This window comes from Janthinobacterium sp. GW456P (assembly GCF_002127655.1).
Classification (GTDB): domain Bacteria; phylum Pseudomonadota; class Gammaproteobacteria; order Burkholderiales; family Burkholderiaceae_D; genus Janthinobacterium.
The window spans coordinates 213,798-271,468 of record NZ_NEHB01000010.1 but is presented as its reverse complement, the minus strand read 5'-3'; the positions used below and the strand labels follow the sequence as shown (position 1 = coordinate 271,468).

Sequence of the window (57,671 nt, the reverse complement as noted above, 5' to 3'; positions counted from 1 at the left end):
CGTCGGCCAGCCAGTGGAAGGCGTTCGAGACGCGCAGGCTGTAGCGGTTCAGCGGCTTGAGTTCGATCAAGCCCAGCCGGTCCAGTTCGGCCAGGCAGCCGATGCATTCGGCCTGCGTCAGCGCATACGTTTCCACCACCTGTTCCAGGCTCCAATGGCCGAGGCAGCAGATCGCCACCAGCAGCAGGCGCGGATGCGCCACCAGCGACTTTTCCTGCACCAGGGTGAGCGTGTCGGCATGCGGCGTGATGTCGGCCGCGCCGCGCAGCACGTCTTCCATGGCGATGCCCGAGGCCTTGCAGATCAGGGCCAGGCGCGACAGCGACATGTCGTGCTGGCCAAACATGCGCTTGACGCTCGACTCGCTCATGCCGATACGCTCGGCCAGCACTTTATAGGTGATGCCGGCGGCGCGCAGTTGGGTGCGCAGCACGCGCAAAACCAGTTCGGGTGAACTCACGAGATATCCTTTATGTAAGTTTGGTAGCGGATGGCGGTACCGAATGTATCCCTTAATGGCACTTTGCACAAGATGATAGTACTTCTGGGCAAAAGAGATGACACTCCCGCTTGTGGCTCGCGCAGCGCGCTACAACCAGGCAATTCATCCACTTGTAGAGGTTATCCATGTTCCCATCTTTCCGTTTCCCCGCAGCGCTGCTGGCGCTGGCCGCCGTCGCTCCCTTGCATGCCTCGGCTGCCGAACAGGCCCCGAGCCCATTTTATGCCGGCGCCAGCTATGGCTTTCGCGCCAGTAGCAAGCTCGATTGCGTGCCCGCCCAAGGCGATTGCGACAAAAGCAGCAAGCGCAGCGGCAAGGCCTACCTGGGTTACAGTTTCGACGCGCTGCCGTTTCAGGGCGGCGTGGCCCTGCCTTCGGTTGAGCTGGTGGGGTACCTCGGGGGCGAGGTCAAGTCCGGCTTCGACACGGACGCCGGCAAGCGCGCTGGCCGCGGCAAGTTCACGGGCCTCGGCGTGCAGGGCGTGCTCGGCTACCAGTTCGACGCCTTTACCCTGAGCGGGCGCCTTGGCGCGGCCTACACGCAGGGCAAGGTCGATTATCTGGGCGGCGGTTCGGACAAGAAGGACAAGATCGGCCTGACCTACGGCCTCGGCGCGGCGTACGCGCTGAACAAGAATTGGTCGCTGCACCTGGACTGGGACCGCGTGCCCGTCAAGTACAGCACCAAACAAACGACCAAAATCGATATGTTTTCGCTGGGCGCGTCCTACCGTTTCTAAGGGGATGATGCTGCGGCCGAGAGTGGCCTGATGGCGGACGCCCCACCGGGGGTGTCCGCGGGCGGCCTATTTGTCCGTTTCTACTTTCAGCAGCAATTTCGCCAGCAGGCGTTTTTCCTGCTGGCGCTGGCCCGACACGGTCTTTACGTGCGCCCCGGCGGCGCGCTGCAGGGCGGCCGTGGCGACCGGGTTGCGCGGTTTTTGCGAGGGTTCGACGCGGAACTGCATTTTCTGCCGCGTCGCCAAGGCCTTGTTTGCCATCGGTCCCTCCTTGATTACAGCACGTAGCGCGACAGGTCCTCGTTGACCGACAGCGCTTCCAGGCGTTCGTTGACATACGCGGCATCGATCACCAGCAGGTTTTCCGTGCTGCTGCTGCCTTCGCTGGCCGTAAACGACACTTCTTCCAGCAGTTTTTCCATCACCGTGTGCAGCCGTCGCGCGCCGATGTTTTCCGTGCGCTCGTTGACCGAATAGGCGATTTCCGCCAGGCGCGTGATGCCTTCCGGCGCGAATTGCAATTTCAGGTTTTCCGTTGCCAGCAAGGCTTCGTACTGCATCGTCAGGCAAGCGTCGGTGCTCGTCAGAATGCGCTCGAAGTCCGCAATCGACAGCGATTCCAATTCCACGCGGATGGGAAAACGCCCCTGCAGTTCCGGGATCAGGTCCGACGGTTTCGACAAATGGAAGGCGCCCGAGGCGATGAACAGGATGTGGTCCGTGCGTATCATGCCGTACTTGGTGTTGACCGTCGTGCCTTCGACCAGCGGCAGCAGGTCGCGCTGCACGCCGGCGCGCGAGACGTCGGCGCCGCCCGATTCCGAGCGCGAGGCGATCTTGTCGATTTCGTCGAGGAAGACGATGCCGTTCTGCTCGACGTTCTGGATGGCCTTCTGTTTCAGCTCATCTTCGTTGAGCAGCTTGGCCGCTTCTTCCTCGACCAGCAGTTTCAAGGCTTCCTTGATCTTGACCTTGCGCGCCTTCTTGCGCTGCCCGCCCACGCCCGAGAACATGGACTTGATCTGCTCCGTCATTTCTTCCATGCCCGGCGGCGCCATGATCTCCATCTGCGGGCCCGCCTCGGCCAGCTCGATCTCGATTTCCTTGTCATCGAGCTCGCCCTGGCGCAGTCGCTTGCGGAAGGTCTGGCGCGTGCTGTCGCCGCTGCCGTTGTCGACGGCCGCTGCCGTATTCGGCGTGAAGCCGAAGTCGCGCGCCGGCGGCACGAGAATGTCGATGACGCGGTCTTCAGCCGCATCTTCGGCGCGGGCGCGCACTTTCTTCATTTCCAGCGCGCGCGTCTGCTTGATGCCGATGTCGATCAGGTCGCGGATGATGGTGTCGACGTCGCGGCCCACATAACCGACTTCCGTAAACTTGGTCGCTTCGATCTTGATGAACGGCGCCTCGGCCAGCTTGGCCAGGCGGCGCGCGATTTCCGTCTTGCCGACGCCCGTGGGGCCGATCATGAGGATGTTCTTGGGCGTGATTTCATGGCGCAGGGGCTCGGCCACCTGCTGGCGGCGCCAGCGGTTGCGCAGGGCGATGGCAACGGCGCGTTTGGCCTTGGCCTGGCCCACCACGTGCTTGTCGAGTTCCGTGACGATTTCCGACGGGGTCATGTTCATGATCATAGTTGGCTTTCTATTCTTTGCTCAGGCGCGCTTGGGCTTAGTCCAAGGTCTCGATAATGTGGGACATATTGGTATAAATGCACAGCTCGGCGGCGATGGTCAGCGACTTCTTGACCACGTCGGCCGGCGACAAGTCCGTGTTTTCCTGCAGCGCCTTGGCGGCGGACTGGGCGTAGGTGCCGCCCGAGCCGATGGCGCCGATGCCGTCTTCCGGCTCCAGCACGTCGCCATTGCCCGTGATGACCAGGGTCGACTCGCTGTCGGCCACCAGCAGCATCGCTTCCAGGCGGCGCAGCACGCGGTCGGTGCGCCAGTCCTTGGCCAGTTCGACGGAGGCGCGCAGCAGATTGCCCTGGTGTTTTTCCAGCTTGCCCTCGAAACGGTCGAGCAAGGTGAAGGCGTCGGCGGTGCCGCCGGCAAAGCCGACCAGGACCTTGCCCTGATACAACTTACGCACTTTGCGGGCCGTGCCCTTCATGACGATGTTGCCGAGCGTTACCTGGCCGTCGCCGCCCAGGGCGACTTGCTTGCCGCGCCGGACGCAGAGGATGGTGGTGCCGTGAAATTGTTCCATAGTGACCTCAAAAGATTCGTGCCGATGCGTGCAAGGCCATGCGATTGCGCGCCCATGGGGCAAAAGTGGGGATGGAAAAGGCAATTGCAAGCGGCACTTGCTGCTGCCGTGCTTGCTTCAGTGTAGGCCGGCGCGGGACGAAAAAAAAGCACGCAACCGGGGTTGCGTGCTTTTTTATCGCCATCGCGGGGCCGCCGGGGCGGCCGCGCAAGGGGAGGGGCGATCAGTCGCCGTACAGCTTTTGCTTCAGTTCGCGCCGTTGCTGGGCTTCCAGCGACAGGGTGGCGGTCGGACGGGCGATCAGGCGCGGGATGCCGATAGGCTCGCCCGTTTCTTCGCACCAGCCATAGTCGCCGGCGTCGATGCTGGCGATCGATTGCTGCACTTTCTTCAGCAACTTGCGTTCGCGGTCGCGCGTGCGCAGTTCCAGCGCATGCTCTTCCTCGATGGTGGCGCGGTCGGCAGGGTCCGGCACGAGCACGGTTTCACGCAAGTGTTCCGTGGTTTCGCCAGCGTTTTTCAGCAGGTCTTTTTCGAGCTGCTGCAGGCGCGCCTTGAAGAATGCCAGTTGTGCCGGATTCATGTAGTCATCTTCGCTCATGGCGCGAATTTGCTCTTCGCTGATGAGAGGGATGTCTTGGTTGGCGGCCGGGGTCGATTTATTAGTTTTGGTCATAACTTCGCTTACCTTCGATACGACAGAGTTTTCAAATTGATCAGTTGATGCGGCGATACCGAGCAACTGTACAGGTTCCGCTTGGCATTGCTGTCCCGCTGTACTGCGTGCGACCTTGGCTTGCCGGCGAAAGCCAGGACTACCGGCCGGCCATGGTGCTATGTTGATAACTTTTTACCGCTCTATGCCAATCGCGCTCTGTGCGCGACAACGGGCGTGTTGGGTGGATCGCTTGCATGCCTGGCATGCGGCCAGCGGCAGTTTGCCAGCATTTCATGACAGGCTAACGACATGGGCCGTTTTCGTCGCTGATTTTGGCACGCTTTGCTTTATATTGCCATCCCGATTTGTTGACTAGCCGATCAGGGACGGCTACTTGTTGGTTTATGCCAGCAAGATGGGTGTCGGGCAGCGGGAAAGCGTGCTTAACTTTCCCTTTTGTTTCTTGTTCGCAACGGGTACTTTGCAAAACCCGGCTAGTTTATACCAAACATTGTTCGAGTCCGCGAATAAAAATGTCTTTTGGTAGATTTTTGCCAATAAATACCATTTTGCTGCCACGCACTTCGTGTTCGCCCCATTTGGCGCCCAGGTCGCTGCCCATCAGCTGGTGCACGCCCTGGAAGACCACCTTGCGTTCGGCGCCCTGCATCAGCAGCACGCCCTTGTAGCGCAGCATGCGCGGGCCATACACTTGCACCAGGCCGCCGAGGAACTCGTCGAGCTTGGCGCTGTCGAACGGTTGCGTGCTCTTGAATACAAAGGCGGCGATGTCGTCGCTGTGCTGCGCATGGTGGTGGTCGGCATGGCCGCAATCGGTGGCGCAGGCCGCAGTGTGCTCATGCTTGTGTTCATGCGCGTGGCCGTGCGCATGGGCGTGCTCATGTGGATGGTCATGCGCTTTGTCGTGGTCATGCACGTGCGCCGTTTCCGTGGCCAGGAAATCCGGGTCCAGTTCCAGTTTTTCATTCAGGTTGAAACCGCGGATATCGAGCACTTCGGCCAGCGGCGCGCGGCCGAAATCGACCTTGGCGATGGGCGCGCGGGGATTGATGCGTTTCAGGCGGCGCGTCAGCGCGGCCACGTCTTCTTCACTGACGAGATCGGTTTTCGACAGCAGCAGCTTGTCGGCAAAGCCCACTTGCCGCTGGGCTTCCTCGTATTCATCGAGTTGCTTCATCGCATGGCGTGCATCGACCACCGTGATGATGGCGTCGAGCATGTAGTGGCTGCCCACTTCTTCGTCGACAAAGAAGGTCTGCGCCACGGGACCGGGATTGGCCAGGCCCGTCGTTTCGATGACGACACGGTCGAACGCCAGCAAGCCGGCGTCGCGCTTGCGCGCCAGTTCCGACAAGCCCACGATCAGGTCGCCGCGCACGGTGCAGCAGATGCAGCCGTTGTTCATCTCGATGATGTGCTCGTTGCTATCCTGCACCAGGATTTCATTGTCGATGTTTTCCTGACCAAACTCGTTTTCGATCACGGCGATGCGCATGCCATGCTCTTCCTGCAGTATGCGGTTGAGCAAGGTGGTTTTGCCTGCGCCCAGGAAGCCGGTGAGGATGGTGGTTGGAATCAGTGCCATGAAGGATGCCTATGCTGTAATCGGTGGTGCCGCCGCGCAAGCGGAAGAATGCGGACGATTATGCCGGAATTTTGCAAAAGCTTGCAAATGCGCGCCCATCCGCTTGATATGCATCAGGCTGGCCAACGGGCGTGGCTGTCTACTTGGCCTTGGCGCGCGGGTGCGCCTGGTCGTACACGTGGGCCAGGTGCTGGAAATCGAGGGCCGTGTAGACCTGGGTCGAGGTGATGCTGGAATGGCCCAGCATTTCCTGCACGGCGCGCAAGTCGCCCGACGATTGCAGCACGTGCGAGGCAAACGAGTGGCGCAGCACATGCGGGTGCACGTTGGCGGGAATGTCGGTCGCCAGCGCGTGCGCCTTCAGGCGCAGCTGCAGCACGCGGGGCGAGATGCGCGTGCCGCGTGTGCTGAGAAACAAGGCGGCGCTGCCGTCGGCCGCTGGCGGGCGCACGGCCAGCCAGGCAGTCAGGGCGACGAGCGCCGCCTTGCCGACAGGCACCTTGCGCATCTTGTTGCCCTTGCCCGTGACGATGACTTCGAAGCTGGCCATGTCGAGCCAGCCCAGCGAAGACTCCCGGCCGTTCTCGGCCTTGCAGTAATGGGTGTCCAGGCTGGTCAGTTCGGAGACGCGCAAGCCGCTTGAATACAGCAGCTCGAACATGGCGCGGTTGCACAGTTGCTCCGGCTCGGCAGCGCCTTGCTGGTGTTGCGCGGGCGCCACGAGGCGCACGGCGTCGTCCACCGACAGGGCTTTCGGCAAGGTCTTGGCCCGCTTGGGGGCGCGGATGCCGTCGACGGGATTGGCGTCGAGCGCCGTCTCGCCGCTGAGCCAGTTGAAGAAGCCGCGCCACGACGACAGCTTGCGGGCGATCGAGCGCGGGTCCAGGCCGCCGGCATGCAGCTTGGCCGTGTAGCGGCGCACTTCATTGTGGGCGAGCGCCGTCCACGGCGTATTGCCGCTCAGTTCCAGCAAGGCGCGCAAGTCGCGCCCGTAGGCGTCCAGCGTGTGCGGCGACAGCTTGCGCTGCGTGGCCAGCTGCGCCAGGTAGGCGTCGAGCCACTCGGCCTTGCCGCGCGCCGCATGCATGGCTGACTCAGGCAGGCGCGCCGGCGCGCAGCGCGGCCAGCGCGGCGCCGGCCGTGGCGCCGATATGCACGAGGAAATCCGTGCCCATGCTCGAGGTAAACCGTTCGCTGTCGGGCGAGCCCAGCACCAGCAAACCGAAGGTGCCCGTGGTGTTCGGGGCGCGCAGGGCGATCATGACGGTCGATTCGATCTTGTCAGCTTGTAACCAGTGCACGGCTTCGAAATCGCGGTTGCTGCCGCAGTACGGCGTTTGCAGGCTGTTGGCGAACATGCGCACGTCGGCCGTGACGTCTTCCGTGAACCAGCCGTCGGCGTGTTCCGGCAGCACTTGCCACAGGCGCAGGCTGACGTAGGGCACGTCGAAATTGCTTTGCAAGGCATCGACCAGCACGCGTGGCATGTCCGCATCGTTGCGCACTTGCAGCATGGCCTGGTTCCAGCCGTGGAACTTGCTGGCGATATCGCCATTTTCCTCGGCCAGGCGGCTCAGCTTGGACATGCGCAGCTCGAGCGCCTTGTACTTGTCGCGCATCACTTCCATCTGCCGCTCCTGCAGCGAGATGGTGCGTCCCGTCAGCGGGCTGCTCAGCTTGACCTCGCCGAGCAGCGCGGTATGCTCTTCGAAGAACGTCGGATGCTCGCTCAGGTACTGGGCGACGGTGCTGGAATCGAGTGTGGCGGTCATTGATAGTGTCAGAAGATAGAAGGATGAACACTTGATTCTAACCGAGAGTGCGCCGCAATATGGCGCAAAAGCACGCGCCCATGAAAAAAGCGGCATGGTTGCCCATGCCGCCTTGCATTCCTTGCTCAGCAGTCACCCGCGGAGGGTGAGCTGCGGGGCATTAGAAGTTGTGGTGTACGCCCAGACCGATGTAGGTCTTCGAAACAACGTCCTTGCGGTTCGAAATGTCCGCGTACAGGTAGGTGCGCTTCGACAGGTTGTAGTCGTAGCCCAGCGATGCCTGTTTGGTTTTGGTCACGCCATCCGGCGTTTTTTGACCGTAGCCAGCGCGAACCTTGCCTGGGCCGACGTCGTAGTTGGCGCCAATCAGCCATGCCTTGGTGTCGGGATTGACGAGCTTGAAGTGGCTGTCATCCTGATGCTGATACGACGCCATCAGTTTCAGTTCCTTGATCGGATTGACCGATGCGGCAACCGACCACAGTTTCGCTTCCAGCGCATTACGCTCGTAGGCGGCCATGGCGGCGAATTGCTCGCTGTTGTACGTGGCCGAAACCGAGTACGGGTTCACTTCTGGCGTGGCATTGAGCGGTACGGCGCGGTTGGCTGCCGTAGCAGTGACGGCGGCGTTGTTGTTCGCTTCCTTGGCGGCGACGGTGGCATTGATCTGGAAGCCGCTGAACACTGGCGAATTGTAGAACACGGCGTTCGAGAAACGGTTACGCGAGTTGCCTGGTGCGCTCAGCGGATCGCTGCTGTAGGCAGCTACCGTGATGTCGGTCTGGAAGCCGGCAGTCGTTGGCATGCCCGACCATGGTTCGAACGCGGTGCTCGATTCCTGGAAGGCGGTCAGGCCACGGCCCAAGCGCAGGGTACCGAAGTTGCCTTGCAGGCCGACGCGGCTTTGACCCTGGAAGAGTGGACGCGAGTTGTTGCCCGACGTGTTTTCAATGGTGCCCGTGTCGGACTCATAGCGAATTTCCAGTTGGAAAATAGCTTTCAAGCCATTGCCCAGATCTTCCGTACCCTTGAAGCCCAGTTTGTTGTTATCGCGTTTGGTGACTTTGGTGGTTTCACCAGTCAGCTTGCCCAGGCCGGCATCAACCGTGCCGTAGATTTGGACGGACGACTGCGCTTGTGCGGTGGCGGCAAAGGCGCCGAAGAGTGCGAGGGCAACGAGTGATTTTTTCATGTCTTCTTCCCTATTAAAAGTGAGTTCCGTCCGAGATCCGAGCAGATTGAAATGCGCTGACTGTCGCGTTTCGATGAATGAACCTTAATTCGTCGGCGCGCAAGACGCGCGGGATTGGTCAAATATGCGTGAAAAGATTGGTGAAAAGCGGCATAACTGCATGCCCCTGTTGTATTTTTGTAACGCGCGATTTCTGCCAGTCCTGCGCCGATGGACAAGGTTCTCCCATCGCCACCGTAGCGGCGCCTTGCAATCTTGGCATGTCCAGGCCGAGGAATTGTTGCGTTGAATCAAGTTCTTGCGGTCGCTTTGGCGGATTTACGACACAAGGACGTTACACTAAGGGACGGCCTGCACTGATGGGCCTGGAGACGACTCACTATTATTAGAATCATTGACTCAATATCGAGAATCGATGGCAAATCGCGAAACATTAGGATTGATCAAGGGGGCGCGTGCTGGCGACGTGGCTTGCCAACTGGCGTTGGGACGGGTGTATCTGTTTGGACAGGGTGTGCCGCAAAGCTTGCCGACGGCCTTGCACTGGCTGGCGCGGGCGGCCCAGGAGGATAGCGAGGAAGCGTGCCGGCTGATTGGCACCCACGTGCCTTTCGAAGTGGCGCAACCGGCAGCCAAGGCGCTGATCCCGTATTACGCGCAAGCGTTTGATGCGGGTCTGGTGCAGGCGGGCCTGGTACTGGCGCAACTGGTGCTGGGCAACGCCGCCAGTCACTGTGAAGCCTTGCGCGTCAAGGCGCGCGTGGCGCTGGACGCTGCCGTACGCGCCGGCTTGCCCGATGCGCAATGGTTGTTGTCGCTACAAGAAAAATCATCGGCAACACCGGGGCCGGCCAGCAGCGTGGCTGGCGAGCAAGCCTTCGATGGCGACGCGCCGCTGCACGCCTGGCTGGAGCAGGCTTGGCGCCAGGGCAACCATGCGGGTTTTCTGTCGCAAGGCTTGCCGCTGGCGCGCGAGCTGCTGCAGCGCCAGGCCGCTGCCGGGGCGCGCACGATCGCCCTCGACGCGCAGCAGGTGCTGTTGCTGTCGCGTTGCGCCCAGGCATTGGCGCCTGGCGGCGATGCCGAGGGCTGGCAGTGCTGCGAGCTGGCCGCGCATGGCGGCGACCGCACGGCGCAGCTGGAGCTGGGACTCGGCTATGCGCGCATGGATGCGCATGGCCAGCGCCTGGCCACGCGCAACGGCGCGGCCAATTTCAAGCGTGCCGTGCGCTGGCTGACGCAGGCGGGCGAGCAGGGACTGGCCGAAGCCTGGTTCGTGCTCTCGCGCATCTATACGAAACCGGAATTTTCCCAGCGCAATGTCGTCGAAGCGCATTTCTGTCTGGAGCGCGCGGCCGATCTGGGGCATGGCCCGGCGCAGCTCGAATGCGGCATGCATGCCTGGCGTAACCGCCGCGACGGCGTCAACAACGACGTGCGCGCCGCGTATTGGCTGCTGCAGGCGCAGGCGCAAGGCAGCCGTGAAGCGGAGGCGGCGCTGGCGAAAATCGCGCCTCGAGGCGAGCCCGGCGACTGGGGCCAGTACGCCGCCATGCACGCCGATGGGCATGTGCGCCAGCTGGGTCAGAACCATCCCCTGCTGGCGGCGCGCCTGGCGCTGGCGCGCTGTTTTCATCTGTCGCGTGCCGAGGCCCTGCTGCTCGATATCCACGCGGCCGACCAGGGTCATTGTCTGTTGATCGATATCAGCGCCACGCATGGGCGCGGCAAGCGGCGCCTCGTGCTGATCCGCACGGCGCAGGAGCGCCAGCTGCTCGATCAGGTGGTGCGCCTGTTCGAGCGCGTCGATTGCGGCGTGGCGGGGCCGGAAGGCAATTACCGGCAGCGCCTGTATCGCTTGAAGTGCTATCTGGCTGAACTCGATATCGCGCAGGAACAGCAGTTCCTGGCCGCCTGACGGATTCCTTACAGCTCGATCGTGCCTTCGAAGACGGTCACGGCCGGGCCTGTCATCAGGACGGGGTGGCCGGGGCCTTGCCAGGCGATCGACAGTTCGCCGCCGCGCGCGCTGATGCGCACGGGGGAATCGAGCAAGCCGCGGCGGATGCCGGCCACGGCGGCGGCGCAGGCGCCCGTGCCGCACGCCAGCGTTTCGCCCGCGCCCCGTTCAAACACGCGCAGTTTCACGTGCTGGCGGTCGACGATCTGCATGTAGCCGGCGTTGACGCGGCGGGGAAAGCGCGGGTGGTGCTCGATGCGCGGGCCCGTCACTTCCAGGTCTTGTGCATCGACATCGTCGACCACTTGCACGGCATGCGGGTTGCCCATCGAGACGACGGACACCAGCACGGGGGCCGTCTGGCCCGGCAAGTCCAGCTCCAGCGGCCACAAGGTGTCGTTGCCTTCCGCTACACCGGCGAGGCCGTTTGCGTCGAACGGTACCAGCTGTGGCTCGAGCACGGGCGCGCCCATGTCGACCGTGATGCTGCCGTCGCTTTCCAGGCGAGGAGAAATCACGCCGGCCATGGTTTCCACGCGGATGCTGGCCTGGCTTGACAAGCCTTTTTCGCTGACGAACTTGACGAAGGCGCGCGCGCCGTTGCCGCATTGTTCCACTTCGCCGCCATCGTTGTTATAGATGCGGTAACGGAAATCGCAGCCGGGCAGGCGCGGCTTTTCCACCACGAGGATCTGGTCGGCGCCGATGCCGAAACGGCGGTCGGCCAGACGCTGCCACTGGGCCGGCGTGAAATCGATGTCCTGGTTGATGGCGTCGATGACAATGAAGTCATTGCCGGCGCCGTGCATCTTGGTAAAGTGGAGTTTCATATTCTGGCGTATCACTTGTGCTGGTTATTGTAGAACGACGCTTCGCCTTCCGGACGCGTCTTGAAGCGTTTATGCGTCCAGAAATACTCGGCCGGCGCTTCGCGCACGCGCTCCTCGATGAATTCGTTCATGCGGCGCGTGGCGGCCGTGATGTCGTCGCCCGGATAATCGTCCCAGGCCGGGTAATACGTCACTTGCCAGCCCTGGTAATTGGGCAGGAAGGTGGCGATGACGGGAATCACCTGCGCCTTGGCGGCCAGCGCCAGGCGCGCCGTGGCCGTCAGGGTGGCGGCGGGCACGCCGAAGAAGGGCACGAATTCCGCGTCCTTCTCGCCGAAATCCATGTCGGGCAGCATGAAATACGGCAAGCCGTCGCGCAGCGCGCGCAGGATGGTCTTGATGCCGTCCTGGCGCGTAAACAGCTTGGGCGGCTTGAAGCGCGAGCGGCCGTTGCGCAAGGCCTGGTCGAAGGCGGCGTTCTTTTGCTGCACATACATCGACGAGGCGGAAATTTCCATGGCCGTGGCGGCGCCGGCCACGTCGAGGCAGACGAAGTGCGGGCACAGCAGGATGGTGGGCTTGGCGGCGATCTGCTGGCCCGGGAAGGCGGGGACCTTCCTGATCAGGCGGTTCAGGCGCGCTTCCGACGACCACCACAGGATGCTGCGTTCCCACACGCTGCGCGAATAGGCCTGGAAATGCTGGCGCGCCAGCGCCACGCGCTGAGCTTCCGTCAGTTCCGGCATGCACAGGCGCAGATTCGTCAGGGCGATCCTGCGCCGCGTGGGCATGGCGATGAACAGCACGCTGCCGACGGCCACGCCGAAGCGGCCGAGGATGGGTAAAGGAAGCCAGTGCAGCAGCCACATGAAGGCGATCAGCAGTCTCATGCCTGCTCTCCGGCGGCATCGGGCGCGGCGGGCGTGGGCGGCGGCGCGCCGCGCGGCACTTTATAGCGGTTGTAGCTCCACAGGTATTGCGCCGGGCTGCGCGCGATCAATTGTTCCATGGCGGCATTGATGGTGCGCGCCTGTTCGGCCGAGCTGCTGTCGAGCGACTCGGTGAAGGGCACGAAATGCACGACGTAGCCGCGTCCGCCTGGCAGGCGTTCAGCGTAGGTGATGATGACTTCGGCGCCGCCCATCTGCGCCAGCTTGGCCGGCAGGGTCATGGTATAGGCGGGGCGGCCGAAGAAATCGGCCCACACGCCTTCGCCTTCCTGCGGCACCTGGTCGGGCAGCAGGCCGATAGGCTGGCCTTTTTTCAGGCATTTGGCGAAGATGCGCACGCCCGACATATTGGCCGGCGCCAGCATCAGGTTTTCGCGCGCGCGGGCCCCTTCGATCAGTGGTTTCAACGCGGCGCGCTTGGGTGGGCGGTACATCACGGTGAGCGGCGTGCGCAGGGCGATTTGCTGGGCGACGATTTCAAAGCAGCCCAGGTGTGGTGTCAGGAAGACAATGCCGCGGCCATGCTGCAGCGCTTTTTCCACCAGTTCCCAGTTTTCCACCGTTGCATGGCGCGCCACGCGCTCGGCCGGCGCGCACCAGATGAAGGGCAATTCCAGCACGCTCTTGCCCGCTTCGGCCACGGCCGTGTGCAAGTGTTGCGAAAACCCCGCACCTTGCATGTTCTCGCGCATGCGGCGGCGGTAGGACGGGGAAATGGCGTAAATCACCCATCCCAGCGCAGCACCCAGGCCATGCAGGACGGGCAGGGGAAAGACGGACAAGAAGCGGAAAATTGGGACTAACATGTATAAGCGATTTCCAGGAATGGCGTGTTGCCGTGCCAAAATTTTTTAAGAAGCGTAAAATACCACGTATGCAGTAACCGCTGAGTTAATAGACAACTTGCGATGCGGAATATAAATCTCGCTAAAGCGTCGCAGGCAAAATCCTCTTTACTGCGACAGAACATTCACATAGTAAACAGGAGCTTGCAATGTCAAACGACTATCTCTTCACTTCCGAATCCGTCTCGGAAGGCCATCCCGACAAGGTTGCCGATCAAATTTCCGACGCCATCCTTGACGCCATTCTGACCCAGGATCCAGCCGCCCGCGTGGCCGCCGAAACCCTGTGCAACACGGGTCTGGTGGTACTGGCTGGCGAGATTACCACGCACGCCAATGTGGATTATATTCAAGTTGCGCGCGAAACCATCAAACGCATCGGCTACGACAATACGGAATACGGCATCGACTACAAGGGTTGCGCCGTGCTGGTGGCCTACGACAAGCAGTCGCCCGACATCGCGCAAGGCGTCGATGAAGGTGCGGGCATTGACCTGGATCAAGGCGCCGGCGATCAGGGCCTGATGTTCGGCTACGCCTGCGATGAAACGGCCGAGCTGATGCCTGCCGCCATCCACTACGCGCACCGCCTGGTCGAGCGCCAGTCGCAGCTGCGCAAGGATGGACGTTTGCCATGGCTGCGTCCTGATGCGAAATCGCAAGTGACCCTGCGCTACGTCGATGGCCGCCCCGTCGGCGTTCACACCGTCGTGCTGTCGACCCAGCATGCGCCGGAAATCTCGCACAAGCAGATCGAAGAAGCGGTCATCGAAGAAATCATCAAGCCCATCCTGCCGCGCGAATGGCTGACGGACACGAAATTCCTCGTCAACCCGACGGGCCGTTTCGTCATCGGCGGTCCGCAAGGCGATTGCGGCTTGACCGGCCGCAAGATTATCGTCGACACCTACGGTGGCGCGGCCCCGCACGGCGGCGGCGCGTTCTCGGGCAAGGACCCGTCGAAAGTCGACCGTTCGGCAGCCTACGCGGCCCGCTATGTGGCGAAAAACATCGTCGCGGCCGGCCTGGCGCGCCAATGCCAGGTGCAGGTCAGCTACGCCATCGGCGTGGCCAAGCCGATCAACATCACCGTCTACACGGAAGGCACGGGCGTGATTCCCGACGCGGAAATCGCCAAGCTGGTGCTGGCGCACTTTGATTTGCGTCCAAAAGGCATCGTGCAAATGCTCGACCTGCTGCGCCCGATCTACCAGAAGAGCGCCGCCTACGGCCATTTCGGCCGCGAAGAGCCGGAATTCACGTGGGAACGCACGGACAAGGTCGCCCTGCTGCGCGACGCTGCCGGCCTGAAGTAATCTAGTCAGATATGCAAGAAAAGCGCCCCAGCCTGATGGCTGCGGGCGCTTTTTTTATGTGTTGTTGTGTGGCAATGTATGGCGAACAAGCTGGCGTGCCGGCATTGACAATGTTAAAATCCCCCGTCCGAGGAGCGTTGCGACGAAGAAATTCGCCAGGCTCGGAATATCCTGCAACCGCGCTCACGTACCTTTTTCAACAACTGAAAGGAGGGCGTGATGAACGCCGTACTCAAATCGCAACACGACTACACCATCGCCGATATCACCTTGGCCGCATGGGGCGACAAAGAAATCAAGATTGCTGAAACGGAAATGCCAGGCCTGATGGCCATCCGCGAAGAATTCGCGGCAGCGCAGCCTTTGAAGGGCGCGCGCATCACCGGTTCCATCCACATGACCATCCAGACCGCCGTGCTGATCCAGACCCTGGAAGCACTGGGCGCGCAAGTGCGCTGGGCATCGTGCAACATTTACTCGACGCAAGACCACGCCGCCGCCGCCATCGCCGCCGCCGGCACGCCTGTGTTCGCCGTCAAGGGCGAGTCGCTGGATGATTACTGGGAATACACGCACCGCATCTTCGAATGGCCGGATGCGGACGGCAAGGCTGTCTACTCGAACATGATCCTCGACGATGGCGGCGACGCTACCCTGCTGCTGCACCTGGGCGTGCGCGCGGAAACCGACCTGTCGGTGCTGGCCAACCCCGGTTCGGACGAAGAAATCTGCCTGTTCAACTCGATCAAGAAGCACTTGCTGGCCGATCCGACCTGGTACTCGAAGCGCCTGCCGGAAATCCTGGGCGTAACGGAAGAAACGACGACCGGCGTGCACCGTTTGTACCAGATGCACAAGGAAGGCAAGCTGGCTTTCCCTGCGATTAACGTCAACGATTCCGTCACGAAATCGAAATTCGACAACCTGTATGGCTGCCGCGAGTCCTTGGTCGACGGCATCAAGCGCGCCACCGACGTGATGATCGCCGGTAAAGTGGCCGTCATCGCCGGTTACGGTGACGTGGGCAAAGGTTCGGCGCAAGCCATGCGCGCCCTGTCGGCGCAAGTGTGGGTGACGGAAGTCGACCCGATCTGCGCACTGCAGGCGGCGATGGAAGGCTACCGCGTGGTGACGATGGATTACGCCTGCGAACACGGCGACATTTTTGTTACCTGCACCGGCAACTATCACATCCTGACGCACGATCACCTGACGCGCATGAAAGACCAGGCCATCGTCTGCAACATTGGTCACTTCGACAATGAAATCGACGTCGCTTCGTTGAAGCAATACGAGTGGGAAAATATCAAGCCGCAAGTCGACCACATCATCTTCCCGTCGGGACGCCGCATCATCCTGCTGGCCGAAGGCCGTCTGGTCAACCTCGGCTGCGGTACTGGCCACCCGTCGTATGTGATGAGCTCGTCGTTTGCCAACCAGACGATCGCCCAGATCGAGCTGTACGCGAACACGGCCAACTACCCGGTCGGCGTGTACACCCTGCCCAAACACCTGGACGAAAAAGTCGCCCGCCTGCAACTCAAAAAGTTGAATGCGCAGCTGACGGAACTGACGCAAGAGCAAGCCGACTACATCGGCGTGCGCACGGAAGGTCCCTACAAGCCAGAGCACTACCGCTATTAAGATGGTTGCCTCATGAACCTACTGCGCGGCGCGCCGCGCATCCGCTCGCTACGGTTCCTGAGGCAACAAGACTGATCGGTGTATCGTTAGAGACAGCCGTTACTGTGCTGTCTTAATATCTTTTTTGACAGGCTAGAGAAATGCGCTTGCTACTGATTTGGTTTATCAATGCGGCAGCCCTGTTTGCCGTCCCGTATTTGATGCACTCGGTGACGATGAGCAGCGGCTGGACCGCGCTGCTGGCCGCTGCCGTGCTGGGGCTGGTTAATGCGCTGATCCGTCCTTTGTTGATCCTGCTGACCCTGCCCGTGACGTTTTTGTCGCTGGGCCTGTTCATTTTGATCATCAATGGCTTCCTGTTCTGGCTGGTGGCGCAGGTGATCGATGGTTTCCATGTCGCCAGTTTCTGGTCTGCCGTCGGTGGTGCCATTCTGTACAGCATCATTTCCTGGGCCTTGTCGACCTTACTTTTGAGTAATGACGATGGAAAAGCATAATTTCAGTATTGAGTTTTTCCCGCCGAAAACCCTGGAAGGGGCGGAAAAGCTGCGTGCCACGCGTGTCAAGTTGTCCGAGCTGCATCCCAAGTATTTCTCGGTGACCTTCGGCGCCGGCGGCACCACGCAGCAGGGCACCTTGGACACCGTGCGCGAAATCCTGGCGGCCGGCGAACAGGCCGCACCGCATCTGTCTTGCGTCGGCGGTTCGCGCGAATCGATCCGCGCCGTGCTGGCCGACTTCAAGGCGGCCGGCGTGCGCCGTATCGTGGCCTTGCGCGGCGACTTGCCGAGCGGCTATGGCGCCTCGGGCGAGTTCCGTTACGCCAACGAGCTGGTGGAATTCATCCGCGCCGAAACGGGCGACCATTTCCATATCGAAGTGGCCGCCTATCCGGAAGTGCACCCGCAAGCCCGTTCGCCGCAGGATGACCTGAACGCGTTCGCGCGCAAGGTGCAGGCTGGCGCCAATGCCGCCATCACCCAGTACTTCTACAATGCCGACGCGTATTTCCAGTTTGTCGAGCAGACGCAGAAGATGGGCATCAATGTGCCTATCGTGGCCGGCATCATGCCGATCACGAACTACACGCAGCTGATGCGCTTTTCGGACATGTGCGGCGCGGAAATTCCACGCTGGGTGCGTCTGAAACTGGCCAGCTTCGGCGACGACAGCGCGTCCATCAAGGCCTTTGGCCTGGACGTGGTGACGGGCTTGTGCGAACGCCTGCTGGAAGGCGGCGCGCCAGGCTTGCATTTCTATAGCATGAACCAGGCGGCGCCCACGACGGCACTGTGGCAGCGCTTGGTGAAATAAACCGTTCTGATGCTTTTCAGAGCAGATCGCCCTCGGTCACGATGTGATCGAGGGCGATGTCGTATTCGCCGTTGGGAAAGCTGGCCGCCAGGCAGGCATAGGCGATACCGAGGGTGCGCGGACGGGGCGTGGCCGCCAGGGTGCGGTCGTAATAGCCGCCGCCATAGCCGAGGCGAAAGCGTTCCTGGCTAAAACCCAGGCAGGGCACGAGCAGGGTGGCGGGCGCCGGGCGCAGGCGCAGTGCCGCCGGCACGGCCACACCCATGCCATCCTTGACCATGGGCTCGCCCGGCGTCCAGTCGGAAAATGCCAGCGGCGCGTGCTTTTCCAGCACCACGGGCAGACTGAGCGCCACGCCGCGCGCGGCCAGCTGCACATATGCGCCGTGCAGGTCCGGCTCGCCGTGCAGGGGCCAGTACACGCCCAGTTCCTTGACATTTTCTTGCGCGCACCAGTCCAGCAGGCGCTGCGCGATGGCCGCATCCCACCCGGCGCGCGTCGCGGCGGGCAGGGCGCGTCTGGCCGCCAGCAAGGCTTTGCGCAAGCCGGCTTTTTCCTGTGGCGCAATGGGTGGCCGTGTAGCCGGATCGCATGTTATTCTAGGGTCGCTATTCATATCACCATCAAGTTAAGATTGAGAGTCGTACATTGATTTCCCCACTGAAATGGATTGCCGGCACGATGCTGTGTGTTGCATCGGCCTTGTCTCCCCTGGCCGCCCTGGCCCAGGTATCGACCACCGTATCCCCAGCCGCTCCCGACACGCGCAGCGAGGACGATGCCTTCCTGCTGCTGCGCGACGCCGCGCGCAAGGATGACGTCGAAAAAGCCGACTTCTATGCGGGGCGCCTGACGAATTACCAGATTCCATCGTATGTTGACTATTATCGGCTGAAACCGCGCGTCAAACTGCTGACCGAGGCGCAATTTCGCGATTACCTGAACCGCTACAAGGGCAGCGCCATCGCCGACCGTTTCCGCAACGACTGGCTGCTGGAACTGGGCCGCAAGCGCGACTGGGTCGTGTTCGATGAACAATACCCGCAATTCGCCCTCGACGATGACACCCAGCTCAAGTGCTATGCGCTGATGTCGCGCGCCGCCAAGGGGCAGAACGTGGCGCCCGAGGCGCGCAAGCTGCTCGTCTCGCCGCCTGGCTATGGCGAAGCGTGCGGCAGCCTGATCGCTGTATTGGCGCAAAACGGCCAGTTCGACACGAACGAGCTGTGGGCGCAGATCCGCCTGGCGGGCCAGACCAACGCCACGGGACCGGCGCGCCGCATCGCGCTGCTGCTGGGCGCGTCCGACGCGAAGATGGCGCAAGCGATCGATTTGCCCGCGCTGGTGCTGGCCAAGGGCCCCGGTCTAAGTCGCGCCGACCACGAGATGTACCTGGTAGCCGTCGGCCGCATGGCGAAAAGCACCTTGAAACTGGGCGTGGTGGCGCTGCAAAAGGCGAGTGCGCAGCTGACGCCGCAGGAGCAAGCCATCGGCTGGGCCAGCCTGGCCTTGCAGGCATCGTATTCGCTGGCGCCGGAAGCGTTCGATTATTGGCAAAAGACCACTGGCGCGCCCTTGACCCAGGAGCAGATGCAATGGAAGGCGCGTATCGCCTTGCGTGAAGGCAACTGGCCCCAGGTGAAGGCGGCGATCCAGGCCATGCCCGCGTCCCTGCGCACGGACCCGACCTGGGTCTACTGGCTGGCACGCGCGCAACAGGCGGAAACGCCGGGCCGCCCGAATGCGCAGGCCGACGCCCTGTACCGCACGATCAGCGATCAATCGAATTTCTATGGCTTGCTGGCGAACGAAGAGCTGGGCAACCACCTGGTCTTGCCGCCGCCGGGCCAGCCGGTCAGCCCGGCGGAAATCGCCGCCATGGCCGCCAATCCGGGCTTGCAGCGGGCGCTGAAATTTTTCAATATGCGCCTGCGCTTCGAAGGCACGCGCGAGTGGAACTGGGAATTGCGTTCGATGACGGACAGGCAACATCTTGCCGCCGCGGAGTTTGCGCGCCAGAACAATGTGCTCGACCGCATGGTCAACACCTCGGACCGCACGCGCCTGGAAGTGGACTATACGCAGCGCTATCCGACGCCGCACGACGACGTCATGCACCCTGCCACGCAAACCCTGGGCCTCGATAAAGCCTGGGTGTATGGCTTGATCCGCCAGGAATCGCGCTTCATCATGGATGCGCAGTCGCACGTGGGCGCGTCCGGTTTGATGCAGGTTATGCCATCGACGGCACGTTATGTCGCCAAGAAGATCGGCCTGACCGATTTCGTCACGGAAACCTTGAGCGATGTGCGCACGAACGTCTTGCTGGGCACGAACTACCTGAACATGGTGCTCGGCGGCCTGGACGGTTCGCAAGTGCTGGCCAGCGCCGCCTACAACGCGGGCCCGGGGCGCTTGCGCATCTGGCGCGCCACGATGACGCGGCCGCTGGAAGGCGCCGTCTTCGCCGAAACGATCCCGTACACGGAAACGCGCGGCTACGTGAAAAACGTGATGGCCAACGCCACGTATTACGCGGCCCTGTTCGAAAAAAGCCCGCAGTCGCTGAAAGCGCGCCTGGGCACCGTGGGACCGAAAAACAGCGCCGTCGCGGCCGATTTGCCTTGAACCTTACCTGGATTAGCTGATTATGCAAACGACCATCCTTGACCCCAGCCTGACGCAAACCCTGGCCGCCGCCCGCGAGCCGGGACTGACTCTGATCATCGGCAACAAGAATTACTCGTCGTGGTCGATGCGGCCGTGGGTGGCCATGACGGCCTTCGGTATTCCGTTCCACGAAGTGCGCGTGCTGCTCGACCAGAGCGACACGGCCACCAAAATCGCCGAATATTCGGCTTGCGGCCGGGTGCCCGTGCTGCTGGCGGGCGAGATCACGATCTGGGACAGCCTGGCCATTTGCGAATATCTGGCCGAGCAGTTTCCTGACAAACACATGTGGCCGCAAGACGTGGCTGCGCGCGCCATGGCGCGTTGTGTCTGCGCGGAAATGCATTCCGGTTTCACCGGCTTGCGCACGGACATGTCGATGAATATCAAGGCGAAGTTGCCGGGACGGGGTCGCACGGCTGCCGCGCAGGCCGACATTGGCCGCATCAGCGAAATCTGGGAAGAGTGCCTGTCGCGCTTCGGCCATCACCAGTTCCTGTTTGGCGAGTTTTCCATCGCCGATGCGTACTTTGCCCCCGTCGTCATGCGTTTCCGCACGTATGGCGTGTCGCTGGCGCCGGCACTGAACGCGTATTGCGAGCGCGTGCAGGCGCACCCGGCCGTCGCGCGCTGGATCGCGGAAGCGCTGGCGGAAACGGAAACGGCGCCCAAGCACGACGCGGAACTGCCTGATTAAGAAAAGAGTGTTATGAAGATATACACGGTCGGTGGCGCGGTGCGCGACCAACTGCTGGGCTTGCCCGTGAAAGACCACGACCACGTCGTCGTGGGCGCCACGCCCGAAGACATGCTGCGCCAGGGCTTCCGCCCCGTCGGCAAGGATTTCCCCGTCTTCCTGCACCCGCAGACGCAGGAAGAATATGCGCTGGCCCGCACGGAACGCAAGACGGCCCCCGGCTACCGGGGCTTTGTCTTCCACACGGCGCCCGACGTCACCCTGGAAGACGACCTGGTGCGGCGCGATCTCACCATCAATGCCATCGCCCAGGCCGAGGACGGGACGTTGACCGACCCGTTCGGCGGCGTTGAGGATATTCGCAACAAAATCTTCCGCCACGTCTCCGACGCCTTTGGCGAAGACCCCGTGCGCATTTTGCGCCTGGCCCGCTTTGCCGCCCGCTTCGACACTTTTACCGTCGCGCCGGCCACCCTGGCCCTGATGCGCCAGATGGTGGCCGATGGCGAAGTCGACGCCCTGGTGGCCGAGCGCGTGTGGCAGGAAGTGGCCAAGGGACTGATGGAAAGCCATCCCTCGCGCATGCTGACGGTGCTGCACCAGTGCGGCGCCCTGCAACGCATCATGGGGGAAATCGCGCTGAGCGAGCGCCTGCTGCAAGTCGTCGACCATGCCGCCGCACAAGGTCATGACTTGTCCGTGCGTTTTGCCGCCTTGACGCTGCATATGAGCAAGGAGGCCATCGAGCAGCTGAGCGAGCGCCTGCGCGTGCCCAACGAGTGCCGTGAGCTGGCCGTCATGGCGGCGCGCGAACTGGACCATATCAACGGCGCGCTGGACTTGGGCGCCGAGGCCATCGTCAGTCTGTGCGAACGCTGCGACGGCTGGCGCAAGCCGCAGCGCTTCGTGCAGATGCTGCAAGCCGTGGCGTGCGACGCTCTGGTCTCCGGCGACTTTCCCCAGGCGGCGCGGCTGCAGGGTGGCCTCGATGCGGCGCGCGGCGTGAATGCGGGGGCGCTGGCGCAAGGCTGTACGGAGCCGAAACGCATTCCCGAAGTCATCCATGCGGCGCGGGTGGCGGCCGTGGCGGCCTTCCTGGTCCAGGCTTGAATGGCGGTAATACGCTACAATACGGTGGATGCTGCACTGCACAATATCGGCCTGACGTGCCGCAGCACCGCTTCCAGGAGTCGACGTGACCTTACCCAAGCTGTTTCAAAACCCGTTTCGCCGCTGGCTCAGCCGTAGCGGCGGCGGGCGTCCGACCGTGCTCGTCAAGCAGTTGCACGAGCGCGACCGGCGCCGCATGATGAAGCATTTCTTGTCGCTCGAGAAAAGCGACCGCCTGCTGCGCTTCGGCAGCGCCTTGCCCGATGAACTCGTCGCGCAGTACGTGCAGAAGATGGATTTCTCGCGCGATATGATTTACGGCGTCTACAACAGCTTGTTCAAACTGGTGGGCGTGGGCCACCTGGCGTTTGCGCCGAAGGACCAGTCGCCGGCGAAAAGTGTGGTGACGGACAAGGAGCAGGTGGCCGAGTTCGGCGTGTCCGTGTCGAAATCGATGCGCGGCATGGGCGTCGGTTCGAAACTGTTCGAGCGGGCGGCGATTCACTGCCGCAACAACGATGTCGATACCCTGTACATGCATTGTTTGTCGTCCAACAAGACGATGATGCATATTGCTAAGAAGGCGGGCATGGAAATCCAGCGCGACTATGGCGAAGCCGACGCATATTTGAAACTGTTGCCGCCGAACCCCAGCAGCATGCTGCAGGAAGCCGTGCAGGAGCAGTTCGCCATGTTCGACTACACATTCAAGGCGAATGCGCGCGCCGCCAGCAAACTGTTCGAGCGCTTGCCGGGGCGCAAGAAGCAGCCCGGGCCGCCATCACAATAAGGGCAGGGCCGTCGTATCCTTGATGCGCTGCAAGGCAAAGCTTGATTTCACGTCCAGAACGGCCGGGTGGCGCAGCAGGGTCGCCATCATGAAGCGCGAAAAGTGCTCCATATCTTCCACGTGCACGCGCAACAGATAATCCATTTCGCCCGTCATCGCGTAGCAGGCCACCACTTCCGGCCAATGCGCCACAGCCACGGCGAAGTCGGCGCGCGGCGAGGTATTCGTCACCAGATTCGGCGCCAGCACGCGCGCCGTGCTGTGGGCCGTGGCGTCGCTGTGCTTTTCCAGCCGCACGTTCACGTAGGCCAGCAAGCCCAGGCCGATCTTTTCCGGGTCCAGCAGGGCCACGTACTGGCGGATCACGCCCGCTTCTTCCAGCCGTTTGACGCGGCGCAAGCATGGCGACGGCGACAGGCTGACCTGTTCGGCCACGTCCTGGTTCGACAGGCGGCCATCGGCCTGCAGGACGGAGAGGATCTTGCGATCCGTTTTATCCAGCGTAATTTTGCTCATGCTTCCTCCGGTGGTTCGTGTTTCACGCAATATTATTGCGCAAATCATGATTGTTCGGGAGATCTTTGGCATTTAATGCCCGTGACCCACGCCTATACTGTGCGCTACTTCTTGGAGGAGACATCATGCAATTTCAGCCTTGGGATAACCCGATGGGTACCGATGGTTTCGAGTTCGTCGAGTATGCAGCACCAGACCCAAAAGCATTGGGCAAGCTGTTCGAGAACATGGGCTTCACGGCCATCGCGCGCCACCGCCACAAGGATGTCACCCTGTACCGTCAGGGCGACATCAATTTCATCATCAATGCCGAACAGGATTCGTTCGCGCAGCGTTTTGCCCGCCACCACGGCCCGTCCGTGTGCGCCATCGCCATCCGCGTCGACGACGCGGCCTTCGTCTACCGCCGCGCGCTGGAACTGGGCGCCTGGGGTTTCGATAACAAAACCGGCCCGATGGAGCTGAATATCCCCGCCATCAAGGGCGTCGGCGATTCGCTGCTGTACTTCGTCGACCGCTGGCGCGGCAAGGGCGCCGACAAGGAAGGCGCGGCCGCACCGGGCGGCATCGGCGACATCAGCATCTATGACGTCGATTTCGTCGCCATTCCCGGCGCCGTTGCCAACCCCGTCGGCCACGGCCTGACGTATATCGACCACCTGACGCACAATGTGCACCGTGGCCGCATGAAGGAATGGGCGACGTTCTATGAAAGCCTGTTCAACTTCCGCGAAGTGCGCTATTTCGATATCGAAGGCAAGTTGACGGGCCTTAAATCGAAGGCCATGACTTCGCCCTGCGGCAAGATCCGCATCCCGATCAACGAATCGTCGGACGACAAGTCGCAGATCGCCGAATACCTCGATCAGTACCATGGCGAAGGCATCCAGCATATCGCGCTGGGCACGGACAATATCTACGCCTCCGTGCAAGGCATGCGCGATACGGGTATCGATTTCCAGGACACGATTGAAACGTACTATGAGCTGGTCAACCGCCGCCTGCCGAACCACGGCGAGCAGCTGGAAGAACTGCGCCGCCTGCGCATCCTGATCGATGGCCGCAGCACGGAAAACGAACGCGAACTGCTGCTGCAGATCTTCACGCAGACGGTGATCGGCCCGATCTTCTTCGAGATCATCCAGCGCAAGGGCGACCAGGGCTTTGGCGAAGGGAACTTCCGCGCGCTGTTCGAGTCGATCGAGCTGGACCAGATCAAGCGCGGCGTGCTGCAGGATACGAGCGCGGCGTAAGCTGGTGCCGGGCTGTTTGTCGGCTTACGCCGTTCCGGCTAAGCCGACCTACATGGTCTATCCTGGCTGTAGGTCGGATTAGCGCAGCGTAATCCGACATGCCCGCAAAAAAGCAGCAAAAGGCACGAACGCAGGAGTGCAGTGCAGCAAAAGAACTGCGCGCCTTCCTGTGGTAGTCTACGACAAACAAGTCATTTTTCCGCACCGGCATTGCCCAAAAAGCACAGCCGGTACGTGTGAGTTCAACCGACTTTGCACGCGTAGCACAGAGAATAATGGAGACAAGTAATGAATGCACCAATCAAGGGCTCGAGTCTTGGGCCGGGCGCGCACGCGTCCGAAATTTCCCTGAACGACAAATACACCTTGGAGCGTGGCCGCGCCTTCATGACGGGCACGCAAGCGCTGATCCGCCTGCCCATGCTGCAGCGCGAGCGCGACCTCAAGGCTGGCCTGAATACGGCCGGCTACATCACCGGCTACCGCGGTTCGCCTGTGACGTCCGTCGACATGACGGCGATCAAGGCCAAGAAATACCTCGATGAACACCACGTCAAATTCCATCCGGGCCTGAACGAAGACTTGGCCGCCACGGCCGTCTGGGGCACGCAGCAGACGAATCTGTTCGAAGACGCGAAATACGACGGCGTGTTCGGCATGTGGTACGGCAAGGGCCCCGGCGTCGACCGCTGCGGCGACGTGTTCAAGCACGCGAACAACGCCGGTTCCGCCAAGCACGGCGGCGTGCTGGTACTGGCCGGCGACGACCATGCGGCGAAATCCTCGTCCACGGCGCACCAGTCCGACCATATCCTGAACGCCTGCGGCATCCCCGTGCTGTACCCGTCGTCGGTGCAGGAATACATCGATTACGGCTTGCACGCCTGGGCCATGAGCCGCTACACGGGCCTGTGGGTGTCGATGAAATGCGTGACCGACATCATCGAGTCGGGCGCCGCCGTCGATTTCGACCCGGATCGCGTGCAGATCACCCTGCCGACCGACTTCGAGATGCCGGCCGGCGGCTTGAACATCCGCTGGCCCGACACGGTGCTGGAACAAGAAGTGCGCATGAACAGCTATAAATGGTATGCGGCGCTGGCGTATGCGCGTGCCAACAAGCTCAACAAGATCATCTGGGACAGCCCGAAGGCGCGCATCGGCATCATCACGGCCGGCAAATCGTATCTGGACACGCGCCAGGCCCTGGCGGATCTCGGCATCGACGAGCAGACGGCGTCCGACATCGGCATCCGCCTGTACAAGATCGGCATGACCTGGCCGCTGGAAGCGGACGGCGTGCACGAATTCGCCAAGGGCCTCGACGAGATCCTCGTGGTGGAAGAAAAGCGCCAGATTCTCGAATACGCGCTGAAGGAAGAGCTGTACAACCTCAAGGACGGCGAGCGGCCGCGCGTGGTCGGCAAGTTCGACGACACGGGCGAATGGAGCAACCAGAAGGGCACCGGACACGGCGACTGGCTGCTGCCGGCCACGTATGAGCTGAACCCGGCGATGATCGCCCGCGCGATCGCCAGCCGCATTTCGCGTTACTACGCGGGCCACCCCGTCGAGCAGCGCGTGAAGGAACGTATCGCCTACCTGGAAGCGAAGGAAAACGTCCTCAAGGCCATCAGCGTCAAACCCGATCCGCAAAAGGACCGCACGCCGTTCTTCTGCTCCGGCTGCCCGCACAATACCTCGACCAAGGTGCCGGAAGGCTCGCGCGCCCTGGCCGGCATCGGCTGCCACTACATGGTGCTGTGGATGGACCGCGAGACGTCGACGTTTACCCACATGGGCGCGGAAGGCGTCACCTGGGTGGGGCAGGCGCCGTTCACGAATGAAAAGCACGTGTTTACCAACCTTGGCGACGGCACGTATTTCCACTCGGGCATCCTGGCCATCCGCGCCGCCGTCTCGGCCAAGGTCAACATCACGTATAAAATTCTGTTCAACGATGCGGTGGCCATGACGGGCGGCCAGGAATTCGACGGGCCGCTATCGCCGGCCATCATTTCGCGCCAGATCGCCGCCGAAGGCGTGGGCCCGATCATCGTCGTCACCGACGAACCGGAAAAATACCCGGACGATTACGCCTGGGCCGAAGGCGTCACCGTGCGCCACCGTTCCGAACTGATGGACGTGCAGCGCGAACTGCGCGACATGCCCGGCGTGTCGGCCATGATCTACGACCAGACCTGCGCCTCGGAAAAACGCCGCCGCCGGAAACGCAATGAATATCCGGACCCGGCCAAGCGCGCCGTCATCAACGAAGCCGTCTGCGAAGGCTGCGGCGACTGCTCCGTGCAATCGAACTGCCTGTCGGTGGAACCGCTGGAAACGGAACTGGGGCGCAAGCGTCAGATCAACCAGTCGTCCTGCAACAAGGATTTTTCGTGCACGACGGGTTTCTGCCCCAGCTTCGTCACGGTGGAAGGCGGCGGCTTGAAAAAGCCGAAAAAAGCGGCCAGTGCCGACAAGGATGCGCCAGCCGTGCCGGCCTTGCCGACGCCAGCCATTCCATCGACGGCCGAGCCGTTCGGCATCCTGGTCACCGGCATCGGCGGCACGGGCGTGGTCACCGTCGGCCAGATCCTGGCCATGGCGGCCCATGTGGAAGGCAAGGGCTGTTCCGTGCTGGACATGAGCGGCCTGGCGCAGAAGGGCGGCCCCGTGATGTCGCACGTGCGCCTGGCGGACCGCCAGGATGACATCCACTCGACGCGCGTCGGCACCGGTGCGGCAGATCTGGTGATCGGCTGCGATTTGATCGTCACGGCCAGCCGCGACGCCCTGTCGCGCATGGGAGAGGGGCGCAGCTGGGCCATGATCAACTCGACCAGCTCGTCGACGGCCGCCTTCGTGAAGAATCCGGACTGGCAATTCCCCGGCGCTTCCGCGCGCATGGAAATCGAGAAGGCTTGCGGCAGCGACCATGTCGACTTCATCGACGCTGGCCAGATCGCCACGGCGTTGATGGGCGACTCGATCGCGACGAACATGTTCATGCTCGGCTACGCCTGGCAAAAGGGCAAGGTGCCACTCACCGAAGCGTCCATCATGAAGGCCATCGACTTGAACAACGTCTCGGTGGCGTTCAACAAGGCCGCCTTCAACTGGGGCCGCGCGGGTGCCCACGATGCGGCCAGCCTGGTGCGCATGACCACGCCAGCGAAGGTGGTGGAATTCAAGCGCATCGACACGCTCGACGACATCATCGAAAAACGCGTGGCCCTGCTGACGGCTTACCAGGACCGCGCGTATGCACAGCAGTACCTGGACTTCATCAAGCAGGTGCGCGCCGCCGAAAGCGCGCTGAACGGCCCGCACCTGCGCCTGACGGAAGCCGTGGCCCGCTACTTCTACAAGCTGATGGCCTACAAGGACGAGTACGAAGTGGCGCGCCTGTACACGGACGGCGCCTTCCAGGCGAAGATCGCGTCCATGTTCGAAGGCGACATCAAGCTCAAGTTCCACCTGGCGCCGCCGATCATGGCGAAAACGGATGCCCACGGCCATTTGATCAAGAAGGAATATGGCCCGTGGATGATGAAGGCGTTCGGCGTGCTGGCCAAGTTCAAGGGTTTGCGCGGCACGGCCTTTGACGTGTTCGGCCATACGGCCGAGCGCAAGATGGAGCGTGCGCTGATCGCGGAATACCGCGCGACGGTGGGCGGCTTGTTGCCGAAGCTGACGACGGCCAAGCTGGCGCAAGCCGTGGCCATTGCCAGCATTCCGGAAGACATCCGCGGCTATGGCCACGTGAAGGAGCGTCATTTGAAGGCGGCGAAAGAGAAGGAAGCGAGTCTGTTGCTCGCCTTCCATGCGCCGGCGCCGCTGCCGCCCGTCGTGGCAGCACCCGTGGCGGCCACCGTGGCGTGATGGGGTGAGTTCCTCGCTGTAGCAATGGCGCCTGCGGGCGCCATTTCTTTTGTGTCAAAGAAAACAACGCTTGCTGGCGAAACGCATTATAATTTTTCGATAATTTCTTTATGGAAAGTTTCTTATGCATTCCCTGCGACTTGGCTCCCTCGCTGTTTCCCTCGTATGTGTGTTGAGTGCCTGCGGCGGAGGAGGCGGCGGCAGCGACAGCGCGCCCGTCGTCCCGCCCGTGACACCGACGGCGCTGGTCGCTTCCTCCACGGTGGCGAACCGTTGCGAGGCACCGCGCAGCGGCAGCGGCATCGACAAGCAGGGCAGCTTGCTCGATGAGCAGAAGTGGGTGCGCAGCTGGATCGACGAAACGTATCTGTGGTACCGCGAAGTGCCGACCACGTATCTGCCGCAAAGCTTTGCCACGGCCAAGGCGTATTTCGATGTGCTCAAAACAACGGCCACGACGGCGTCCGGCAAGCCGAAGGACCAGTTCCATTTCACGTATACGACGGCCGAATGGGAAGCCTCGCTCAACGGCGTGGAGCTCGGTTATGGCATGTTGCTGGCGCTGACGCGCAGCACGCCGCCGCGCAAGGCCGTGATCTCGATCGTCGAGCCAGGCTCGCCGGCCGACCTGGCGGGCTTGCGGCGTGGCGACGAGCTGCAAACCGTCGATGGCACCGATTTCGTCAATGCCTCCGACGCTGCCAGCGTGAAGACCATTAACGCCGGCCTGTTCCCGCAAGCACAAGGCATGCACACGCTGGCGTTCAGCCGCAATGGCTCGCCCCTCTCGGCGAACTTGCAGGCGGTGGACGTCAGCACGAGCGCCGTGCAAAACGAACGCATCATCGACACGCCCACGGGCAAGGTGGGCTACCTGACCTTCAACACCCACAACAACGTGGCCGAACGCCAGCTGGTCGAGACCATGGGCCGCTTCCAGGCGGCCGGCATCAGCGACCTGGTGCTTGACGTGCGCTACAACGGCGGCGGCTACCTCGATGTCGCCAGCGAGCTCGCCTACATGATTGCCGGTCCGCAAGTCACCACCGGCAAGACCTTCGAGCAGGTGCTGGTCAATGACAAGACGCGGCCGGAAGCGCCCGTGCCATTCCACACGCAAAGCCAGGGCTTTGCCGGGCCGAATCCCCTGCCCAAGGGGACGCCGCTGCCTTCGCTGGGCCTCAAGCGCGTGACCTTGCTGACGACCGGCAATACCTGCTCGGCCAGCGAAGCCATCATCAACGGCTTGCGCGGCGTCGACGTGCAGGTCAACCTGATCGGCGGCACGACGTGCGGCAAGCCGTATGGTTTCTATCCCGCGCCGAATTGCGGCACCACGTATTTCGCCGTGCAGTTCCAGGGCGTCAACGCCAAGGGCTTTGGCGACTTCGCCGATGGCATGGCGCCGACCTGCGACGTGACGGACGATTACCAGCACGCGCTGGGCGATCCTGCCGAAGGCATGCTGGCGGCGGCGCTGCGCTACCGCAGCAGCGGCAGCTGTGCCCCGGCCGCGGGCGCGCTCAGGCTGTTGAGTTCGATGGAGAGTCCGGCCGACACGGCCGCACGGCTGCTGCGCCCGGCTTACAAGGAAATTGCCCTCATTCGCCAGTAAGGCGCATGCTTCTGCGATGGACTTGCCATGGCAGCAGAAGCCTTTCTGCTCATAAATCTTTCTATATAACAATTTTGATATATAGAAAGATGAATCCATTCGTTCTGTAATTGCTGGCATCTTGATATCTTTCGCCTTCTCCCTAACCTTGAGAAGCGCAAAGATGCCTATACAATTCAAGTTACCACCGCTCACCATCGCCGTACTGGCCATCCTGGGCGGTTCCGCATGGCAGGCGCACGCGCAGACGCAAGCGCCCGCAGCGGATCAGCAGCCGGCGGCCACCCCGCCAGCCGTCGTGGTCACCGGTTCGCGGATTCCCCGCGCCAGCCTGGAGGGACCATCGTCCGTCACCATCCTGACGGGCGATGAAATCACCAAGCAAGGGTACAAGAACGTCTTCGATGCGCTGACCAACCAGGTACAGAACAGCGGCTTTACGCAAGGCGAGGACTTCGGCAACACGTTTACGCCGTCGGCCAATACCATCAGCTTGCGCGGCCTCGGTCCGAACCACACCCTGATCCTGTTGAATGGCCGCCGCCTGGCCGACTTCCCCGTCGCCTACGAAGGCACGGTCAACTTCACCAACCTGGCGAATATCCCGTCGAGCATTGTCGACCGCATCGAGATCCTCAATGGCGGCGCCTCGGCCATCTATGGTTCCGACGCGATCGCCGGCGTGGTCAACGTCATCCTGAAAAAGCAGACGGAAGGTTTCGATATCAACGTCAAGGCGGGCGGCACCACGCGCGGCGGCGCCGGCAACCAGCGTGTGCAGCTGACGGGCGGCGGCAATTTCGACAAGCTGCATACCTTGTTCAGCGTGGAGCTGAGCCAGCGCGATCCGCTGTCGAGCCTGCAGCGCGACTTCATGGCCACCCGCTCGGGCACGCCGACGAATATCGCGTCGCGTCGTGTGGTAAAGGCGGGTACTTCCGGCACCTACGTGGACCTGGGCGACACCTGCACGCAGTTCGGCGATCTGTTCGGCGGCAGCACTATCAAGTACCAGGCAAAGAACGGCAGCTATTGCGCCAGCCCGAAAGTCGGTCCCACTTACTGGACCACGCAAACGAAGAACCGCAGTCAGAACGTGTTCGGCAGCGCCAACTATGAGCTGTCGCCGGAAACGACCTTGTTCGCCGACTTCCTGATCGGCAAGAACTCGACCGAGAACAATACGCGCGGCCCGACGTGGACCTCGTCGTCGACGGGCAGCAGCTATTTCCGCAACCAGAATACCGATCGCTACGAAGCGTGGACGCGCTACATCTCGCCCGAGGAAATGGGCGGCGTCGAGCGCTACAACCGCAAATGGGAAGACCTGGCGACGGCCATCTCGCTGGGCGCCAAGGGCCGCATTCCCGGCACGTCGTCGTGGCAGTATGAAGCCAACTACAACGCCTCGATGTACAAGAGCGAAAGCCACACGCCGCGCGCGCTGGCCAATATCGACAGCTTCTTCCTGGGGCCGAAACTGGGCACCGATGCCGCCGGCGTGCCGGTCTACGCACCGGATCCGGCTCGCCTGTCGCGCCGCGTGACGGCGGCCGAATTCGACAGCATCACGGGCAATTCCGACAGCGACGACAAGGCCTGGACGAATACCCTGAGCCTGGCTACCAACGGCGACCTGTTCCAGTTGCCCGCTGGCGTGGCGAAGATCGCCACCATCGCCGAAGTGGGCAAGCAGGGCTTCAGCAACGTGCCCGACGCGCGCCTGAACGAAGGTTACTTCAACGTCGCCACCAGGTCCGACATCACGGCCGGCACGCGCACGCGCTATGCGCTGGGGGCGGAAGTGAACCTGCCGCTGCATGAAAAGCTGACCGGCACCCTGGCGGGCCGTTACGACCGCTACAGCTTTGCCGGCCGCCATGACGGCAAGTTCACCTATAACGGCGGCCTGGAACTGCGTCCCGCGCCGGAACTGCTGTTCCGCGCCAACTACGCCACCAGCTTCCGCGCACCGGACATGAACTATATCTACAAGGCGCGCGGCACCGGTTACTACTCGAGCACCACCGACTATTACCGCTGCGGCGTCGCCGGGCAGGCTATCGATGATTGTGACTACGCGAACAAATCGCCGGGCGCCGACTACGTGCAGAACGGCAGCAAGGATCTGCAGTCGGAGAAGGGAAAGTCGTTCGGTGTGGGCGCCGTCTGGTCGCCGACATCCAATTTCGACGTGTCGGTCGACTACTGGAATATCAAGATCGACGACCTGGTAACCAACCTGAGCTCCGACAAGATACTGCGCGATGAAGCCGATTGCCGCCTCGGCAAGACCGACATCAACTCGCCGACCTGCGTCGATACCCTGAACCGCGTCGAGCGCTTTGCCGCCAATGCGCTGAACCGCGCCGGCGAGATCAAGACCATCACCGTCAATCCGATCAACGCGGCCAAGCAGAGCAGCAGCGGCATCGACATCAGCGTCAAGTATTTGCTGCGCACGACGGACTATGGCCGCTTTGCCTTCAAGGCCAACTACGCCAAGGTGCTGAGCAATAAATCGCAGCAATTCGTCGGCGACGAAGAGATCGACGAGCTCAAATCGCTGAACAATTCGGACTGGCGCGACAAGCTCAACCTGAGCGTGAACTGGAGCGCTGGCGACTGGTCGAACACCTTGCTGGTCAGCCGCTACAGCAAGATCCCGAACGCCGCCGGCAAGGCCTATCTGACGCCGACGGCGCTGGCCAATATCAGCACCGTGTACCGCATCAACGACCGCGCCACCTTGTCACTGATCGTCAACAACGTATTCGACAAGATCAAGCGCGACGACAGCGGCGGCTGGCCGTACTATCCGGTGGGCAGCTACAGCCCGCAGGGTCGCCAGGGCTGGGTTGAATTCAATTACCACTTCGGTTCGTAATTGACGCTTGCCTGAGCCAGGCCGGAGCAGCTGACGCTGTTCCGGCTTTTTTATTTTCCACTGCAGTTTTGCACGCGCCACCGCCCCTATAATTGCCCGCTTGTCCTCTCTCGATGGAGTTTGACCCATGCTACGCCACGCCCTGCTGTCCACCGCCCTGTTCACCGTGTCTGCCGCCAGCGCGCACGCCGCTCCCGCCCTGACGACGGTGGCCGAGCGTTCCGCCTTCCAGCAGACGGGCCGCTATGCGGAAGTGGAAGCGCTGTGCCGGCAGTTCCAGGCGCGCTATCCGAAGCAGGTGCGCTGCGTGGAATTTGGCCGCACGCCGGAAAACCGCCCCATGCTGGCGCTGGCCGTCTCCAACACGGGCGCGCTGACACCGGCCGAGGCGGCGCGCCGCAAGCTGCCCGTGCTGCTGGTGCAGGGCGGCATCCATGCGGGTGAAATCGATGGCAAGGATGCCGGTTTCCTGGCCTTGCGCGAAGTCTTGGAGGGCAAGGCGGCGCCCGGCGCGCTGGATAAACAAGTGCTGCTGTTCGTGCCCGTCTTCAATGTCGACGGCCACGAACGCTTCGGCCAGTGGAACCGTCCGAACCAGCGCGGCCCCGTGGAAATGGGCTGGCGCAGCACGGCGCAAAACTATAATCTGAACCGCGAATACATGAAGGCCGATACGCCCGAGATGCAGCACATGCTGGCGCTGGTGAATGCCTGGGACCCGCTGGCCTATGTCGACCTGCACGTCACCGATGGCGCGCAGTTCGAGCCCGATATCTCGATCCAGGTCGAACCCGTGCATGCGGGCGATGCGGCCCTGCGCGTGGCCGGTACGGCCTTGCGCGATCAGGTCCTGGCCGACCTGGCGAAGCAGGGCTCGGACCCGAAACCGTTCTATATTTCGTTTGCCGAGAACGACAATCCGCAATCGGGCTTTGTCGATTCGGCGCCGAATCCGCGCTTCTCGCATGGCTATTTCCAGCTGCGCAACCGCTTCGGCATGCTGGTGGAAACCCATTCGTGGAAGGACTATCCGACCCGCGTGCGCATCACGCGCAACACCATCGTCTCGCTGCTGTCGCAAGTGGCGCAGCATGGCGCGCAGTGGCGGCAAACGGCGCTCGAGGCGGATGCGCGCGCCGCGCAGCTGGCCGGCGCCACCTTGCCGCTTACATATAAAACGACGGAGAAGAGCCGCATGATCGCGTTTCGCGGCTACGCCTACACGCGCACGCCATCCGAGGTGTCGGGCGCGCTGATGACGCGCTACGACGAAAGCACGCCGCAGATCTGGAACGTGCCCCTGCGCGACGAGATCGTACCCGACCTGCAGCAGGCTGCGCCCAAGGCCGGCTACCTGGTGCCCGCGGCGCAGGCGCAGATGGTGGCGGCCAAGCTGCGCCTGCATGGCGTGTCGTACCAGGTGCTGGCCATCGCGCCGGGCACGCTGCCCGTCGAAACCTTCCGCTCCACGCAGGTGAAATTTGGCGCGCAGTCGTTCGAGGGACGCCAGACGGCGGCCGTGCAGGGCGAGTGGGGCAAAGAAGAGCGCGCGATCGGTGCGGGCGCGCTGTACGTGCCCGTCAACCAGGCCAAGGCGCGCCTGGTCGTGGCTCTGCTCGAGCCGCGCGCCCCCGATTCCCTGCTGGCCTGGGGCAGTTTCAATACGGCCTTCGAGCGCAAGGAGTACATGGAAGAATACGTGGCCGAAGACGTGGCCCGCGCGCAGCTGGCGGCCGATCCGGCGCTGGCGGCGCAGTTCCACCAGAAGCTGGCCAGCGATCCCGCGTTTGCAAAAAGCCCGGCCGCGCGCCTGGAATTCTTCGCCCGCCGCCACGCCTCGTGGGATGAGCGGCTGAATCTGTACCCGGTGCTGCGCACGGATGTCGCGCCGGCGCTGAAGTAAGGGAAGCCGCGCGCCTTGCTAATTTGCAATGTGCGCGGCGCGGAAAATGGTATTGTGCCTGTTTTCCCGATCAGGGCTTCCAGTGGAGCACCAGCGCATGCCGCAGCAAACACCGAAAAGAATTCTTATCCTGAGCGTCTCGGCCGGCGCCGGCCATATGCGCGCAGCGCAAGCCATCGAGGCATACGCGGCGCGCGATGACGGCGCCGGCCCTGCGGCGCTGGCCAGCCATCTCGACGTGATGGATTTCGTCACGCCCGCATTCCGCAAGCTGTACACGGATTTTTATATCAAGCTGGTCAACAAGGCGCCCGCGCTGTGGGGCTATCTGTACCATGCCACCCACGACGCGCCGCGCGACAGCTCGATGCAGCGATTGCGCCGCGGTGTCGAGCGCCTCAACACGCGCGCGCTGATGGCGCAGATCGCCGCCTTCCAGCCTGATGCGATCATCTGCACGCATTTCCTGCCGGCCGAACTGTTGTCGCGCGCGCTGCGCCAGGGGCAGCTGGCCTGTCCCGTGTGGGTGCAGGTCACGGATTTTGATCTGCACCGCATGTGGGTGCACGAGCAGATGCAGGGCTATTTTGCCGCCACCGACGAAGTGGCGTTCCGCATGCGCCACGAAGGGATTCCCGCCGACCGCATCCACGTGACGGGCATCCCCATCATGCCCGCGTTCGCGCAGGCACCCGGGCGCGTGCCGTGCGCGCAGGCGTTTGGCCTCGACCCGCAGCGCACGACGATTTTGCTGATGGGCGGCGGAGCGGGCCTGGGCAGCCTCGAAACGGTCGCCGCGCGCCTGCTGGCGCTGCCGGGCGACTTCCAGCTGATCGTGCTGGCGGGAAAAAATGCCGCCGCGCTGGCGGCGCTGCAGGGCCTGGCCGGCAAGTATCCGGGCCGCCTGCTGGCGCAGGGCTTTACCAGCGAAGTCGAACGCCTGATGGCGTGCGCCGACCTGGTGATCACCAAGCCGGGCGGGCTGACCACCTCGGAATGCCTGGCGCTGGGTCTGCCCATGATCGTCAACTCGCCGATTCCCGGGCAGGAAGAGCGCAATGCCGACTATCTGCTGGAGCAGGGCGTGGCCCTGAAGGCATTCGACGCCGTCACCCTCGAATACCGCGTGCGCCTGCTGCTCGAGCACCCGCAGCAGTTGCAAGCGATGCGCACGAAAGCGCTGGCCCTGGGCCGCCCGCGCGCCGCCATCGACGTGCTGGCGCGGGTATTGGCGCCGGGCTTGGCGCCGGAGCCGGCATGACGGGCGCCGTGCCCAAACCGTGGCAGATCGCGCTGACGCTGGCCTGGGTAGCCTTGCTGGGACTATTTTTCGCCCAGGTGGAAATCCAGATCGAAGGCGCGGCCGGCTGGGCCGCGAACCTGCCCACCTGGCGCATCGAAAGCCATTGGCTGCTCGATATCTTCTGGGGCGGGCGGCCGATGACCGGCTACCATGCCTGGGTCTTTCCCTTCATCGCCCTGTTCTTCCATTTCCCCATGCTCTTCCTGGCGCAATGGTCGCTGCGCCTCGAATGCCGCGCCATCGGCTGCATCATGCTGTTCTGGATCATCGAGGATTATCTGTGGTTCGTGCTAAATCCGGCCTATGGCGTGGCGCACTTCAATCCGGCCCACATCGCCTGGCACAAGCACTGGCTGTGGTGGGCGCCGACCGACTACTGGGTATCGCTGCTGCTGGCTGGCGTGCTGCTGTGGTTTTCCTACAAAAGGAAGTCATGACCTTATCGCCCTTGCCGCATCTTTTGCTGCTATTCCTGGCCCTGGCGGCCGGTTCCGCCGGCGCGCAGGCGCCCCTGCCGCCCGGGCGCAATGCCGAATGGGCCATGCCGCTGCCGCAGGTGTCGAACCTGCACCAGGTCACCCCCGTGCTGTACCGCAGCGCAAAGCTCGACAGCGCCGACGTGGCCCGGTTGCAGGCGCTGGGCGTGAAGACGGTGATCAGCCTGCGCTCCTTCCACTCCGATACGCAGGTGCTCGATGGCAGCGGCATCCGCGCCGTCCGCATTCCCGTCAATACCTGGGCCATCCGCGACAAGCATGTGATCGAGACCATGCGCAGCATCCGCGCCGCCGAACAGCAGGGACCCGTGCTGCTGCATTGCCTGCACGGCGCCGACCGCACGGGCCTGATGGCCGCCATGTACCGCATGCTGTACCAGGGCTGGCCGCGCGAGAAGGCGATCGACGAGTTGAAGAACGGCGGTTACGGCTATCACGCCGTGTGGAGAAATATCGAAAGCTATCTCCAACGCGTGAATGTCGACGAGATACGTGCGCGCATTGAGGCGCCGCCAGCCTGATACCCCGCTGGCGCGCCACTTCAGGCATGATTGCGATTCCAATCACGTTTTTCCGGAATCCGCATGGAACACCACAGCTTTCTCATAAACATACTGTTTTACCTGGTCGCCGCCATCATCATGGTGCCGCTGGCCAAGCGTCTGGGCATGGGCGCCGTGCTCGGCTACCTGGTGGCCGGCGTCGTCATCGGACCGTGGGGCCTGGGCCTGATCAAGAATGTCGAGGTGATTCTCAGCTTTTCCGAGTTCGGCGTGGTGCTGCTGCTGTTTTTGATCGGCCTGGAGCTCGAACCCAGGCGGCTGTGGCTGCTGCGCCGTCCCATCTTCGGCTGGGGCGGGGCGCAGGTGGGCGTCGTCAGCGCGGGGCTGTGCGCCGTGGCCATGGCGTTCGGCGTGGACTGGCGCACGGCGCTGGTGGGTGCGCTGGGGCTGTCGCTGTCGTCGACGGCCATCGTGCTGGCCACCCTGGGCGAACGCAAGCTGATGAGCACACCGGCCGGTTCCGCCGGCTTTTCCATCTTGCTGTTCCAGGATATCGCCGCCATTCCCATGATCGCGCTGGTGCCGCTGCTGGGCGGACTCGTCACGCATAGCGGCGAGCCGGGCTGGCTGCGCGTGGCCAAGCTGGCCGCCGTGCTGGCGGCCCTGGTGATCGGCGGGCGCTTCCTGGTGAACCCCATCCTGCGCTTCATCGCCAGGACGGACTTGCGCGAAATCTTCACGGCCTTCGCCCTGCTGCTGGTGATCGCCATTTGCGTGCTGATGGAATCGGTGGGCCTGTCGATGGCGCTGGGCACCTTCATGGCGGGCGTGCTGCTGGCCGATTCCGAATACCGGCATGAACTCATTTCCGACCTGGAGCCGTTCAAGGGTTTGCTGCTGGGCCTGTTCTTCATCGCCGTCGGCATGTCCGTCGATTTCGGCGTGCTGCGCGCCCAGCCCCTGCTGATCCTGGCCCTGGTGGCGGGACTGCTGGTGGTCAAGATCGGCTTGCTGTATGTATTGTCGAAGTTTGTCGACATTCCCCGCGGCCAGCAGCTGTTCTTTGCGCTGCTGCTGTCGCAGGGTGGCGAATTCGCCTTCGTCGTGTTTGCCGCCGCCGAGGCCGCGCATGTGTTTGCGCCGCAGACGGCCGCGCTGCTGGTCGTGGTGGTGACCCTGTCGATGGTGGCCACGCCCTTGCTGCTGCTGGCGCACGACAAATTCGTCGCGCCGCGCCTGCAAGGCGAGAAGAAGCGCCGTCCCGACGACCATATCGAGGCGCAGGATAACCCCATCGTCATCGCCGGCTTTGGCCGCTTCGGCCAGATTATCGGCCGCCTGCTGGCGGCCAACAAGATCGGCGTGACGGTGCTCGACCACGACCCGGACCAGATCGAGCTGCTGCGCAAGTTCGGTTTTAAAGTGTTTTATGGCGACGCCACGCGCGTCGATCTGCTGGTGGCGGCCGGCATCGAAAAGGCGAGGGCGCTGGTGATCGCCATCGACAATGTGGACGACAGCCTGGCCCTGGTCGACGCCGTGCGCCTGCGCCTGCCCGAGCTGACGATACTGGCGCGCGCGCGCAACGTCACGCATTACTATGAATTGATGAAGCGGGGCGTGACCCTGATCGAGCGCGAGACGTTTGCCGCGGCCCTGCTGCTGGGCGAGCAGACCTTGCAGCAGGTGGGTTTTACGCCCGAACGCGCGCAGCGCGCGGCCGGCATCTTCGGCCGGCATAACCTCAAGACCTTGCTGGAAGTGGCGCCGCACTTCCAGGACCAGCAAAAAGTCATGTCGCTCACGCGCCAGGCGCGCGAGGAACTGGAAGACATGTTCGAGAGCGATGCGGCGGCGTTTGCGGCGGCGGAAGGAGGGAACGGCAGGTCGGATTAGCGGCGCAGCCGCGTAATCCGACACAATGGGTGATGTCGGCTTACTGTTGGTGATGTCGGCTTACGCGCTGCGCGCCAAGCCGACCTACGCCGACCTACTCCACATCCCGGCTTTATTTCCCCCGCTTCGCTTCAATCGCCTCGATCTGGTCCATGATGCCGTTCATGCGCGCCACCAGCGCCTGGTACGGTTTCGGCGAGGCCAGGTCGACGCCGGCCGCCTTCACCAGATCGTAGGGATAGGCCGAGCCGCCGGAACCGAGCATCTTCAGGTAGGCGGCCAGCGCGCCCGGTTCCTTGTCGAGGATGCGCTGCGCGAAATCCTGCGCCGCCGCGATCGAGGTGGCGTACTGGAACACATAGTAGCCGTGATAGAAATGCGGCACGTACGCCCATTCCAGCGCGTAGGCGGGGTCGATGGTCATGACGCCCTGCGCTTCGCCATGGTAGCGCTTGAGGATGCCGGCGTAGATGGCCGTGATCTCTTCGCCCGTCAGCGATGCTCCCTTGTCCACCTTGCCGTGGATGGCCGCCTCGAATTCGGCGAACATGGATTGGCGGAAGAAGGTGCCGCGCAGGTTTTCCAGCGCCGCGCCCAGGTACAGCAGGCGCTCGTCGTCATCTTTGGCTTGCTTCAGGCGCGCGTCGAGCAGCAGCGCCTCGTTCGTCGTCGAGGCGATTTCCGCGACAAAGATGCTGTACGGCGCATAGATCGACGGTTGCGCCTTGTTGGCCAGCACCGAGTGCATGGCGTGGCCCCATTCGTGCGTCAGGGTGCTGACGGCTTCGTAATTGTCCGTGTAGTTGAGCAGCACGAACGGATGCACGTCGTACGCGTCGCCATTCATGTAGGCGCCCGCCACCTTGCGCGGGCGCGGGTACACATCCATCCAGCGCGCGTTCACGGCGGCGGTCAACGTTGTCACATAGTCGGGACCCAGCGGCGCGACGGAGTCGAGCATCATCTGCTTGCCTTCGGCCAGCGGGAAGGTGCGCTCGCTTTTCAGCAGCGGCGCATACACGTCGTAATACGCCAGGTCCTTCACGCCCAGCATGCGCGCGCGCAGCTTGAAGTAGCGGTGCAGGGTGGGCAGGTTGGCATTGGTTTGCGCGATCAGGGTCTGGTAGACGGCGGGCGGCAAGTTGTCGGCGTCGAGCGCGGCGCTTTGCGAATCGGCGTAATGGCGCACCTTGGCATACGCGGCATCGGTTTTCAGCTGGCCGTACAGGGTTTCGCCGAACGTGCGTTCGTACTCTTTCCACTTGCCGAAGAAGGCGTCGAACACCCGTTTGCGGTCGGCGCGATTGTCATCGCCGCGGTATTTCGTGTACGCCGCCTGGTCGAGGCGTACTTGCTTGCCGTCCGAGAGCGTGATGGTCGGCCACGGGATTTCCGCGTTGGCCAGGGTGCGGTAGACGCTGGCGGCCGAACCTGTCGCCAGACCGAATTGCGCCACCAGCTGTTCCCCGGCCGCGTCGAGCGTATGCGGCGCGCTGCGCAACATGTTGTTCAATTGAAAGCGGTACAGCTGCAAGCCCTTGTCCTTGGCCAGCATGGCATCGATGCGTTTGGCGCCCAGCGCGAGGATTTCCGGCTGCAGGAAAGTCGTGGCCTGGGCGAAGTCGTTGCCGAGCAGGGCGGCGCGCTGGTTCAACTGGTTGCCCTTGCTGTCGCCCGTATCCTGGTCGTAATACTGCGCCGCATAGGTGGTGAGCGTGTTGACGCGCTTGCGCGCATCGGCATACAGGTCCAGGCAGCTTTTCAGGCGCGAAGGCGAGGCTTTCAACTGCCCCTTGCAGCCGGCCAGCTGCTGCAGCTGGGCCGACAGTTGTTTCGCGTCGGCGTCGAACGCGGCATCGTTTTGATACAGCGCCGTCAAATCCCAGCGGTCGGCCTGGCGGTCGGTGGGCGCAGGCGCGGCGAAGGCGGTGGCGAAGCTGAGTGCCAGCAGGGAGAACAGCAGGGGGCGCTTGAGCGCGGATGGGGTCATGGTTCATTCCAGTGAGGTTGTCGGAAGAATGCGTGCTGACCGCCGGGCAGGAATGCGCGCGTGACACATCGCGTACCGGCAGAGCTGACTACGGTACATCAAATGGACGCAGGGGGAAAGAGGACAGATGCCGCCACCTGGGCGGTGGCGGCGAAACAACACGGGCTGAGAACAGCCGATTACAGCGGTTGCAGCGGAATCGTGCCGAACGTGGTCGGCGTCGAGCACGGCTCTTCGTCAAACGCGATGTCGCCCATGGGGTTGGCCACGCCGTCCGCCTGCAAATCCTTGAAGCCGAACAGCTTCGGATCCATCAAATGCGACGGCGCCACGTTCGACAGGGCCGAGAAGATGCTTTCCACGCGGCCGGGGAATTTCTTGTCCCATTCGCGCATCAAGCCCTTGATCTGCTTGCGCTGCAGGTTTTCCTGCGAACCGCACAGATCGCACGGAATGATGGGGAAGCCCTTGACTTCCGCATAGCGCTGCGTGTCCTCTTCCTTCACATACGCCATCGGACGGATGACGATGTGCTTGCCATCGTCCGATTGCAGCTTGGCCGGCATGCCCTTCAGTTTGCCGCCGAAGAACATATTCAGGAAGAAGGTTTCCAAAATATCGTCGCGATGGTGGCCCAGGGCGATCTTGTTGGCGCCCAGCTCGTCGGCCACGCGGTACAGGATGCCGCGGCGCAGGCGCGAGCACAGCGAGCAGGTCGTCTTGCCTTCCGGGATCAAGCGCTTGACGATGCTGTAGGTATCCTGGTTTTCGATGTGGAAGGCCACGCCCAGTTCCGTCAGATAGGCGGGCAGGATTTCCGGCGGGAAGTTCGGCTGCTTTTGATCCAGGTTGACGGCGACGATATCGAAGTGAATCGGCGCGCGTTCGCGCAAGGTCATCAGGATATCGAGCAGCGCGTAGCTATCCTTGCCGCCCGACAGGCACACCATCACCTTGTCGCCGTCTTCGATCATGTTGAAGTCGCCGATGGCTTGTCCCACCAGGCGGCACAGGCGCTTGTGCAGCTTGTTGTTTTCCAGGGCGATCTTTTCCGCCTTCTTGCGCGCCAGTTTCTGCGCTTCCACGTTGGCCGGAATTTCCACGGCCGTTTCCAGGACTGCGGTGTCGTTCATGTCGTTCATGCTTCATCCTTGATCTTGAATACTTCCACGCCCACGCCTTCGCAGTCGGGATACACATCCGGTTTCATGCTCGACACGCGCGCGGCGCGCACGCGCGGGTGCGCCAGCATGGCGGCGAGCACGTCGTCGACCAGGCTTTCCTGCAGCTGCACGTGGCCTTGCGCCATGCGTTTGGCGATGGTTTCGCGCATGAAGTCGTAGTCGACCACTTCTTCCAGCTGGTCATCCTTGGGCGTCGACAGGGCCAGGGGAATGTACAGGTCGACGTTGATGAGGACGCGCTGCTCGCCCTTTTTCTCGAAGTCGTAGACGCCGATGTTGATGAGGACTTCGTAATTGCGCAGGAACAGCCGGCGGCAGTCAAGCAGGCGAGGGTGGGACAGGGCGGACGACATAGTTTTACCTTTTCGGGAATGCTGGAATGCGGGTTGTTTGGCAGGGCTGCTGATTATTTGGTCAAAAACATGACGTCGCGCGGCAAGCCGATCAAATGCTGGCCGCCATCGACCAGCAAGGTCGTGCCCGTCAGCGCGCGCGCGCCGGCCACGTAACAGACGCTGTCGGCCACGTCCTCGGGCGTGCTGGAGCGCCCCAGCGGCGTGTTTTCATGCGCTTTGGCAAAGTTCGCTTGCGTCTGCTCGCCGGAGACCATGGTGATGCCGGGGGCAATGCCCACCACGCGCACTTTCGGCGCCAGCGCCTGGGCCAGCATGGTGGTCGCCGACAGCAGCGCCGCCTTGGACAGGGTGTACGACAAAAAATCAGGATTGAGATTGTACAGTTTTTGATCCAGCAAGTTGATGACCACGGCTTGCCCGCCGGGCGGCGTCGCCTGGTACAGCGCTTGCGCCAGCAGGATGGGAGCGGCCAGGTTGGCGTGCATGTGGGCATCCAGGGCGGTGAAGGAAAAATCGCCCGCATTGTCGTATTCAAACAACGATGCGTTGTTGACCACGCAAGTGACGGGGCCCAGCGCCGCCTGTGCTTGCGGCAACAGCTGGCGTACGGCGTCTTCCTGCGCCAGGTCGCAGGGGAATGCTTGCGCGCGGCGGCCCAGCGCCGTGATGTCCGCCACCAGGCTCTGCGCTTCATCGCGCGAGTCGCGGTAATGCACGGCGATATCCCAGCCGTCGCGCGCCAGGCCCAGCGCGATGGCGCGGCCGATGCGGCGCGCCGCGCCCGTCACGAGGGCGACGCGGGGAGTGCTGTCGAATGGCGTTGTCGTTGCTTCTGTCATGTCTTTGTTATGGTTGAGATATTCGGTGGACGCCGCACTGGCGGCATGCGCCGCCGATTCGCTACAATGCGGGTATGTCTCTTCCCGCACCCGATAGCGACGCGCTGGCCGCGTCCCATGCCTTGCAGCACCAGATTGCCGCCGAAATCGCGCGCAATGACGGCGCCATTCCCTTTGTCCGCTTCATGGAACTGGCGCTGTACGCGCCTGACCTCGGCTATTACAGCGGCGGCGCCGCCAAGCTGGGCAAAGATGGCGATTTTACAACCGCACCGGAGATTTCGCCCCTGTTCGGCGCCACCCTGGCCCATGTGGCAGCCGCTATTATGGCGCAAACGGCCCCGCGCATCCTCGAATTCGGCGCCGGCACGGGCAAGCTGGCCTTCGATATCCTGACGGAAGCGGCGAATGCCGGTATCCATGTGGAACAGTATGCGATCGTCGAATTGTCCGGCGAATTGCGCGCGCGCCAGGAGCTGGCGCTGGCCGCCTTTCCGCAAGTGGTGTGGCTCGACGGCTTTCCCGACAGTTTTGAAGGCGCCGTGTTCGGCAATGAAGTGCTCGACGCCATGCCCGTCAACCTGATCAGCAAGACGCCCGCCGGCTGGTGCGAACTCGATGTCGGCATTGCCGACGGCCAGTTCGTGTTTGTCGAACGCCCTGCCGGCGCCGACGTGGCCGCGCAGATCGCCGCCCAGGTGCCCGGCGCCGATGACTTGCCGGTCGGCTATGTCACAGAAATTCATGGCGTGGCCTGCGGCTTCATGCGCTCGCTGGCGCGCATGCTGACCAATGGCCAGGGCGGCGCGGCTGTGCTGTTCGACTATGGCTTCCCCGCGCACGAGTATTACCTGGACTTGCGCGCCACGGGCACCCTGATGTGCCATTACCGCCACCACGCCCACGCGGAACCGTTTTATCTGCCCGGCTTGCAGGACATCACGGCGCACGTCGATTTCACGGCCATGGCGGTGGCGGCGCAGGATGCGGGTCTCGATGTGCTGGCCTACATGAACCAGGCCTCCTTCCTGCTGGGCTCCGGACTCGGCGACTTGCTGCTGCGTACCGATCCCGAGCAGGTCAAGACCTACTTGCCGCAGGCCAGCGCCGTGCAAAAGCTGGTGTCGCCGGCCGAGATGGGGGAATTGTTCAAGGTGCTGGCGGTGGGGCACCAAGTGGCGTTGCCGGAAGCGCTGTTGTCCAGTGACCGCAGTCACCGCCTGTAAGCGCGGTCAATATCAAGGCAGGGCCGTACCGCCCTGCAATTTCCTGTTCGCCGGTGGTTATTATCTTGTCATATCGTATATGATGACCGACACAGCACGGTTCCATCCTGCAAGAACCCGTCGCCGCGCACCGATTTCAAGATAGAACGATGGGAAAGATACATACACACTATGACAACCTGAAAGTGGCGCGCCTGGCGCCGCAGGAAGTCATACGTGCCGCGTATAAAGCCCTCAGCCAGAAATACCACCCCGACAAGAATCCCGGCGACGAAAAGGCCGCCCGCATCATGGCCATCCTCAATAGCGCCTATGGCACCTTGTCCGATCCGCAACGCCGCAAGGAACACGACGAGTGGATCGCCGCCGAGGAGTGGGAAATCGAATGGCTGGAAAGCACCCACCACGAAGAAGGCAAGAGCCGCGATGGCCGCGCGAAAGGCCATGCCCAATCGCATGAGCACACCTGGGCGCAGGATGTGCCGCCGCCGAAGGGCAAGCCGCGCAGTGGGGCGCTGCCCATCTGGCGCAACTGGCGCTGGTGGCTGAGTTTGCTTGTCTGCCTGCTGCTGGGCTGGCTGGGCGCCTTGCTGATGCTCGATACCTCTCCGCCTGTGCCTGCCGCGCTGGCGTCGGCCTGGAGCGGGCTGGCCCGCGATGGCGCCAGGATGCACCCGGACACGGCAACGGCGGAGAGCGCAGCCACGCCGCCGGCAAAAAACGAGGCGGTGGCTATCGATAGCTGGGCCGTGGGCAAGCCGTATGCGGCCGAGCCCGCGCAGCCGAAGGCGCCCGAGATCCGCGTGCTGGCCGTGGCACAGCTGAGCCTGAAAGCCAGCCGCCCCGCCTGCGATGGCGCCAGCCAGGCCGAGTCGGCGGGGCTGGTGGCGCCGAATGGCGAGCCTTGGCCGGCGCGGTCCGGCTATGTCGATGGTTTCCCGATCGGCAACAAGGGCGATGAACTGAGTTTAACCATCGACAACAGCAGCAACACGGCGCCCGTCTTCGTCAAGCTGTATGACCAGGAGCGGCGTTCGAATGTGCGCTACCTGTACATCCTGGCCAATGACAAGCTGACCGTGGAGCAGCTCAGCGCGGGCAAATACGAAGTGCGCTACCAGGCCGTCGGGCCAGGCCAGGACAATTGCGGCGGCACCACGCGCAGCGGCGCCTCGATACCGGCGCCGGCGCCTGCCGCAGGGGAGGGTGGTACGCAGAATCCTGTTGTAAGCAGCATCTAATCTGATTATGCTTGATATGCGTCAACGCAGCGTCCACATCGAACTTATCCCTTAGGAGTATTCATGACCGACCTCAAAGCCGATGCAGATGATAATTGGCTGCTCGACGAAGATGAGCCGGTGGCCAGTCCAGCCGGGTTGGCCGCGCCCGATCAGCGCCTGTGGCGTGTGCTGATCGTCGATGACGACGTCGATGTGCATGCGGTCACGCGGCTGGCGCTGCGCAATGTCAGCTTCAAGGGCCGCGAACTGGAACTGTTTTCCGCCTACAGCGGCCGCGAGGGATACGAGATCCTGCGCGACACGCCCGATATCGCGCTGGTGCTGCTCGACGTGGTGATGGAAACGGATGACGCCGGTCTGATCCTCGCCAAGCGCATCCGCGCCGACCTGAACAACTCCATCGTGCGCGTCGTGCTGCGCACGGGCCAGCCGGGCCAGGCGCCCGAGCAGCGTGTCATCATCGAATACGACATCAACGATTACAAGGCCAAGACGGAGCTGACGACGCAAAAGCTGTTTACCACCGTTATCTCGGCCTTGCGCGCCTACGAGAGCCTGATGATGCTCGAGCGCAGCCGCATCGGCCTGGGCAAGATCCTCGCCGGCGCCACCAATCTGTACCAGATCCATTCCCTGCGCGAATTCGCTTCCGGCGTGCTGAACCAGGTCAGCGCCATTCTCGACGTGGGCGCCGACGGCGTGCTGTGCCTGATGCAGGGCGGCGCCGGGCGGCCCGAGGTGGTGGCCGCCACGGGCACCTACGCCATGCTGGCCGAGGCGGAAGCCATGCCGGCCGACCACGCGCTCACGCCCACCATCGACAAGGCGTTCGCGGAAAAACGCAGCCAGTTCGAGCATCCGGCCAATGTGCTGTTCATCCACACGGAAGGCAACCGCGAGCTGGCTATCTCCGTCACGCCGCCGTGGCCCCTGGCGCAGATCCAGCGCGACTTGCTGGAAGTGTTTTGCCAGCGTATCGCCGCCGCCTTCGACAACCTGTACATGTTCGGCCAGCTGCGCAAGGCGCAGGAAGCGACCGTCGTGGCGCTGGCCGACCTGGCCGAGTTCCGCGACAGCGACACGGGTGGCCACGTGCGGCGCGTACAGCAGCTGTCCGACGCCATCGCCCTGCGCATCCAGCAGCGCGGGGTGTATGCCGACGAGCTCACGCCGCAGCTGCTCGACATGATCGGCCTGGCCAGCATCCTGCACGACGTGGGCAAGGTGGCCACGCCGGACGCCGTGCTGCTCAAGCCGGGCCGGCATACGGACGAGGAGCGGGTGCAGATGCAGCTGCACGCCAGCGTCGGGCGTACCATCCTCGAGCGGGCCGCCAACATGGTCGACGGCGTCAGCTACCTCACGTATGGCGCGCAGATCGCGGGCGGCCATCATGAACATTTCGACGGCGCCGGCTATCCGAACGGCCTGAAGGGACGCGACATTCCCTTGGCCGCGCGCATCGTTGCCGTGGTCGACGTCTTCGATGCCTTGCTGCATGAGCGGCCGTACAAGGAGCCGTGGCCGTATCCGCAGGTGCGCGAATACATCGAACAGCGCAGCGGCAGCCAGTTCGATCCGGAAGTGGTGGCGGCGCTGCTGGATTTGATCGACAACGAGCCGCAACTGTGGCATCCGGAGCGCGCCACCGCTTGAGCAGCAACTTCGTTGGCGCTTTTCGGCACGGCCCCATTCCCTTGCGCGCGGCGCCGTCATATACTCGGCAGCCTCATGCTGGCCGGCGCCACGCACCGGTGTGGCGCGCCGCGGAGTTTTCGGACATCACGACATGAAAGAACTCAAGGGCCTTAGCGCACTGATCATCGAGCCGCATCCGGGCATGCGCGCCAGCCTGCACAATATGCTCAACCTGTGTGGCCTGGCGAAGATCGACGATGCGGCCAGCTCGGGCCAGGCGATCCGCATGCTGGGCAGCAAATCCTATGATCTGATCCTGTGCGAATACGACCTCGGCGGCGGACAGGATGGCCAGCAGATGCTGGAAGACTTGCGCCACCATAAATTGATGCACGCGTCGACCATGTTCTTCATGGTCACGGGCGAAGGCAGCTTCGCCAAGGTGGTCAGCGCCGTCGAGTTGTTGCCCACCGATTACATCCTCAAGCCATTTACCGCTGACAACATGCTCGAGCGCATAGCCCGCGCGCTCGACAAGCGCAATGCCTTCGTACCCGTGTACGAACTGATCGACGTGGGCAATGAGCGCGCGGCGATCGCCGCCTGCACCGAGGGCGCCAGCCTGTATCCCCGTTACGCCACGGATTTCCTGCGCCTGCGCGCGGAGCTGCATTTGCTGCTGGGCGAGGCGGCCGATGCCGAACCGATCTACACAGCCTTGTACGAAAGCAAGTCCATCGGCTGGGCGCGCCTCGGGCAGGCCAAGACGCAGTTCCTGCTGGGCGAATATGCGGCGGCGCAGGGCACTCTGGAAGGGCTGCTGGAAAACAACAAGCGTTTTCTCGACGCCTATGACTGGCTGGCGCGCGCGCATATGGCACAAGGCAAGCCGGCACTGGCGCAGGCGGCCTTGAGCGAGGCGGTGGCCCTGTCGCCGCATGCCGTGCGCCGCTTGCGCCGCCTGGGCGAGGCGGCCCTGGCGGCCGACGATATCGACATGGCGGAAAAATCCCTCAAACTGGTGGTCAGCAAGGCCAAATATTCGGAATTCCGCGATCCGGAAGACCATGTGCGCCTGGTGCAGACCCTGGTGCGCAAGGGAGATCCCCTGCAGGCGGGCGCCGTGATCCGCGACCTCGACAAATCGATGGGCGGGCAAAAGAATGCGGAACTGTGCAGCGCCCTGTGCAGCGCCATGCTGCATGCGCATACGGGCAACGAGGAGCGCTTGCAGCAATCGCTCGACGCGGCCCTGGCCGCCAACCGGCATAGCGTGGGCAGCTCGAATACGCTGAAAACGGAGCTGGCGCGCCACTGCCTGGCGCACGGGCGCGAAGATGGTGCGGCCGAGGTGATGCGCGAAGTCATGCGCAATGCGCCCGACAGCGCCGCCATGACGCGCGCCATGGCCGTGTTCGAACAGGCGGGGCGCGAGGAACTGGCCAAGGCATTGGCGCGGCAAAGCCGCCAGGAAGTGGCCGACATGGTGGCGGCCGGGGCAGCCCGGGCGGGCGAGGGCGATTTCCGCGGCGCCGTCGATTTGATGGGCGAGGCCGTCACGCGCCTGCCCGACAATCCGCAAGTGGTCTTCAATGCGGCCGTGGCCGTGCTGAAATGCCTGGAGCACGAAGGCTGGGATGAGCGCATGGGGCAGCAGGCGCTGACCTTTATCGCCGGCGTGCGCCGCCTGGACCCGCGCAACCCCAAATTGCCCGTGCTGTCGGGCCTGCATCAGCAGTTGTTGCGTAAATACAAGCCCTTGGGCAATGCCTGGATGCATCCGCCTGACGCACGGTAAAAGGGAAAAATGCGGGGCGAATGACGGGAAAATGCGGCTTGCCGGCAGGGGCGATAAAAAAAATGCGAAAAAAGCTGACTTTTTCGCGCCAACCCTTGCACTTTCTCAAATCGGGAGCTTATAATCACGCCCCGAAGCAGCCAACTTCTTCTTTATACGCAAATGCAGCAGTCAGGCATCAGTAAATAAGGTTGACAGTTGTGAGTAGATGCTTCATACTCTGCGGTTCCCGCGGAGGGGTGGCCGAGTGGTTAAAGGCGACAGACTGTAAATCTGTTCTCTATGAGTACGCTGGTTCGAATCCAGCCCCCTCCACCAAGTTTTTGCAAGGAAAACTGGGTAGTAGCAAAAGTAAGTGAAGATAATGTGAACGATACCTCGCGGGTGTAGCTCAATGGTAGAGCAGAAGCCTTCCAAGCTTACGACGAGGGTTCGATTCCCTTCACCCGCTCCAGTTTCCGTTCAGATGCTTGATGCATCGCATGCAACAAATTACAGCCCTTGTAGCTCAGTGGTAGAGCACTCCCTTGGTAAGGGAGAGGCCACGTGTTCGATCCACGTCAAGGGCACCAGAATTCGCAGCAGGCAGCACAGAAGCAATTCAAACCAGACCGTCGGGCGTGTGCCTGAGCAATCTAATCAAATCATTAGGAGTTCAAAATGGCAAAAGGTAAATTCGAACGGACCAAGCCGCACGTCAACGTCGGCACCATCGGCCACGTCGACCACGGTAAAACCACGCTGACCGCTGCAATCGCAACGGTTCTGTCGAAGAAATTCGGCGGCGAAGCCAAAGCATACGACCNAAAATGGCAAAAGGTAAATTCGAACGGACCAAGCCGCACGTCAACGTCGGCACCATCGGCCACGTCGACCACGGTAAAACCACGCTGACCGCTGCAATCGCAACGGTTCTGTCGAAGAAATTCGGCGGCGAAGCCAAAGCATACGACCAGATCGATGCGGCTCCAGAAGAAAAAGCGCGCGGTATCACGATTAACACCGCCCACGTCGAGTACGAAACGGAAACGCGTCACTACGCGCACGTTGACTGCCCAGGCCACGCCGACTACATCAAAAACATGATTACCGGTGCAGCSCAGATGGACGGCGCGATCCTGGTGTGCTCCGCAGCTGACGGCCCAATGCCACAGACCCGCGAACACATCCTGCTGGCCCGCCAAGTTGGCGTTCCATACATCATCGTGTTCCTGAACAAGTGCGACCTGGTYGACGACGCAGAGCTGCTGGAACTGGTTGAAATGGAAGTGCGCGAGCTGTTGTCGAAGTACGAATTCCCAGGCGAYGACCTGCCKATCATCAAAGGTTCGGCACGTATGGCGCTGGAAGGCAAAGAAGGCGAAATGGGCGTGGACGCAGTGCTGCGTCTGGCTGATGCGCTGGATGCCTACATCCCAACGCCAGAGCGCGCTGTTGACGGCGCCTTCCTGATGCCAGTGGAAGACGTGTTCTCGATCTCGGGTCGCGGTACCGTGGTAACCGGTCGTATCGATCGGCATCACCGATACCGTCAAAACGACTTGCACCGGCGTGGAAATGTTCCGCAAGCTGCTGGACCAAGGTCAAGCAGGCGACAACGTTGGTCTGCTGCTGCGCGGCACCAAGCGTGAAGACGTGCAACGTGGTCAAGTTCTGGCAAARCCAGGCTCGATCAAGCCACACGCCCACTTCACCGGCGAGATCTATGTTCTGTCGAAAGACGAAGGCGGCCGTCATACGCCATTCTTCAACAACTATCGTCCACAGTTCTACTTCCGCACGACGGACGTGACTGGTTCGATCGAGTTGCCAGCAGACAAAGAAATGGTYATGCCAGGCGATAACGTGTCGATCACCGTCAAGCTGATCAACCCGATCGCGATGGAAGAAGGTCTGCGCTTCGCTATCCGTGAAGGCGGCCGTACCGTCGGCGCCGGCGTGGTTGCAAAAATCCTCGCATAAGGAAATGTTATGCTTCCACCCGGGGCGTCCTGGGTGGTAGAATAGCACTCCTCGAAAGTTTTACGTAGGGACGTAGCTCAATTGGCAGAGCGTCGGTCTCCAAAACCGAAGGTTGGGGGTTCGATGCCCTCCGTCCCTGCCACCGTCAAGGTGCAGGGCACCGAAAGTAGAAAAATGTCAAATCAATCCGTGCAAACCGTTAGCACGTCGAGTGACAAGATAAAAGTCGCGCTGGCAATAGTAGCTGCGATTGCAGGAGTAGTCGGGTTTTATTACCTGGCAGGCCAACCAGCTCTGGTGCGTGCAAGCGCGCTTGTGGCTGGTTTGGTTATTGCTGTTGCGCTCTTGTATGTCTCGACGACCGGCCGTGAATTTCTCAATTTCGCCAAAGAAGCTGTGCGCGAAACCAAGAAAGTCGTTTGGCCTACCCGCAAAGAAGCCACGCAGATTACTGCGATCGTGTTTGCCTTTGTGCTGGTCATGGCGATTTTCCTGTGGGGCACGGATAAATTGCTCGAGTTTTTGTTGTATGACGTAATTCTGGGTTGGAAAAAATAATGAGCGAAAATGTGCATGATGAAGCGGCGGACGAGTCCGTTCCGGGCGACGCTCCGGTAGCCGACACTGGCGCAGCGCTGAGCGTGCCAGTGAGCAGCAAGCGCTGGTATGTCGTGCATGCTTATTCCGGCATGGAAAAAAGCGTCATGCGCGCACTGACCGAGCGCATCGAGCGCGCGGGCATGCAAGACCAGTTCGGCCAGATCCTGGTGCCGATCGAAGAAGTGGTTGAAGTCAAGAATGGCGTGAAGTCCGTGACCGAACGTCGTTTCTATCCTGGCTACGTGCTGGTTGAAATGGAAATGACGGACGAAAGCTGGCACTTGGTCAAGAATACCAGCAAGGTTACCGGTTTCATCGGTGGCAAATCGAACAAGCCGACGCCGATCTCCGCGCGCGAAATCGATGCCATCATGCGCCAGATGCAGGAAGGTGTTGAAAAGCCCCGTCCAAAGACCTTGTACGAAGTGGGCGAGCAAGTCCGCATCAAGGATGGTCCGTTCACCGACTTCAACGGCAATGTCGAAGAAGTCAACTACGAGAAATCCAAAGTGCGCGTCTCGGTCACCATTTTCGGCCGCGCCACCCCGGTGGAACTCGAATTCGGCCAGGTCGAAAAAGTTTAAGTATCATCAAGCGCCACCAGGAGCGTTGCGGCAGTCTCAGCAAAATCCGGTCAGAGGAGCCCCGCCAGGGTAGGATCGGCGGGGCGCTACTACTCAATCCAAGATAGGAGCCATCATGGCAAAGAAAATCATTGGTTTTATCAAGCTGCAAGTGCCAGCTGGTAAAGCAAACCCATCCCCACCAATCGGTCCAGCTCTGGGTCAACGTGGTCTGAACATCATGGAATTCTGCAAGGCCTTCAATGCACAGACCCAAGGTCTGGAGCCAGGCATGCCGATTCCAGTCGTGATCACCGCGTTCGCGGACAAGTCCTTCACGTTCGTGATGAAGACGCCTCCAGCAACCTACCTGATCAAAAAAGCTGCTGCGATCACCAAAGGTTCGCCGAAGCCACATACCGACAAAGTCGGTACGCTGACCCGCGCACAAGCTGAAGAAATCGCTAAATTGAAAACCCCTGATCTGACCGCTGCCGACATGGATGCTGCTGTGCGCACCATCGCTGGTTCCGCTCGTTCGATTGGTATCACGGTGGAAGGTGTTGTATAATGGCTAAGTTATCCAAACGTATCAAGGCTTTGAAAGCCAAAGTCGACCGTACCAAAGTGTACGCTTTCGACAACGCTGTCGCTCTGATCAAAGAGTGCGCAACGGCCAAGTTCAATGAATCGATCGACGTATCGGTACAACTGGGCGTGGATCCTAAGAAATCCGACCAAGTGGTGCGCGGCTCCGTCGTGCTGCCAGCTGGTACCGGCAAGACCGTGCGCGTTGCTGTCTTCGCATCGGGCGAAAAAGCGGAAGCTGCCAAGGCAGCCGGCGCCGACATCGTTGGTATGGAAGACCTGGCCGAGCAGATCAAAGCCGGCGACATGCCTTTCGATATCGTCATCGCTTCGCCAGATACCATGCGTATCGTTGGTACCCTGGGTCAGATCCTGGGCCCACGCGGCATGATGCCTAACCCGAAAGTCGGCACTGTTACTCCTGACGTCGCTACCGCCGTGAAAAACGCGAAAGCCGGTCAAGTTCAGTACCGTACCGACAAATCCGGTATCATCCACGCTACCATCGGCCGTAAATCGTTCGCTGACGCAGATCTGAAATCGAATCTGGTCGCACTGATCGACGCCCTGAACAAAGCCAAGCCAGCATCGAGCAAAGGCGTGTACCTGCGCAAAGTTTCGCTGTCGTCGACCATGGGCGCTGGCGTCCGTGTTGACCAGGCTAGCCTGGCAGCTTAAGTAACAGAATCAAGTCCTGTAGCGCCTTCGGGCGCTGCGGGCGCATCTTTGGGCTGTCTGCCCGGTGTTCGCGCCGGGCAGGCAGACAATCAAAGACCGTTGGGCCGACTGCGATGGCACATGCAGAAGGTTAATAGGCTTGCCGGCAACGGCAAGTGCCCAACGCAGATGGTGTACCCGAACAAGTTTTGTAGTCCTCATGCTGCGTGAATCCATCCGCTCAGTTTAGTACTTCTTGACTTCGGACGCCGTGTTCGAACCGATGCAAGGCGCTCAACCACTCGGTTGTGATTGCCGAACATCATTTAAGGAGGTTGACCGTGAGTCTCAATCTGAATGACAAAAAGGCCGTCGTCGCCGAAGTTTCCGCACAAGTAGCAAATGCGCAAACGATCGTCGTGGCCGAATATCGTGGCATCCAGGTTGGTCACTTGACGCAACTGCGTGCTAAAGCGCGTGCCCAAGGCGTGTACCTGCGTGTGTTGAAAAACACTCTGGCTCGTCGCTCCGTTGAAGGTACCGCATTCGCCAGCCTGGCAGATGCCATGACCGGCCCGTTGATCTACTCGATCTCGGCCGATGCCGTTGCAGCAGCTAAAGTCATCGCTGACTTCGCTAAAACCAACGACAAACTGGTCATCAAAGCAGGTAACTACGCAGGCAAGCCGCTGGATACAGCTGCTGTCACCGCGTTGGCGAGCATTCCTAGCCGTGAAGTCCTCATTTCGCAGTTGTTGGGCGTTATGCTGGCTCCGGTTTCGGGCTTTGCACGTGGTCTGGCTGCCCTGGCAGCGAAAAAAGGCGAAGGCGCCGCTCCTGCAGAAGCAGCAGCAGAAGAAGCCCCAGCAGCCGCTTAATTGCGCGCACTTTTTTCTCTCAGTACCAATCTGATGTAACTAACGTAATAAATTTAGGAGTTTCAAAATGGCAATTAGCAAAGACGATATCCTGGAAGCAGTTAGCGCCATGTCCGTAATGGACCTGAACGACCTGGTTAAAGCATTCGAAGAAAAATTCGGCGTGTCGGCAGCAGCTATGGCTGCTCCAGCAGCCGGCGGCGCAGCAGCAGGCGGCGCAGCAGCTGAAGAGCAAACCGAGTTCAACGTTGTTCTGGACACCTTCGGCGCAAACAAAGTTGGCGTCATTAAAGCAGTTCGCGAAATCACCGGCCTGGGCTTGAAAGAAGCTAAAGACCTGGTCGATGGCGCACCAAAAACTGTGAAAGAAGCAGTGTCGAAAGCTGACGCTGAAGCTGCAGTGAAGAAACTGGTTGAAGCCGGCGCAACCGCTTCGATGAAGTAATAGCTGTACTGGCGGCAGTTAGCGCCCGAGTCAAAGTCTGAGGTTTCCCCTCGCAAGGGGGGAAATCCGACTTTGGCTCCTTTGTCGTCTGCATCGTATTTGTCATGTCGTTGTAGCAGCAGTTTTTATTCGATTCAAGCCGGAAAGCAGAGCCTTGAGGTTTCGTCTGTGTCACACGCAGCGGTGCAAACGAACACTTGCAAAACCTGAATTTTCTATCCTTTCTGTCACTCACGGAGTGTCCATGCACTACTCATTTACTGAGAAGAAACGCATTCGCAAATCATTCGCGAAGCGCGCCAACGTTCACCACGTTCCGTTCCTGCTGGCGACCCAGCTCGAGTCTTATCATAGCTTCTTGCAAGAGGACATAGCACCGTCCGGCCGCAAGAATGATGGCCTGCAGTCGGCTTTCACCTCGATTTTCCCTATCGTGTCGCACAATGGTTTTGCGCGTCTCGAATTCTTGTCGTACGTTCTCGGCGATCCTGCCTTTGACGTCAAAGAATGTCAACAACGTGGCCTGACGTTCGCGTCGCCGCTGCGCGCGAAAGTGCGCCTGGTGATCCTGGACAAGGAATCGCCAACCAAGCCCGTCGTCAAAGAGATGAAGGAACAGGAAGTCTACATGGGCGAATTGCCGCTCATGACGACCACCGGTTCGTTCGTGATCAACGGCACGGAGCGGGTTATCGTGTCCCAGCTGCACCGTTCGCCTGGCGTGTTCTTCGAGCACGACCGCGGCAAGACCCACTCGTCCGGTAAACTGCTGTTCTCCGCGCGTATCATTCCTTACCGCGGTTCGTGGCTGGACTTCGAGTTCGACCCGAAAGACATCCTGTTCTTCCGCGTCGACCGCCGCCGCAAGATGCCTGTGACGATCCTGCTCAAAGCCATCGGCATGTCGCACGAGCAAATCCTGGCGAACTTCTTCGTCTTCGATAATTTCAACCTGCGCTCCGAAGGCGCGGAAATGGAATTCGTCTCCGAGCGTCTGCGCGGCGAAGTGGCGCGTTTCGACATCGTCGACAAGTCGGGCAAGACCCTGGTGCTGAAAGACAAGCGTATCAACGCGAAACACGTGCGTGATATCGAAGCTGCCGGCATCAAGCACATTTCCGTACCGGAAGACTACCTGCTGGGCCGCGTATTGGCGAAGAATATCGTCGATGCGGACACCGGTGAAGTCGTCGCTTCCGCGAACGATGAGCTGACCGAAGACCTGTTGGGCCGCTTGCGCGATGCCAACATTTCCGAAATCCAGACCTTGTACACGAACGACCTGGACCAGGGCGCCTACATCTCGCAAACCCTGCGTATCGACGACACCGCCGACCAGATGGCTGCGAAAGTGGCGATCTACCGCATGATGCGTCCAGGCGAACCGCCAACGGAAGATTCCGTTGAAGCGCTGTTCAATGGCCTGTTCTACAACTCGGACCGCTACGACCTGTCGGCCGTGGGCCGCATGAAGTTCAACCGCCGCATTGGCCGCGATGAACTGACCGGCGCCATGACCCTGTCGAACGAAGACGTGCTGGCCGTGATCAAGATCCTGGTGGAACTGCGCAATGGCCGCGGCGAAGTCGACGATATCGATCACCTGGGTAACCGTCGCGTACGTTGCGTGGGCGAACTGGCCGAGAATCAATTCCGCGCCGGCCTGGTGCGTGTTGAGCGCGCCGTCAAGGAACGCCTCGGCCAAGCCGAAGCGGACAACCTGATGCCGCACGACCTGATCAACTCGAAGCCGATTTCGGCCGCGATTCGCGAGTTCTTCGGTTCGTCCCAGCTGTCGCAGTTTATGGACCAAACCAATCCTCTGTCGGAAATCACCCACAAGCGCCGCGTATCGGCTCTGGGACCCGGCGGTCTGACACGCGAACGCGCCGGCTTTGAAGTGCGCGACGTGCATCCGACCCACTACGGCCGCGTCTGCCCGATCGAGACACCGGAAGGTCCGAACATTGGTCTGATCAACTCGCTGGCTCTGTATGCCCGCCTGAATGAATACGGCTTCCTGGAAACCCCGTACCGCAAGGTCGAAGGCTCCAAGATTACCGATCAGATCGACTACCTGTCCGCCATCGAAGAAGGCCGCTACATCATCGCCCAGGCGAATGCGACCATCAACGACGAAGGCATGCTGTCCGATGAACTGGTCTCGGCCCGTGAAGCCGGCGAAACCATCCTGGTATCCCCAGAGCGCATCCAGTACATGGACGTGGCGCCGGGCCAGATCGTTTCCGTCGCTGCCTCGCTGATTCCGTTCCTCGAACACGATGATGCGAACCGTGCATTGATGGGCGCCAACATGCAACGCCAGGCGGTGCCTTGCTTGCGTCCGGAAAAAGCGCTGGTCGGTACCGGCATCGAACGCACCGTTGCGGTCGACTCGGGCACCACCGTGCAAGCGCTGCGTGGCGGTATCGTCGATTACATCGATGCGGGCCGTGTCGTGATTCGTGTTAACGATGACGAAGCGCAAGCTGGTGAAGTGGGCGTCGACATCTACAACCTGATCAAGTACACCCGTTCGAACCAGAACACCAACATCAACCAGCGTCCTATCGTGCAAGTGGGCGACCGTGTTGCCAAGCGCGACGTGATCGCCGATGGCGCATCGACCGACCTGGGTGAA

48 protein-coding genes, 4 tRNA genes, 2 pseudogenes and 1 riboswitch (2 of these 55 cut by a window edge) are annotated in these 57,671 nt (G+C 61.9%); of the genes and pseudogenes, 36 read left to right on the top strand and 18 right to left on the bottom strand.

The features are described from left to right. Positions 1 to 460, bottom strand: the 5' portion of a protein-coding gene (locus CBW66_RS12150) for a helix-turn-helix transcriptional regulator (protein WP_170933040.1). Its footprint begins 326 nt before the window's first position; the window shows 460 of its 786 coding nt (coding positions 1–460); its start codon is at positions 458 to 460; the stop codon falls past the left edge of the window. A gap of 167 nt (positions 461 to 627) precedes the next feature. Between CBW66_RS12150 and CBW66_RS12145 the strand changes: the two genes are divergently transcribed. Further along, entirely contained in the window at positions 628 to 1,242 is a 615-nt protein-coding gene (locus CBW66_RS12145; protein ID WP_086140297.1) for an outer membrane protein, read from the top strand. A 66-nt stretch (positions 1,243 to 1,308) separates the two neighbouring features. Here the strand turns inward: CBW66_RS12145 and CBW66_RS12140 are convergent, their stop codons facing one another. The 8 genes from CBW66_RS12140 to CBW66_RS12105 form a co-directional block, all read right to left on the bottom strand. Continuing rightward, on the bottom strand, positions 1,309 to 1,503 hold the full coding sequence (locus CBW66_RS12140) for a hypothetical protein (protein ID WP_034753063.1): 195 nt from the start codon (positions 1,501 to 1,503) through the stop codon (positions 1,309 to 1,311). Between the two features lie 14 nt (positions 1,504 to 1,517). Next, on the bottom strand, positions 1,518 to 2,870 hold the full coding sequence (hslU, locus tag CBW66_RS12135; protein WP_086140327.1) for an ATP-dependent protease ATPase subunit HslU: 1,353 nt from the start codon (positions 2,868 to 2,870) through the stop codon (positions 1,518 to 1,520). A gap of 43 nt (positions 2,871 to 2,913) precedes the next feature. Continuing rightward, positions 2,914 to 3,450: an ATP-dependent protease subunit HslV gene (gene hslV, locus CBW66_RS12130; protein WP_034753065.1), complete on the bottom strand. Its 537-nt coding sequence runs from the start codon at positions 3,448 to 3,450 to the stop codon at positions 2,914 to 2,916. A gap of 223 nt (positions 3,451 to 3,673) precedes the next feature. Continuing rightward, positions 3,674 to 4,126, bottom strand: coding sequence for an RNA polymerase-binding protein DksA (dksA, locus tag CBW66_RS12125; protein WP_076565074.1), 453 nt, complete (start codon positions 4,124 to 4,126; stop codon positions 3,674 to 3,676). Between the two features lie 481 nt (positions 4,127 to 4,607). Continuing rightward, positions 4,608 to 5,714 carry a GTP-binding protein gene (locus CBW66_RS12120; protein ID WP_086140298.1) on the bottom strand — a complete coding sequence of 369 codons (1,107 nt, stop codon included), beginning with the start codon at positions 5,712 to 5,714 and terminating at the stop codon, positions 4,608 to 4,610. Positions 5,715 to 5,853: 139 nt separating this feature from the next. Further along, entirely contained in the window at positions 5,854 to 6,801 is a 948-nt protein-coding gene (locus CBW66_RS12115) for a tyrosine recombinase XerC (RefSeq protein WP_086140299.1), read from the bottom strand. A 7-nt stretch (positions 6,802 to 6,808) separates the two neighbouring features. After that, on the bottom strand, positions 6,809 to 7,486 hold the full coding sequence (locus CBW66_RS12110; protein WP_086140300.1) for a DUF484 family protein: 678 nt from the start codon (positions 7,484 to 7,486) through the stop codon (positions 6,809 to 6,811). Positions 7,487 to 7,646: 160 nt separating this feature from the next. After that, the gene (locus tag CBW66_RS12105) at positions 7,647 to 8,678 is read right to left on the bottom strand and encodes a porin (RefSeq protein WP_086140301.1); all 1,032 of its coding nucleotides are present in this window, start codon (positions 8,676 to 8,678) and stop codon (positions 7,647 to 7,649) included. 415 nt (positions 8,679 to 9,093) lie between these two features. Here CBW66_RS12105 and CBW66_RS12100 point away from each other — a divergent pair, with 415 nt between their 5' ends. Beyond that, positions 9,094 to 10,596 (top strand): SEL1-like repeat protein, encoded by a 1,503-nt coding sequence (locus CBW66_RS12100; RefSeq protein WP_086140302.1) that lies wholly within the window; start codon positions 9,094 to 9,096, stop codon positions 10,594 to 10,596. Positions 10,597 to 10,604: 8 nt separating this feature from the next. On the opposite strand, the gene dapF is transcribed toward CBW66_RS12100, so the two are convergent. Genes dapF through CBW66_RS12085 form a run of 3 tightly spaced genes read right to left on the bottom strand, consistent with a single transcriptional unit; the run spans position 10,605 to position 13,224 of the window. Beyond that, complete coding sequence (dapF, locus tag CBW66_RS12095; RefSeq protein WP_086140328.1) at positions 10,605 to 11,468, bottom strand: diaminopimelate epimerase; 864 nt, start codon at positions 11,466 to 11,468, stop codon at positions 10,605 to 10,607. A gap of 11 nt (positions 11,469 to 11,479) precedes the next feature. Next, positions 11,480 to 12,358 (bottom strand): lipid A biosynthesis acyltransferase, encoded by an 879-nt coding sequence (locus CBW66_RS12090; protein ID WP_086140303.1) that lies wholly within the window; start codon positions 12,356 to 12,358, stop codon positions 11,480 to 11,482. Further along, on the bottom strand, positions 12,355 to 13,224 hold the full coding sequence (locus CBW66_RS12085; protein ID WP_086140304.1) for a lysophospholipid acyltransferase family protein: 870 nt from the start codon (positions 13,222 to 13,224) through the stop codon (positions 12,355 to 12,357). The genes CBW66_RS12090 and CBW66_RS12085 overlap by 4 nt, the downstream gene beginning before the upstream one ends. A gap of 188 nt (positions 13,225 to 13,412) precedes the next feature. On the opposite strand from CBW66_RS12085, the gene metK reads away from it, so the two are divergent. The 4 genes from metK to metF all read left to right on the top strand — a co-directional run bounded on the left by metK (position 13,413) and on the right by metF (position 17,537). Continuing rightward, a complete protein-coding gene (gene metK, locus CBW66_RS12080; protein WP_035823888.1) occupies positions 13,413 to 14,579 on the top strand; it encodes a methionine adenosyltransferase in 1,167 nt (388 codons plus the stop codon). A gap of 123 nt (positions 14,580 to 14,702) precedes the next feature. Continuing rightward, positions 14,703 to 14,771, top strand: a riboswitch (S-adenosyl-L-homocysteine riboswitch). A 27-nt stretch (positions 14,772 to 14,798) separates the two neighbouring features. Continuing rightward, positions 14,799 to 16,223 (top strand): adenosylhomocysteinase, encoded by a 1,425-nt coding sequence (gene ahcY, locus CBW66_RS12075; protein ID WP_070289496.1) that lies wholly within the window; start codon positions 14,799 to 14,801, stop codon positions 16,221 to 16,223. A 140-nt stretch (positions 16,224 to 16,363) separates the two neighbouring features. Then, positions 16,364 to 16,720 (top strand): phage holin family protein, encoded by a 357-nt coding sequence (locus tag CBW66_RS12070; RefSeq protein ID WP_034783534.1) that lies wholly within the window; start codon positions 16,364 to 16,366, stop codon positions 16,718 to 16,720. After that, positions 16,707 to 17,537 carry a methylenetetrahydrofolate reductase [NAD(P)H] gene (gene metF / locus CBW66_RS12065; RefSeq protein ID WP_086140305.1) on the top strand — a complete coding sequence of 277 codons (831 nt, stop codon included), beginning with the start codon at positions 16,707 to 16,709 and terminating at the stop codon, positions 17,535 to 17,537. The genes CBW66_RS12070 and metF overlap by 14 nt, the downstream gene beginning before the upstream one ends. Before the next feature lie 16 nt (positions 17,538 to 17,553). Here the strand turns inward: metF and CBW66_RS12060 are convergent, their stop codons facing one another. After that, positions 17,554 to 18,081: a 5-formyltetrahydrofolate cyclo-ligase gene (locus CBW66_RS12060; protein ID WP_086140306.1), complete on the bottom strand. Its 528-nt coding sequence runs from the start codon at positions 18,079 to 18,081 to the stop codon at positions 17,554 to 17,556. A gap of 104 nt (positions 18,082 to 18,185) precedes the next feature. Here CBW66_RS12060 and CBW66_RS12055 point away from each other — a divergent pair, with 104 nt between their 5' ends. The 4 genes from CBW66_RS12055 (at position 18,186) to CBW66_RS12040 (ending at position 22,804) form a co-directional block, all read left to right on the top strand. Further along, positions 18,186 to 20,165, top strand: a complete 1,980-nt coding sequence (locus CBW66_RS12055) for a lytic transglycosylase domain-containing protein (RefSeq protein ID WP_086140307.1) — start codon at positions 18,186 to 18,188, stop codon at positions 20,163 to 20,165. Between the two features lie 22 nt (positions 20,166 to 20,187). Further along, positions 20,188 to 20,904, top strand: coding sequence for a glutathione S-transferase family protein (locus CBW66_RS12050; protein ID WP_086140308.1), 717 nt, complete (start codon positions 20,188 to 20,190; stop codon positions 20,902 to 20,904). A gap of 12 nt (positions 20,905 to 20,916) precedes the next feature. Next, positions 20,917 to 22,014, top strand: coding sequence for a multifunctional CCA addition/repair protein (locus CBW66_RS12045; RefSeq protein ID WP_086140309.1), 1,098 nt, complete (start codon positions 20,917 to 20,919; stop codon positions 22,012 to 22,014). Between the two features lie 85 nt (positions 22,015 to 22,099). Beyond that, a complete protein-coding gene (locus tag CBW66_RS12040) occupies positions 22,100 to 22,804 on the top strand; it encodes a GNAT family N-acetyltransferase (RefSeq protein ID WP_070313027.1) in 705 nt (234 codons plus the stop codon). Here CBW66_RS12040 and CBW66_RS12035 read toward each other — a convergent pair. Then, positions 22,796 to 23,320, bottom strand: coding sequence for an Lrp/AsnC family transcriptional regulator (locus CBW66_RS12035; protein ID WP_086140310.1), 525 nt, complete (start codon positions 23,318 to 23,320; stop codon positions 22,796 to 22,798). The two genes, CBW66_RS12040 and CBW66_RS12035, sit on opposite strands and share 9 nt — an antisense overlap. Positions 23,321 to 23,445: 125 nt before the next feature. Here CBW66_RS12035 and hppD point away from each other — a divergent pair, with 125 nt between their 5' ends. From hppD to kefC, 9 genes are all read left to right on the top strand, one after another. Beyond that, complete coding sequence (hppD, locus tag CBW66_RS12030) at positions 23,446 to 24,573, top strand: 4-hydroxyphenylpyruvate dioxygenase (RefSeq protein ID WP_086140311.1); 1,128 nt, start codon at positions 23,446 to 23,448, stop codon at positions 24,571 to 24,573. Positions 24,574 to 24,861: 288 nt separating this feature from the next. Further along, complete coding sequence (locus CBW66_RS12025; protein ID WP_086140312.1) at positions 24,862 to 28,458, top strand: indolepyruvate ferredoxin oxidoreductase family protein; 3,597 nt, start codon at positions 24,862 to 24,864, stop codon at positions 28,456 to 28,458. 124 nt (positions 28,459 to 28,582) lie between these two features. Continuing rightward, positions 28,583 to 30,073 (top strand): S41 family peptidase, encoded by a 1,491-nt coding sequence (locus CBW66_RS12020; protein ID WP_086140313.1) that lies wholly within the window; start codon positions 28,583 to 28,585, stop codon positions 30,071 to 30,073. 163 nt (positions 30,074 to 30,236) lie between these two features. Further along, positions 30,237 to 32,960 (top strand): TonB-dependent siderophore receptor, encoded by a 2,724-nt coding sequence (locus CBW66_RS12015; RefSeq protein WP_086140314.1) that lies wholly within the window; start codon positions 30,237 to 30,239, stop codon positions 32,958 to 32,960. Between the two features lie 127 nt (positions 32,961 to 33,087). Next, the gene (locus CBW66_RS12010) at positions 33,088 to 34,863 is read left to right on the top strand and encodes a M14 family metallopeptidase (protein WP_086140315.1); all 1,776 of its coding nucleotides are present in this window, start codon (positions 33,088 to 33,090) and stop codon (positions 34,861 to 34,863) included. Positions 34,864 to 34,960: 97 nt separating this feature from the next. Further along, entirely contained in the window at positions 34,961 to 36,124 is a 1,164-nt protein-coding gene (locus CBW66_RS12005) for a glycosyltransferase (protein WP_170933043.1), read from the top strand. Beyond that, the gene (locus CBW66_RS12000; protein WP_086140316.1) at positions 36,121 to 36,603 is read left to right on the top strand and encodes a hypothetical protein; all 483 of its coding nucleotides are present in this window, start codon (positions 36,121 to 36,123) and stop codon (positions 36,601 to 36,603) included. Before CBW66_RS12005 ends, CBW66_RS12000 begins: the two co-directional genes overlap by 4 nt. After that, positions 36,600 to 37,184, top strand: coding sequence for a dual specificity protein phosphatase family protein (locus CBW66_RS11995; protein ID WP_086140317.1), 585 nt, complete (start codon positions 36,600 to 36,602; stop codon positions 37,182 to 37,184). Before CBW66_RS12000 ends, CBW66_RS11995 begins: the two co-directional genes overlap by 4 nt. Before the next feature lie 63 nt (positions 37,185 to 37,247). Continuing rightward, a complete protein-coding gene (gene kefC / locus CBW66_RS11990) occupies positions 37,248 to 39,062 on the top strand; it encodes a glutathione-regulated potassium-efflux system protein KefC (RefSeq protein WP_086140318.1) in 1,815 nt (604 codons plus the stop codon). 112 nt (positions 39,063 to 39,174) lie between these two features. Here kefC and pepF read toward each other — a convergent pair whose 3' ends face one another. The 4 genes from pepF to CBW66_RS11970 form a co-directional block, all read right to left on the bottom strand. Continuing rightward, entirely contained in the window at positions 39,175 to 41,052 is a 1,878-nt protein-coding gene (pepF, locus tag CBW66_RS11985; protein ID WP_086140319.1) for an oligoendopeptidase F, read from the bottom strand. A 179-nt stretch (positions 41,053 to 41,231) separates the two neighbouring features. Then, positions 41,232 to 42,185 (bottom strand): tRNA 2-thiocytidine(32) synthetase TtcA, encoded by a 954-nt coding sequence (gene ttcA, locus CBW66_RS11980; protein ID WP_086140330.1) that lies wholly within the window; start codon positions 42,183 to 42,185, stop codon positions 41,232 to 41,234. Positions 42,186 to 42,190: 5 nt separating this feature from the next. After that, positions 42,191 to 42,589 carry a dihydroneopterin aldolase gene (locus tag CBW66_RS11975; protein WP_086140320.1) on the bottom strand — a complete coding sequence of 133 codons (399 nt, stop codon included), beginning with the start codon at positions 42,587 to 42,589 and terminating at the stop codon, positions 42,191 to 42,193. Between the two features lie 53 nt (positions 42,590 to 42,642). Continuing rightward, a complete protein-coding gene (locus CBW66_RS11970; protein WP_086140321.1) occupies positions 42,643 to 43,431 on the bottom strand; it encodes an SDR family oxidoreductase in 789 nt (262 codons plus the stop codon). 74 nt (positions 43,432 to 43,505) lie between these two features. On the opposite strand from CBW66_RS11970, the gene CBW66_RS11965 reads away from it, so the two are divergent. From CBW66_RS11965 to rpoB, 17 genes and pseudogenes are all read left to right on the top strand, one after another. After that, the gene (locus CBW66_RS11965; RefSeq protein ID WP_086140322.1) at positions 43,506 to 44,657 is read left to right on the top strand and encodes a class I SAM-dependent methyltransferase; all 1,152 of its coding nucleotides are present in this window, start codon (positions 43,506 to 43,508) and stop codon (positions 44,655 to 44,657) included. A 149-nt stretch (positions 44,658 to 44,806) separates the two neighbouring features. After that, a complete protein-coding gene (locus CBW66_RS11960; RefSeq protein WP_086140323.1) occupies positions 44,807 to 45,898 on the top strand; it encodes a J domain-containing protein in 1,092 nt (363 codons plus the stop codon). A gap of 63 nt (positions 45,899 to 45,961) precedes the next feature. After that, a complete protein-coding gene (locus CBW66_RS11955; RefSeq protein ID WP_086140324.1) occupies positions 45,962 to 47,557 on the top strand; it encodes a DUF3369 domain-containing protein in 1,596 nt (531 codons plus the stop codon). Between the two features lie 133 nt (positions 47,558 to 47,690). Continuing rightward, a complete protein-coding gene (locus CBW66_RS11950) occupies positions 47,691 to 49,337 on the top strand; it encodes a tetratricopeptide repeat-containing response regulator (RefSeq protein ID WP_086140325.1) in 1,647 nt (548 codons plus the stop codon). A gap of 233 nt (positions 49,338 to 49,570) precedes the next feature. Then, positions 49,571 to 49,655: transfer RNA gene (locus CBW66_RS11945), tRNA-Tyr, on the top strand. Positions 49,656 to 49,717: 62 nt separating this feature from the next. Beyond that, positions 49,718 to 49,791 (top strand) — tRNA-Gly (locus CBW66_RS11940). Positions 49,792 to 49,834: 43 nt separating this feature from the next. Then, positions 49,835 to 49,909, top strand: a tRNA-Thr gene (locus CBW66_RS11935). Between the two features lie 88 nt (positions 49,910 to 49,997). Further along, positions 49,998 to 50,141, top strand: a pseudogene (locus CBW66_RS28970) (GTP-binding protein); the annotation flags it as partial. A gap of 5 nt (positions 50,142 to 50,146) precedes the next feature. Beyond that, positions 50,147 to 51,299: pseudogene (gene tuf, locus CBW66_RS11925) on the top strand (elongation factor Tu). A 66-nt stretch (positions 51,300 to 51,365) separates the two neighbouring features. Continuing rightward, positions 51,366 to 51,441, top strand: a tRNA-Trp gene (locus tag CBW66_RS11920). Between the two features lie 32 nt (positions 51,442 to 51,473). Then, complete coding sequence (gene secE, locus CBW66_RS11915) at positions 51,474 to 51,857, top strand: preprotein translocase subunit SecE (RefSeq protein WP_010394308.1); 384 nt, start codon at positions 51,474 to 51,476, stop codon at positions 51,855 to 51,857. After that, positions 51,857 to 52,483 carry a transcription termination/antitermination protein NusG gene (gene nusG, locus CBW66_RS11910; RefSeq protein WP_076565135.1) on the top strand — a complete coding sequence of 209 codons (627 nt, stop codon included), beginning with the start codon at positions 51,857 to 51,859 and terminating at the stop codon, positions 52,481 to 52,483. Before secE ends, nusG begins: the two co-directional genes overlap by 1 nt. Before the next feature lie 115 nt (positions 52,484 to 52,598). Next, complete coding sequence (rplK, locus tag CBW66_RS11905; protein ID WP_034753131.1) at positions 52,599 to 53,033, top strand: 50S ribosomal protein L11; 435 nt, start codon at positions 52,599 to 52,601, stop codon at positions 53,031 to 53,033. Beyond that, complete coding sequence (rplA, locus tag CBW66_RS11900; protein WP_034753134.1) at positions 53,033 to 53,728, top strand: 50S ribosomal protein L1; 696 nt, start codon at positions 53,033 to 53,035, stop codon at positions 53,726 to 53,728. Before rplK ends, rplA begins: the two co-directional genes overlap by 1 nt. 320 nt (positions 53,729 to 54,048) lie before the next feature. Next, positions 54,049 to 54,585, top strand: coding sequence for a 50S ribosomal protein L10 (gene rplJ, locus CBW66_RS11895; RefSeq protein ID WP_086140065.1), 537 nt, complete (start codon positions 54,049 to 54,051; stop codon positions 54,583 to 54,585). Between the two features lie 67 nt (positions 54,586 to 54,652). Continuing rightward, the gene (gene rplL / locus CBW66_RS11890) at positions 54,653 to 55,030 is read left to right on the top strand and encodes a 50S ribosomal protein L7/L12 (RefSeq protein ID WP_086140055.1); all 378 of its coding nucleotides are present in this window, start codon (positions 54,653 to 54,655) and stop codon (positions 55,028 to 55,030) included. A 244-nt stretch (positions 55,031 to 55,274) separates the two neighbouring features. Continuing rightward, on the top strand, positions 55,275 to 57,671 hold the 5' portion of the coding sequence (gene rpoB / locus CBW66_RS11885; protein ID WP_086140054.1) for a DNA-directed RNA polymerase subunit beta. 1,710 nt of this gene lie beyond the right edge of the window; the window shows 2,397 of its 4,107 coding nt (coding positions 1–2,397); it begins with the start codon at positions 55,275 to 55,277; the stop codon falls past the right edge of the window.

Excerpts from the sequence above, each read along its gene's own strand:
- CBW66_RS12145 (WP_086140297.1), top strand. The coding sequence starts at position 628 with ATGTTCCCATCTTTCCGTTTCCCCGCAGCGCTGCTGGCGCTGGCCGCC.
- CBW66_RS12140 (WP_034753063.1), bottom strand. The coding sequence starts at position 1,503 with ATGGCAAACAAGGCCTTGGCGACGCGGCAGAAAATGCAGTTCCGCGTC.
- hslU (WP_086140327.1), bottom strand. The coding sequence starts at position 2,870 with ATGAACATGACCCCGTCGGAAATCGTCACGGAACTCGACAAGCACGTG.
- hslV (WP_034753065.1), bottom strand. The coding sequence starts at position 3,450 with ATGGAACAATTTCACGGCACCACCATCCTCTGCGTCCGGCGCGGCAAG.
- dksA (WP_076565074.1), bottom strand. The coding sequence starts at position 4,126 with ATGACCAAAACTAATAAATCGACCCCGGCCGCCAACCAAGACATCCCT.
- CBW66_RS12120 (WP_086140298.1), bottom strand. The coding sequence starts at position 5,714 with ATGGCACTGATTCCAACCACCATCCTCACCGGCTTCCTGGGCGCAGGC.
- CBW66_RS12115 (WP_086140299.1), bottom strand. The coding sequence starts at position 6,801 with ATGCATGCGGCGCGCGGCAAGGCCGAGTGGCTCGACGCCTACCTGGCG.
- CBW66_RS12110 (WP_086140300.1), bottom strand. The coding sequence starts at position 7,486 with ATGACCGCCACACTCGATTCCAGCACCGTCGCCCAGTACCTGAGCGAG.
- CBW66_RS12105 (WP_086140301.1), bottom strand. The coding sequence starts at position 8,678 with ATGAAAAAATCACTCGTTGCCCTCGCACTCTTCGGCGCCTTTGCCGCC.
- CBW66_RS12100 (WP_086140302.1), top strand. The coding sequence starts at position 9,094 with ATGGCAAATCGCGAAACATTAGGATTGATCAAGGGGGCGCGTGCTGGC.
- dapF (WP_086140328.1), bottom strand. The coding sequence starts at position 11,468 with ATGAAACTCCACTTTACCAAGATGCACGGCGCCGGCAATGACTTCATT.
- CBW66_RS12090 (WP_086140303.1), bottom strand. The coding sequence starts at position 12,358 with ATGAGACTGCTGATCGCCTTCATGTGGCTGCTGCACTGGCTTCCTTTA.
- CBW66_RS12085 (WP_086140304.1), bottom strand. The coding sequence starts at position 13,224 with ATGTTAGTCCCAATTTTCCGCTTCTTGTCCGTCTTTCCCCTGCCCGTC.
- metK (WP_035823888.1), top strand. The coding sequence starts at position 13,413 with ATGTCAAACGACTATCTCTTCACTTCCGAATCCGTCTCGGAAGGCCAT.
- ahcY (WP_070289496.1), top strand. The coding sequence starts at position 14,799 with ATGAACGCCGTACTCAAATCGCAACACGACTACACCATCGCCGATATC.
- CBW66_RS12070 (WP_034783534.1), top strand. The coding sequence starts at position 16,364 with ATGCGCTTGCTACTGATTTGGTTTATCAATGCGGCAGCCCTGTTTGCC.
- metF (WP_086140305.1), top strand. The coding sequence starts at position 16,707 with ATGGAAAAGCATAATTTCAGTATTGAGTTTTTCCCGCCGAAAACCCTG.
- CBW66_RS12050 (WP_086140308.1), top strand. The coding sequence starts at position 20,188 with ATGCAAACGACCATCCTTGACCCCAGCCTGACGCAAACCCTGGCCGCC.
- CBW66_RS12045 (WP_086140309.1), top strand. The coding sequence starts at position 20,917 with ATGAAGATATACACGGTCGGTGGCGCGGTGCGCGACCAACTGCTGGGC.
- CBW66_RS12035 (WP_086140310.1), bottom strand. The coding sequence starts at position 23,320 with ATGAGCAAAATTACGCTGGATAAAACGGATCGCAAGATCCTCTCCGTC.
- hppD (WP_086140311.1), top strand. The coding sequence starts at position 23,446 with ATGCAATTTCAGCCTTGGGATAACCCGATGGGTACCGATGGTTTCGAG.
- CBW66_RS12025 (WP_086140312.1), top strand. The coding sequence starts at position 24,862 with ATGAATGCACCAATCAAGGGCTCGAGTCTTGGGCCGGGCGCGCACGCG.
- CBW66_RS12020 (WP_086140313.1), top strand. The coding sequence starts at position 28,583 with ATGCATTCCCTGCGACTTGGCTCCCTCGCTGTTTCCCTCGTATGTGTG.
- CBW66_RS12015 (WP_086140314.1), top strand. The coding sequence starts at position 30,237 with ATGCCTATACAATTCAAGTTACCACCGCTCACCATCGCCGTACTGGCC.
- CBW66_RS12010 (WP_086140315.1), top strand. The coding sequence starts at position 33,088 with ATGCTACGCCACGCCCTGCTGTCCACCGCCCTGTTCACCGTGTCTGCC.
- CBW66_RS12005 (WP_170933043.1), top strand. The coding sequence starts at position 34,961 with ATGCCGCAGCAAACACCGAAAAGAATTCTTATCCTGAGCGTCTCGGCC.
- CBW66_RS12000 (WP_086140316.1), top strand. The coding sequence starts at position 36,121 with ATGACGGGCGCCGTGCCCAAACCGTGGCAGATCGCGCTGACGCTGGCC.
- CBW66_RS11995 (WP_086140317.1), top strand. The coding sequence starts at position 36,600 with ATGACCTTATCGCCCTTGCCGCATCTTTTGCTGCTATTCCTGGCCCTG.
- kefC (WP_086140318.1), top strand. The coding sequence starts at position 37,248 with ATGGAACACCACAGCTTTCTCATAAACATACTGTTTTACCTGGTCGCC.
- pepF (WP_086140319.1), bottom strand. The coding sequence starts at position 41,052 with ATGACCCCATCCGCGCTCAAGCGCCCCCTGCTGTTCTCCCTGCTGGCA.
- ttcA (WP_086140330.1), bottom strand. The coding sequence starts at position 42,185 with ATGAACGACACCGCAGTCCTGGAAACGGCCGTGGAAATTCCGGCCAAC.
- CBW66_RS11975 (WP_086140320.1), bottom strand. The coding sequence starts at position 42,589 with ATGTCGTCCGCCCTGTCCCACCCTCGCCTGCTTGACTGCCGCCGGCTG.
- CBW66_RS11970 (WP_086140321.1), bottom strand. The coding sequence starts at position 43,431 with ATGACAGAAGCAACGACAACGCCATTCGACAGCACTCCCCGCGTCGCC.
- CBW66_RS11965 (WP_086140322.1), top strand. The coding sequence starts at position 43,506 with ATGTCTCTTCCCGCACCCGATAGCGACGCGCTGGCCGCGTCCCATGCC.
- CBW66_RS11960 (WP_086140323.1), top strand. The coding sequence starts at position 44,807 with ATGGGAAAGATACATACACACTATGACAACCTGAAAGTGGCGCGCCTG.
- CBW66_RS11955 (WP_086140324.1), top strand. The coding sequence starts at position 45,962 with ATGACCGACCTCAAAGCCGATGCAGATGATAATTGGCTGCTCGACGAA.
- CBW66_RS11950 (WP_086140325.1), top strand. The coding sequence starts at position 47,691 with ATGAAAGAACTCAAGGGCCTTAGCGCACTGATCATCGAGCCGCATCCG.
- secE (WP_010394308.1), top strand. The coding sequence starts at position 51,474 with ATGTCAAATCAATCCGTGCAAACCGTTAGCACGTCGAGTGACAAGATA.
- nusG (WP_076565135.1), top strand. The coding sequence starts at position 51,857 with ATGAGCGAAAATGTGCATGATGAAGCGGCGGACGAGTCCGTTCCGGGC.
- rplK (WP_034753131.1), top strand. The coding sequence starts at position 52,599 with ATGGCAAAGAAAATCATTGGTTTTATCAAGCTGCAAGTGCCAGCTGGT.
- rplA (WP_034753134.1), top strand. The coding sequence starts at position 53,033 with ATGGCTAAGTTATCCAAACGTATCAAGGCTTTGAAAGCCAAAGTCGAC.
- rplL (WP_086140055.1), top strand. The coding sequence starts at position 54,653 with ATGGCAATTAGCAAAGACGATATCCTGGAAGCAGTTAGCGCCATGTCC.